The sequence below is a fragment of the Glaciibacter sp. 2TAF33 genome, from assembly GCF_052114945.1.
GTDB lineage: Bacteria > Actinomycetota > Actinomycetes > Actinomycetales > Microbacteriaceae > Cryobacterium.
This window is the reverse complement of the sequence record NZ_JBFRFS010000012.1, coordinates 1-57671: the sequence shown is the minus strand read 5'-3', so window position 1 is coordinate 57671 and position 57671 is coordinate 1. Positions and strand designations below refer to the sequence as shown.

General features: G+C 67.3%; 49 protein-coding genes, 1 tRNA gene and 1 pseudogene (1 of these 51 running past the window's edge). 14 read left to right on the top strand and 37 right to left on the bottom strand.

Annotated features, from left to right (window positions below; all coding sequences use genetic code 11):
• Together AB4Y94_RS13740 and AB4Y94_RS13735 are read right to left on the bottom strand one after the other, a co-directional pair.
• Positions 1 to 735: the 5' portion of an ATP-dependent DNA helicase RecG gene (locus AB4Y94_RS13740; protein WP_441728404.1), read on the bottom strand. It extends 1485 nt beyond the left edge of the window; only the first 735 of its 2220 coding nucleotides appear in the window; it begins with the start codon at positions 733 to 735; its stop codon lies off the left edge, out of view.
• Between the two features lie 25 nt (positions 736 to 760).
• Complete coding sequence (locus AB4Y94_RS13735) at positions 761 to 1666, bottom strand: tetratricopeptide repeat protein (protein WP_441728402.1); 906 nt, start codon at positions 1664 to 1666, stop codon at positions 761 to 763.
• A 50-nt stretch (positions 1667 to 1716) separates the two neighbouring features.
• On the opposite strand from AB4Y94_RS13735, the gene rsmD reads away from it, so the two are divergent.
• The gene (gene rsmD, locus AB4Y94_RS13730; protein ID WP_441728401.1) at positions 1717 to 2304 is read left to right on the top strand and encodes a 16S rRNA (guanine(966)-N(2))-methyltransferase RsmD; all 588 of its coding nucleotides are present in this window, start codon (positions 1717 to 1719) and stop codon (positions 2302 to 2304) included.
• A 169-nt stretch (positions 2305 to 2473) separates the two neighbouring features.
• Here the strand turns inward: rsmD and thiL are convergent, their stop codons facing one another.
• The gene (gene thiL / locus AB4Y94_RS13725) at positions 2474 to 3454 is read right to left on the bottom strand and encodes a thiamine-phosphate kinase (protein ID WP_441728399.1); all 981 of its coding nucleotides are present in this window, start codon (positions 3452 to 3454) and stop codon (positions 2474 to 2476) included.
• A 24-nt stretch (positions 3455 to 3478) separates the two neighbouring features.
• Here thiL and AB4Y94_RS13720 point away from each other — a divergent pair, with 24 nt between their 5' ends.
• Positions 3479 to 4057, top strand: a complete 579-nt coding sequence (locus AB4Y94_RS13720) for a DUF3515 family protein (RefSeq protein ID WP_441728398.1) — start codon at positions 3479 to 3481, stop codon at positions 4055 to 4057.
• 196 nt (positions 4058 to 4253) lie between these two features.
• Here the strand turns inward: AB4Y94_RS13720 and AB4Y94_RS13715 are convergent, their stop codons facing one another.
• From AB4Y94_RS13715 to AB4Y94_RS13640, 16 genes are all read right to left on the bottom strand, one after another.
• The gene (locus tag AB4Y94_RS13715) at positions 4254 to 5357 is read right to left on the bottom strand and encodes a D-alanine--D-alanine ligase family protein (protein ID WP_441728397.1); all 1104 of its coding nucleotides are present in this window, start codon (positions 5355 to 5357) and stop codon (positions 4254 to 4256) included.
• Positions 5260 to 6387 carry an NAD(P)H-dependent glycerol-3-phosphate dehydrogenase gene (locus AB4Y94_RS13710; protein ID WP_441728396.1) on the bottom strand — a complete coding sequence of 376 codons (1128 nt, stop codon included), beginning with the start codon at positions 6385 to 6387 and terminating at the stop codon, positions 5260 to 5262. The genes AB4Y94_RS13715 and AB4Y94_RS13710 overlap by 98 nt, the downstream gene beginning before the upstream one ends.
• Entirely contained in the window at positions 6377 to 7150 is a 774-nt protein-coding gene (locus AB4Y94_RS13705; protein ID WP_441728395.1) for a lysophospholipid acyltransferase family protein, read from the bottom strand. The genes AB4Y94_RS13710 and AB4Y94_RS13705 overlap by 11 nt, the downstream gene beginning before the upstream one ends.
• 7 nt (positions 7151 to 7157) lie before the next feature.
• A complete protein-coding gene (gene murA, locus AB4Y94_RS13700; RefSeq protein ID WP_441728394.1) occupies positions 7158 to 8546 on the bottom strand; it encodes a UDP-N-acetylglucosamine 1-carboxyvinyltransferase in 1389 nt (462 codons plus the stop codon).
• A complete protein-coding gene (gene leuD / locus AB4Y94_RS13695; protein ID WP_441728393.1) occupies positions 8543 to 9151 on the bottom strand; it encodes a 3-isopropylmalate dehydratase small subunit in 609 nt (202 codons plus the stop codon). Before leuD ends, murA begins: the two co-directional genes overlap by 4 nt.
• A gap of 1 nt (position 9152) precedes the next feature.
• Positions 9153 to 10634, bottom strand: coding sequence for a 3-isopropylmalate dehydratase large subunit (gene leuC / locus AB4Y94_RS13690; RefSeq protein WP_441728392.1), 1482 nt, complete (start codon positions 10632 to 10634; stop codon positions 9153 to 9155).
• 225 nt (positions 10635 to 10859) lie between these two features.
• A complete protein-coding gene (locus tag AB4Y94_RS13685) occupies positions 10860 to 11447 on the bottom strand; it encodes an FHA domain-containing protein (RefSeq protein ID WP_441728391.1) in 588 nt (195 codons plus the stop codon).
• Between the two features lie 134 nt (positions 11448 to 11581).
• The gene (locus tag AB4Y94_RS13680; RefSeq protein WP_441728390.1) at positions 11582 to 14050 is read right to left on the bottom strand and encodes a transglutaminase family protein; all 2469 of its coding nucleotides are present in this window, start codon (positions 14048 to 14050) and stop codon (positions 11582 to 11584) included.
• Positions 14047 to 15294, bottom strand: a complete 1248-nt coding sequence (locus AB4Y94_RS13675; RefSeq protein WP_441728388.1) for a DUF58 domain-containing protein — start codon at positions 15292 to 15294, stop codon at positions 14047 to 14049. The genes AB4Y94_RS13680 and AB4Y94_RS13675 overlap by 4 nt, the downstream gene beginning before the upstream one ends.
• An 89-nt stretch (positions 15295 to 15383) precedes the next feature.
• A complete protein-coding gene (locus tag AB4Y94_RS13670) occupies positions 15384 to 16352 on the bottom strand; it encodes an AAA family ATPase (protein ID WP_441728386.1) in 969 nt (322 codons plus the stop codon).
• Positions 16353 to 16383: 31 nt separating this feature from the next.
• On the bottom strand, positions 16384 to 21672 hold the full coding sequence (locus tag AB4Y94_RS13665) for an Ig-like domain-containing protein (RefSeq protein WP_441728385.1): 5289 nt from the start codon (positions 21670 to 21672) through the stop codon (positions 16384 to 16386).
• A gap of 150 nt (positions 21673 to 21822) precedes the next feature.
• Entirely contained in the window at positions 21823 to 22539 is a 717-nt protein-coding gene (locus AB4Y94_RS13660) for a hypothetical protein (RefSeq protein ID WP_441728384.1), read from the bottom strand.
• A gap of 13 nt (positions 22540 to 22552) precedes the next feature.
• Positions 22553 to 24244: a serine/threonine-protein kinase gene (locus AB4Y94_RS13655; protein ID WP_441728383.1), complete on the bottom strand. Its 1692-nt coding sequence runs from the start codon at positions 24242 to 24244 to the stop codon at positions 22553 to 22555.
• Positions 24244 to 25458: an FHA domain-containing protein gene (locus tag AB4Y94_RS13650; protein ID WP_441728382.1), complete on the bottom strand. Its 1215-nt coding sequence runs from the start codon at positions 25456 to 25458 to the stop codon at positions 24244 to 24246. Before AB4Y94_RS13650 ends, AB4Y94_RS13655 begins: the two co-directional genes overlap by 1 nt.
• A gap of 9 nt (positions 25459 to 25467) precedes the next feature.
• Positions 25468 to 26352, bottom strand: coding sequence for a PP2C family protein-serine/threonine phosphatase (locus tag AB4Y94_RS13645; RefSeq protein ID WP_441728381.1), 885 nt, complete (start codon positions 26350 to 26352; stop codon positions 25468 to 25470).
• 105 nt (positions 26353 to 26457) lie between these two features.
• Entirely contained in the window at positions 26458 to 27486 is a 1029-nt protein-coding gene (locus AB4Y94_RS13640; protein ID WP_441728380.1) for a TerC/Alx family metal homeostasis membrane protein, read from the bottom strand.
• A 246-nt stretch (positions 27487 to 27732) separates the two neighbouring features.
• Between AB4Y94_RS13640 and tdh the strand changes: the two genes are divergently transcribed.
• On the top strand, positions 27733 to 28821 hold the full coding sequence (gene tdh, locus AB4Y94_RS13635) for an L-threonine 3-dehydrogenase (RefSeq protein ID WP_441728379.1): 1089 nt from the start codon (positions 27733 to 27735) through the stop codon (positions 28819 to 28821).
• A 7-nt stretch (positions 28822 to 28828) separates the two neighbouring features.
• Positions 28829 to 30004: a glycine C-acetyltransferase gene (locus tag AB4Y94_RS13630; protein ID WP_441728378.1), complete on the top strand. Its 1176-nt coding sequence runs from the start codon at positions 28829 to 28831 to the stop codon at positions 30002 to 30004.
• A gap of 51 nt (positions 30005 to 30055) precedes the next feature.
• Here the strand turns inward: AB4Y94_RS13630 and AB4Y94_RS13625 are convergent.
• Both AB4Y94_RS13625 and AB4Y94_RS13620 read right to left on the bottom strand, forming a co-directional pair.
• Positions 30056 to 30131, bottom strand: a tRNA-Glu gene (locus AB4Y94_RS13625).
• Positions 30132 to 30200: 69 nt separating this feature from the next.
• The gene (locus tag AB4Y94_RS13620) at positions 30201 to 31100 is read right to left on the bottom strand and encodes a diacylglycerol/lipid kinase family protein (protein ID WP_441728377.1); all 900 of its coding nucleotides are present in this window, start codon (positions 31098 to 31100) and stop codon (positions 30201 to 30203) included.
• A gap of 86 nt (positions 31101 to 31186) precedes the next feature.
• On the opposite strand from AB4Y94_RS13620, the gene AB4Y94_RS13615 reads away from it, so the two are divergent.
• Both AB4Y94_RS13615 and AB4Y94_RS13610 read left to right on the top strand, forming a co-directional pair.
• Positions 31187 to 31825 (top strand): MBL fold metallo-hydrolase, encoded by a 639-nt coding sequence (locus tag AB4Y94_RS13615; RefSeq protein WP_441728375.1) that lies wholly within the window; start codon positions 31187 to 31189, stop codon positions 31823 to 31825.
• 42 nt (positions 31826 to 31867) lie between these two features.
• Positions 31868 to 32059 (top strand): DUF1918 domain-containing protein, encoded by a 192-nt coding sequence (locus AB4Y94_RS13610; RefSeq protein WP_441728374.1) that lies wholly within the window; start codon positions 31868 to 31870, stop codon positions 32057 to 32059.
• A 12-nt stretch (positions 32060 to 32071) separates the two neighbouring features.
• On the opposite strand, the gene AB4Y94_RS13605 is transcribed toward AB4Y94_RS13610, so the two are convergent.
• Complete coding sequence (locus AB4Y94_RS13605) at positions 32072 to 32629, bottom strand: hypothetical protein (RefSeq protein WP_441728372.1); 558 nt, start codon at positions 32627 to 32629, stop codon at positions 32072 to 32074.
• Between the two features lie 17 nt (positions 32630 to 32646).
• Between AB4Y94_RS13605 and AB4Y94_RS13600 the strand changes: the two genes are divergently transcribed.
• The 3 genes from AB4Y94_RS13600 to AB4Y94_RS13590 all read left to right on the top strand — a co-directional run bounded on the left by AB4Y94_RS13600 (position 32647) and on the right by AB4Y94_RS13590 (position 35092).
• Entirely contained in the window at positions 32647 to 32913 is a 267-nt protein-coding gene (locus AB4Y94_RS13600; RefSeq protein ID WP_441728371.1) for a hypothetical protein, read from the top strand.
• Positions 32914 to 33049: 136 nt separating this feature from the next.
• Positions 33050 to 34567: a DUF4389 domain-containing protein gene (locus AB4Y94_RS13595; protein ID WP_441728370.1), complete on the top strand. Its 1518-nt coding sequence runs from the start codon at positions 33050 to 33052 to the stop codon at positions 34565 to 34567.
• Between the two features lie 234 nt (positions 34568 to 34801).
• Positions 34802 to 35092 carry a DUF5652 family protein gene (locus AB4Y94_RS13590; RefSeq protein ID WP_441728369.1) on the top strand — a complete coding sequence of 97 codons (291 nt, stop codon included), beginning with the start codon at positions 34802 to 34804 and terminating at the stop codon, positions 35090 to 35092.
• Between the two features lie 6 nt (positions 35093 to 35098).
• Here the strand turns inward: AB4Y94_RS13590 and AB4Y94_RS13585 are convergent, their stop codons facing one another.
• Positions 35099 to 35947, bottom strand: a complete 849-nt coding sequence (locus AB4Y94_RS13585) for a CPBP family intramembrane glutamic endopeptidase (protein WP_441728368.1) — start codon at positions 35945 to 35947, stop codon at positions 35099 to 35101.
• Positions 35948 to 36180: 233 nt separating this feature from the next.
• Here AB4Y94_RS13585 and AB4Y94_RS13580 point away from each other — a divergent pair, with 233 nt between their 5' ends.
• From AB4Y94_RS13580 to AB4Y94_RS13570, 3 genes and pseudogenes are all read left to right on the top strand, one after another.
• Positions 36181 to 36420, top strand: coding sequence for a BON domain-containing protein (locus AB4Y94_RS13580; RefSeq protein ID WP_441728367.1), 240 nt, complete (start codon positions 36181 to 36183; stop codon positions 36418 to 36420).
• Positions 36398 to 36775: pseudogene (locus AB4Y94_RS13575) on the top strand (wax ester/triacylglycerol synthase domain-containing protein); the annotation flags it as partial. The gene AB4Y94_RS13580 and the pseudogene AB4Y94_RS13575, both read left to right, overlap by 23 nt.
• 91 nt (positions 36776 to 36866) lie before the next feature.
• Positions 36867 to 37424: a WS/DGAT domain-containing protein gene (locus tag AB4Y94_RS13570; protein ID WP_441728366.1), complete on the top strand. Its 558-nt coding sequence runs from the start codon at positions 36867 to 36869 to the stop codon at positions 37422 to 37424.
• 51 nt (positions 37425 to 37475) lie between these two features.
• Here the strand turns inward: AB4Y94_RS13570 and mgtA are convergent, their stop codons facing one another.
• The 4 genes from mgtA to AB4Y94_RS13550 form a co-directional block, all read right to left on the bottom strand.
• Positions 37476 to 40220, bottom strand: a complete 2745-nt coding sequence (gene mgtA, locus AB4Y94_RS13565) for a magnesium-translocating P-type ATPase (protein WP_441728365.1) — start codon at positions 40218 to 40220, stop codon at positions 37476 to 37478.
• A 42-nt stretch (positions 40221 to 40262) separates the two neighbouring features.
• Entirely contained in the window at positions 40263 to 41321 is a 1059-nt protein-coding gene (locus tag AB4Y94_RS13560; RefSeq protein WP_441728364.1) for a zinc-dependent alcohol dehydrogenase family protein, read from the bottom strand.
• A 129-nt stretch (positions 41322 to 41450) separates the two neighbouring features.
• A complete protein-coding gene (locus AB4Y94_RS13555) occupies positions 41451 to 42083 on the bottom strand; it encodes a response regulator (RefSeq protein ID WP_441728363.1) in 633 nt (210 codons plus the stop codon).
• Entirely contained in the window at positions 42080 to 43798 is a 1719-nt protein-coding gene (locus AB4Y94_RS13550; protein ID WP_441728362.1) for a sensor histidine kinase, read from the bottom strand. The genes AB4Y94_RS13555 and AB4Y94_RS13550 overlap by 4 nt, the downstream gene beginning before the upstream one ends.
• Before the next feature lie 151 nt (positions 43799 to 43949).
• Between AB4Y94_RS13550 and AB4Y94_RS13545 the strand changes: the two genes are divergently transcribed.
• Together AB4Y94_RS13545 and AB4Y94_RS13540 are read left to right on the top strand one after the other, a co-directional pair.
• Positions 43950 to 44879, top strand: a complete 930-nt coding sequence (locus AB4Y94_RS13545; protein ID WP_441728361.1) for a universal stress protein — start codon at positions 43950 to 43952, stop codon at positions 44877 to 44879.
• A complete protein-coding gene (locus AB4Y94_RS13540; protein ID WP_441728360.1) occupies positions 44876 to 45439 on the top strand; it encodes a flavodoxin family protein in 564 nt (187 codons plus the stop codon). The genes AB4Y94_RS13545 and AB4Y94_RS13540 overlap by 4 nt, the downstream gene beginning before the upstream one ends.
• Positions 45440 to 45504: 65 nt before the next feature.
• Here AB4Y94_RS13540 and AB4Y94_RS13535 read toward each other — a convergent pair whose 3' ends face one another.
• The 10 genes from AB4Y94_RS13535 to AB4Y94_RS13490 all read right to left on the bottom strand — a co-directional run bounded on the left by AB4Y94_RS13535 (position 45505) and on the right by AB4Y94_RS13490 (position 57103).
• A complete protein-coding gene (locus tag AB4Y94_RS13535; protein WP_441728359.1) occupies positions 45505 to 46677 on the bottom strand; it encodes a molybdopterin molybdotransferase MoeA in 1173 nt (390 codons plus the stop codon).
• Complete coding sequence (locus tag AB4Y94_RS13530; RefSeq protein ID WP_441728358.1) at positions 46674 to 46925, bottom strand: DUF6457 domain-containing protein; 252 nt, start codon at positions 46923 to 46925, stop codon at positions 46674 to 46676. The genes AB4Y94_RS13535 and AB4Y94_RS13530 overlap by 4 nt, the downstream gene beginning before the upstream one ends.
• Positions 46922 to 47566, bottom strand: coding sequence for a molybdenum cofactor guanylyltransferase (mobA, locus tag AB4Y94_RS13525; protein WP_441728357.1), 645 nt, complete (start codon positions 47564 to 47566; stop codon positions 46922 to 46924). The genes AB4Y94_RS13530 and mobA overlap by 4 nt, the downstream gene beginning before the upstream one ends.
• A complete protein-coding gene (locus AB4Y94_RS13520) occupies positions 47563 to 48093 on the bottom strand; it encodes an HPP family protein (protein ID WP_441728356.1) in 531 nt (176 codons plus the stop codon). The genes mobA and AB4Y94_RS13520 overlap by 4 nt, the downstream gene beginning before the upstream one ends.
• Positions 48090 to 48548: a hypothetical protein gene (locus tag AB4Y94_RS13515; RefSeq protein WP_441728355.1), complete on the bottom strand. Its 459-nt coding sequence runs from the start codon at positions 48546 to 48548 to the stop codon at positions 48090 to 48092. Before AB4Y94_RS13515 ends, AB4Y94_RS13520 begins: the two co-directional genes overlap by 4 nt.
• The gene (locus AB4Y94_RS13510; RefSeq protein ID WP_441728354.1) at positions 48545 to 51028 is read right to left on the bottom strand and encodes a molybdopterin oxidoreductase family protein; all 2484 of its coding nucleotides are present in this window, start codon (positions 51026 to 51028) and stop codon (positions 48545 to 48547) included. The genes AB4Y94_RS13515 and AB4Y94_RS13510 overlap by 4 nt, the downstream gene beginning before the upstream one ends.
• 1277 nt (positions 51029 to 52305) lie before the next feature.
• Entirely contained in the window at positions 52306 to 53046 is a 741-nt protein-coding gene (locus tag AB4Y94_RS13505) for an ABC transporter ATP-binding protein (RefSeq protein WP_441728353.1), read from the bottom strand.
• 3 nt (positions 53047 to 53049) lie between these two features.
• Complete coding sequence (locus tag AB4Y94_RS13500; protein WP_441728352.1) at positions 53050 to 54825, bottom strand: branched-chain amino acid ABC transporter ATP-binding protein/permease; 1776 nt, start codon at positions 54823 to 54825, stop codon at positions 53050 to 53052.
• A gap of 76 nt (positions 54826 to 54901) precedes the next feature.
• Positions 54902 to 55765, bottom strand: a complete 864-nt coding sequence (locus AB4Y94_RS13495; RefSeq protein ID WP_441728351.1) for a branched-chain amino acid ABC transporter permease — start codon at positions 55763 to 55765, stop codon at positions 54902 to 54904.
• Positions 55766 to 55900: 135 nt separating this feature from the next.
• Positions 55901 to 57103, bottom strand: coding sequence for an ABC transporter substrate-binding protein (locus AB4Y94_RS13490; protein ID WP_441728350.1), 1203 nt, complete (start codon positions 57101 to 57103; stop codon positions 55901 to 55903).
• Between the last annotated feature and the right edge of the window lie 568 nt (positions 57104 to 57671).

Sequence of the window (57671 nt, the reverse complement as noted above, 5' to 3'; positions counted from 1 at the left end):
TGCCGCCTGCAGCACGAACGCCTCCGTGAAGCGGAGGGTGTCCCGCGCCTTGCGCCATTCGGCGTCCACCGTTGGACGATGAATCCATTCCAGCGCCCTGCCGTGCGGCTCGAGGTGCAGCTCCGCGCGCACAGCGGCCGGCACCGGGTCGGGCACCGGCGCCAAGCCGTCCAGCGCCAGCTCGACGGCGTTGTGGATCTTCCAGCTCGGGATGGTGCTGGTGGCGGGGTAGATGGCGATCGGGGTCTTCGCCCACTTGTCGGCGGTGATCGGGTCGGCCAGGATCGCGTCCGTCGCCGCACCGAACAGCTCATAGTCGGGGTGGGCGAGTTGCAGTTTATGGCGGTAGTCGGTCACCTTGCCGGCGAAGACGCCGCGAACGCCGGGCCTCAACTCCTTGGTGCGCCAGCCCTGGTTGAAGAAGGTGAGGGCAAGGATGCCCTTGCCATCGGAGATCTTGGCCTCGAGAATCGATCCGTTGCGGGTCTTCATCGACCGTTCCTGCACTTCCAGCACCTCGGCCACGATGGTCACGTTCTCATCGATCGGCAGGTCGCTGAGGGCGGTGAGTTCCCCGCGCCGGGCGTACCGGCGGGGGTAGTGGCCCAGGAGGTCGCCGACGGTGACCATCGCGAATGCCTTCTGGAGCGCCCGCGCGGATGCCCCGCCCACCGCGTCGACGAGCTTGGTGTCAAGCCCGAAGCTGCCGGCTACGGGCGCGGGCGTGGAAGTCATACGTCGATCGTATGCGGAGCCACTGTCAGTCGGGTTCGACCGGGGTGGAGAGAGCGGCCAGTTCGGCCCGGACGAATTCGTCGTCCGGGCGTTCCTCCGCCAACACCTGCTGGATCGCCCGCGCCTCGTCGGTCCGCCCGAGGGTGCGCAGGCACCGACCGAGGGCCCAGCGCCCGATGAATCGCTGGTCGGCGGTGCCGACGGCGTCGGCGGCGGCGAGTGCCCGCTCGAAATGGGTGATCGCCTGGTCGGGGCGGCCGCTGTCGTGCAGGTGCCAGGCCAGGTTGTTGTGCAGCGCGACACCCCACCGCCGGGTGCGGTCATCCGTCACGGTGTCCAGCAGGTCTAGGCCGTCTGCTGCCCATTCCTCTTCCTGGCCTTCGTCGGCCAGGGCGAGCATGTGGAGGGCGTCGAGGGCGAGGAACTGCGAGCCGGCCGCGGCAGCGTGGCGGGCGGCAAGCGTGAACAGTGGCACGCCCTCAGCGGGTCGTTCCGCGTTCACCCGTAGTCGTCCACGCTCCAGGGCGATCCGGGCGAGGAGGCGCTCCCTCGTTGCGTCCGGGTGAGCGGATGCCTGTTCGTGCCGGCCGGACCCGGCCTGGGCGGGTTCCGCCGGGCCGGACGCGGGCGTGACGGACGCGGGCTCGCCGGACGCGGACTCGCTTGACGCGGGCTCGCTTGACGCGGCATCCGTTGTGTCACCTTGCGGACCACCCACCATGGCCAGGGCAGTGTCGAGCACTGCTTCGGCTTCGTCGAACCGTCCGAGCAGGCCGAGGGCGCGGGCACGCTGGGTGGCCAGTTCGACGCGCACCGATGGGCGGGACTCAGTGTCGGCGGCGCCGCGGAACCGTTCGGCCGACGCGGCCGGGTCGCTGAAATCCCAGAGCGAATCGAGGGTGGCTTGGCTGATCGATGAGGCGTCGGTCACCCTTTCATCTTCGCACCCGCGGGCGTCGGCGGCGATAGGCTCGATCTGAAATGACGCGAATCATCGCCGGGTTCGCCGGCTCTCTTGCCCTGTCCGTACCCAAGTACGGCACCCGGCCGACGAGCGACCGCGTGCGCGAGGCGATCTTCTCGGCGCTCGAGGCGAAGGACGCCATCCACAACGCCCGGGTGCTCGACCTGTACGCCGGATCCGGCGCGCTCGGCCTCGAGGCGGCCAGTCGCGGTGCCCGCTCCGTGACCTTGGTCGAGAAGAGCTTCGGGACGACCCAGATCTGCCGCAAGAACGCGGAGGCGATACTCAAGGCTGCGCCGCAGCGCGACTCTGTGGACATCCGCGTCACCGGACAGCCGGTCCAGGCGTTTCTCGGGGGGTCGGGCAGCCGATTCGACCTGGTCTTCCTTGACCCGCCATACGAGCTCAGCGAAGTCGAACTCGCACACAACCTGGCCGCGCTGGGCGCCCTTCTCGCTGAGGACGCAGTCGTCGTGGTCGAGCGCAGTTCCCGCTCACCCGAGCCCGCCTGGGGCGGCGCCATCGAGCTCGCCCGGCGGAAGGACTACGGCGACACCACCGTCTGGTACGCCGTCGCCGCCCCCCTTCCCCCTTACGGGACCTGACGCCCCCTCTCCCCCGCCCCCTCTCCCCCGCCCCCTCTCCCCCGCCCCCCTCCCCTTCTCGCCGAGAACGCACTCGTTGGGTTTATGCGGGCGTCTTAGACCCAACAAGTGCGTTCTCGCGGAACCGGGGCGGGGCCATGCGGGGCGAGGCGCGGGAGGAGGCGCGGCTTCAGGCGACGGAGCCGTCCCAGCCCAGGTAGGGGTCCCAGCCACGCTGGTCGTGCGGCACGCCGTCGACCAGCACCGCGCCGGCATCCGCTGTGACCGTGCCGAGTCGGCGGAAACCGGACGGGAGCGGCGCGGTGGGCGGGAACGTCGCGAACAGGCCGTGGTCCTCGCCGCCGTGCAACGCGGCATCCGGATCCGCACCGAGCGCCACCGAGTCGAAGTCGATGCCGACCCCGCTCGCCCTGGCCACCCGGCCGGCGTCGATGGCCAGACCGTCCGAGACGTCGAGCATCGCGGATGCCCCCGCCCGCGCCGCCGCAACGCCGAGGCCCACCGGCGGCTCTGGCGTCAGCTGTGCCGCCAGGGGACCGGGATGCGCGAGCTTCAGCGCCGCGGCGCGCTCGGCATCCGGGTTCCCCTGGTCATCGACGGCGTGCCGGAACAGCAGCGCCAGCCCCAGGCCGGCGTCCCCGAGGCGACCGGCCAGGGCCACCACGTCGCCCGGCCGGGCACCGGAACGGAGGACCGGGGCGCGCCCGTCGAGGTCGCCGAACGCGGTCACGGCCAGGGTCAGGGCGTCGGAGGCCGAGAGGTCTCCCCCGACGACCCCGCAGCCAGGCGCCAGGGCTTCGCAGCAGTCTCGCAGGCCGTCGGCGATCCCTTCGAGCACGCTGACGGGGGTGCCGGGAGGCGCGGCGATCCCGACGACCAGCGCGGTGGGCGTGGCGCCCATCGCAGCCACGTCCGACAGGTTCGTCGCTGCGGCCTTCCAGCCGAGGTCGTGCGGCGTCGACCAGGCCAGCCGGAAGTCGGGTCCCTGCACCATCATGTCGGTGGTGACGACGAAGCGGCCGTCCGGTGCGCTGATCACCGCGGCGTCGTCGCCCGGACCGAGAAGTTGGGCGGCAGCGACCGGGAGCCGCGGGAAGATGCGGGCGAGGACTTCGCCTTCGGTGAGGTCGGCGAGTGTCTGCTGCGTCATGCTTCAAACGGTAGCCTGAAAGGGATGACTCCCCGACCCACCCGCCTCGCCGGCACCCGGCTGTCGCGCCCTGCCAGATCCGTTCTCGCCGGCCTCACCCTCGGCCTGGCCGGGGTGGCACTTGTCGGCTGCACCGCTGCTGTCCCGCTCCAACCCGCAACGGATGCCGTCAGCCCGATCTGCGCGGACGTGGTCGTTCACCTGCCCCCCGCCGTCGCGGACCAGAAGGAACGCGAGACCAACGCCCAGGGAACCGGTGCGTGGGGCACACCCGCATCCGTTCTCCTGCATTGCGGTGTCGACGCGCCGGGTCCGACCACTCTTCCCTGCGTCAACATCAACGGCATCGACTGGATCAATGACGATTCCGAAGCGCCGAAGTACCGGTTCACCACGTACGGGCGCACACCCGCGGTGGAGGTCGTCGTCGACTCCGGCACGGTGAGCGGGTCGACCGTCCTGGCCGACCTCACCAGCGCCGTCGCCCTGGTGCCGGTCACCGGGACTGCGTGCACCGGGATCGCTGACCTCCAGCTGCCGGGCGACGCCGGTTCTGCGCCCACCACGCTCGCACCGACGCCGTCCCCCTCGACAGCGCCGTAACCGGCGTCGCTGACCCGGTCGCGACGCGTCTCCTGCACGCGTGCACCCGGTCGCGCTGAGGATTCCTGCACGCGCGCTTGGCAGGCCCTCAGCGCGAGGCGGAAACCTCAGCGCGAGGCAGAAACCTCAGCGCGAGGCGGAAAGCCCAGCGCGAGAGGGAAAACCCCTGGGCAGGGACGCCAGCGGGAACGCCCCGCTACGAGCCGTGCGCCGCGTGCGCCAGCGCCACGTCGATCAGTTCGTCGATAAGTCCCGGGTAGGTGTACCCGCTCGCCAGCCAGCAGCTCGGGAACATGGAGATCGGCGTGAAGCCGGGCAGCGTGTTGATCTCGTTGATCACCCAGCCGTCGGCGGTGAGGAAGAAGTCAACCCGGGCCAGCCCGGCCCCACCGATGGACTCGAACGCGCGGATCGCCAGCTGCTGCATCGACGCCAGCTCCTCGACCGACAGCGGCGCGGGGCAGACCAGCTCGATGCCGGGGGCATCGAGGTACTTCGCCGCGAAATCGTAGAAGTCTCGCCCGGAGACCACCACTTCACCGGCGACGGATGCCCGGGTGGGCTGACCGGGCCGACCCTGCAGCACTCCGACCTCGACTTCGCGTCCGGCCAGTCCCGCCTCGATCAGGACCTTGCTGTCCTCGGCCAATGCCACGCGCATCGCGTCGGCCAGCTGTTCAGGCTCGGACACCTTGCTCACGCCGACACTCGACCCGGCACGGGCCGGCTTGATGAAGGCGGGCAGGCCAAGGTCTTCGATCGCCGCGTACGCCATGCCGGGAGCGTCGGCCCAGTCGTCGGCGGTGATGGTGCGCCAGGGCGCCACCGGCAGCGCCGCCTGCTGGAACACGGTCTTGGTGAAGTGCTTGTCCATTCCGAGGGCCGACGCGAGCACACCGTTGCCCACATAAGGCAACCCCAGCAATTCGAGCAGGCCCTGGATCGTGCCGTCCTCGCCGTACGGCCCGTGCAGGATCGGGAAGACGATGTCGACGGTCCCGAGCGAGCGCGGCTTGCCGGTGCCGTCGACGACGGTGAACTCGCGGGAACCGGTGCCATCCGGCCAGCGCACGCGGCTGCCGTTGTCGGTGACCTCGGGCAGCGCGTCGGGGTTCAGGGTGAACTTCGCCGGGTTGTCGTCTTCGAGCACGAAGACCCCGTCACGGGTGATGCCGATCGGGATGACATCGTAGCGATCGCGGTCAAGCGCCGCCAGCACCCCGCCCGCTGTTGCGCAGCTGATCGAATGTTCGCTTGAACGCCCCCCAAAGAGCAGCGCCACCGTGAGCTTGTCCGTCATCAATCGTCCTTTCACCCTGCGGTTCGGCAGAGTCGGTGGTCAGGTGGGGCGCGATGTCCCGGGGAGCAAGCGTACCGGCCAGGACCTGCCGCACCTGCTCGACAATGGGCATCTCGACGCCCTTGGCGCGGGCGAGCTCCAGGATCGGGCCGACGGATGCCAGTCCTTCGGTGGTCTGCTGCATCTGCTTCACGACGTCGTTGTAACCGTAGCCCTGCCCGAGCAGGCGGCCCGCGGTGTTGTTGCGCGACAGCGGGGACTGGCAGGTGGCGATGAGGTCCCCGAGCCCGGCCAGCCCGGCCAGCGTTTCGGCCTGGGCGCCATACGCGACGGCGAAGTCCGTCATCTCGACCAGGCCACGGGTGATGATCGACGCCTTGGTGTTCTCCCCGTAGCCGACGCCGTCGACGATGCCGATCGCCACGGCGATGAGGTTCTTCAGCACACCGCCGAACTCGGTGCCGATCACATCGGTGTTCACGTAGGAGCGGAAGTAGCGGTTCGTCGCAAGCTTGGCAACGGCCTGGGCCGTCTCGAGGCTGGCCGAGGACACAACGGCTGCGGTGGGCTGCTCCTTGGCGATCTCCAGGGCGAGGTTGGGGCCGGAGATCGCCGCGACCTGCTCGGCTGCGATCGGGAGCACCTGCCCGATGACCTCGCTCATGCGGAGGCCCGTCGTGCGCTCGACCCCTTTCATGAGGGACACGACGATCGCGTCCGCTCCCAGGTAGGGCGCAGCGGAGATGAGGTTCTCCCGCAGGGACTGGCTCGGCACCGAGACGAACACCTGCTCGGCCCCCGCCAGGGCGAGGTCGAGGCGCGCCGTCGCGCGGAGTCCGATCGGCAGGTTCACGCCGGGCAGGTAGTCGCTGTTCCGACGGGCTTCGGAGATCTCCCTGGCCAACTCGGGCCGCCGGGCCCAGAGCATGACGTCGGCGCCGCCGTCGGTGAGGATTTTCGCGAACGTCGTGCCCCAGCTTCCGGCACCGAGAACTGCGACGCGGGTGCCGGGCTGGACTTTAGGCTTCAAAACGGCCGGTCTCTTTCTGGTCGTGGTCCGCCGGGTTCCAGCGCACGGCCGGAGCCTTCTCGTCGCGCAGGTCTTCGAGGAGGCGCGTGATGGCATCCATGACGACAGCTGTCGCCTCGTTGAGGGTCGCAGAGTCGAGGCTGCGGCCGCGGAACTCGGACAGGTCGACCGGGTCGCCGATCTTCACCCTGATCGACTTGCGCGGGAAGAGGCTGACCTTTTTCGAGTACCGGGCCATCAGCGCCTGGGTGCCCCAATGCGCCGCCGGGATCACCGGGATGTCCTGCTCGAGCGCCACCCGCACCGCGCCGGTCTTGCCGCGCATCGGCCACAGGTCGGGGTCGCGGGTGAGCGACCCCTCTGGGTAGACGACCACCATCTGACCCTTGTCGACCAGCCGCTCTGCGGCCTGCACCGGACCGTTTCCGCGGGCGGACCCGCCGCGGGTAACCGGGATCTGGCCTGATTTGCGCAGCACCCACCCGGCCACCGGCAGCTCGAACAGCGAGGCCTTGGCCATGAACCGGGGCAGTCTCCCGAGTTTCCACGACACCACGCCCATCACCACCGGGTCGATCTCGCTGTAGTGGTTCGGCGCGAACACGAAGGCGCCGCTCCGCGGGAACTTCTCGGCGTCGACGATCTCGTAGCGGGCTGCCAGGTTCATCAGGGGCAGCAGGATGCCGGCGAGCACCCAGAAGATCGACGGACGGGATGTCTCGCGACGGATGCGGTCTGGCTGGGGCGGTGGGCTTGTGGGCACAGACCTATTATCCTTCGAGATCGAAGTCAGCCCCCAGAAGCTGAAGCTTGGTGATGAAGTTCTCGTATCCGCGGGAGATGATTCCGACGTTGCTGACCGTCGACGTGCCCTCTGCGGTCAGTGCGGCGATCAGGTGGCTGAAGCCGCCGCGGAGGTCCGGCACTTCGATGTCGGCGCCGTGCAGCTTCGTCGGACCGGTGATGACGGCCGAGTGGTTGAAATTGCGCTGACCGAACCGGCACGGGTGGCCGCCGAGGCATTCCTTGTGGATCTGGATCGTCGCGCCCATCTCGATCAGTGCGTCGACGAATCCGAAGCGCTGCTCGTAGACGGTCTCATGCACGATCGACACGCCGTGGGCACGCGTGAGGGCGATCACGAGCGGCTGCTGCCAGTCCGTCATGAAGCCGGGGTGGACATCCGTTTCGATGATGACCGGTTTCAGGTCGCCACCGGGGTGATAGAAGCGGATGCCGTCATCGTGGATGTCGAAGGCGCCCCCGACCTTGCGGAACACGTTGAGGAAGGTGATCATCTCGGCCTGGCGGGCCCCGCCGACGAAGATGTCACCGTCGGTGGCCAGGGCGGCCGCGGCCCAACTGGCCGCCTCGTTCCGGTCGAACAGGGCACGGTGCTGGTAGCCCTCGAGCCGTTCGACGCCTTCGATCCGGATCACGCGGTCGGTGTCGACCGTGATGATGGCGCCCATCTTCTGCAGGATGTTGATGAGGTCCATGATCTCGGGCTCGATCGCGGCGCCCTTGAGTTCGGTGATCCCGTCGGCCCGCACGGCGGTCAGCAGTACCTGCTCGGTCGCGCCGACGCTCGGGTACGGCAACTCCACCTTGGCGCCGTGCAGGCCGTTGGGGGCCGACATCCGGATGCCGTTGGGGAGTTTCTCGACGACGGCGCCGAAGGTGCGCAGCACCTCGAGGTGGTAGTCGATCGGGCGGTCGCCGATGCGGCATCCGCCGAGGTCGGGGATGAACGCCTCGCCGAGGCGGTGCAGCAGCGGGCCGCAGAACAGGATCGGGATGCGCGAAGACCCGGCGTGGGCGTCGATGTCGGCGAAGTGGGCGCTTTCCACGTCGACCGGGTCGAGGATCAGGTCGCCGGGCTCATCACCATCGGTGACCTTGACCCCATGCACCTCGAGGAGGCCGCGCACGATCCGCACATCGCTGATGTTCGGAACGTCCTTGAGCACGCTGGGGCTCTCGCCGAGGAGGGCCGCAACCATGGCCTTGGTGACGAGATTCTTGGCGCCCTTGAGTTCAATACGCCCAACGAGAGGAATACCGCCGCGGATGGTGATCTTGTCGCCTCGGAGTCCAACGGCTGCGCCATGGTTCTGGGCTTCTTCGCGGTTGTGTGCGTCTTCGTCGGGTGTGCTCACTCATTACCTACTTCTGCGGGGAGGGTACGGGGTCGCCAGGACTCCCGCTTGGATTCGAATTCTGCTATCCGCGCCTCATCACGCAGGGTCAGGCCGATGTCGTCAAGGCCTTCGAGTAGCCGCCATCTAGTGTAATCATCGATCTCGAATGAGACTGTGAGGTTGCCGACTCGTGCCGCGCGTGCGACCAGATCGACGGTCATTTCTATTCCCGGGGCCGCCTCGATGGCTGTCCACAGGGCTTCGGCATCGTCCTCGGTGATCTGCCCGGCCAGCAATCCCTGCTTGCCGGAGTTACCGCGGAAGATGTCGCCGAAGCGGGGGCTCAGCACCACGTCGAACCCGAAGTCCCGCAACGCCCAGACGGCGTGTTCACGCGACGAACCGGTTCCGAAATCGGCCCCGGCCACGAGGACCCTGGCGCCCTGGTATTCGGGACGGTTGAGCACGAAATCAGGGTCCTGACGCCAGGCGGCGAACAGCGCGTCTTCGAAGCCGGTCTTGGTCACCCGCTTGAGGTAGACGGCCGGGATGATCTGGTCGGTGTCGACGTTGGACCGGCGGAATGGGACGCCGACCCCGGTGACTTGGCTGAACTTCTGCACGTTACTTCACTCCATCCAGGGTCGGAACGCTGCTGGTCTCCAGCACGCCATCGCGGATCAGGTCCCAGGGGCTTGACAGCGTGCCGCGGATCGCGGTCGCGGCGGCGACCAGTGGCGACACCAGGTGGGTGCGTCCGCCCTTGCCCTGTCGGCCTTCGAAGTTGCGGTTACTGGTGGAGGCGCAGCGCTCCCCCGGTGCCAGCTGGTCCGGGTTCATGCCCAGGCACATCGAGCATCCGGCGAACCGCCATTCGGCGCCGAAGTCGGTGAAGACCTTGTCCAGGCCTTCGGCTTCCGCCTCGAGTCGCACCCGGGCGGAACCCGGGACGACCAGCATCCGGATGTTTTCAGCCTTGGTCCTGCCCTTGATGATCTCGGCGGCAGCCCTGAGGTCTTCGACCCGGCTGTTGGTGCAGGAGCCGAGGAACACCGTGTCGACGCGGATGTCCTTCATCGGGGTGCCGACGGCCAGGTCCATGTACTCCAACGCGCGTTCGGCGGCGGACCGCTCGTTGGCGTCCACGATGTCGGCCGGGTTCGGCACGGACTGGCTGAGTGAAACGCCCTGGCCGGGGTTGGTGCCCCAGGTCACGAACGGCTCCAGTTCGTTGGCGTCGAGGATCACCTCGGCGTCGAAGGTGGCGCCGTCGTCGGTGGCGAGCGTCTCCCAGTAGGCGACAGCGTCGTCCCAGTCCTGGCCGGACGGCGCGTGGGCGCGGCCCTTGAGGTACGCGTAGGTGGTTTCGTCCGGGGCGACCATTCCGGCGCGGGCACCGGCCTCGATCGACATGTTGCAGATCGTCATCCGGCCCTCCATCGAGAGCGAGCGGATGGCGCTGCCCCGGTATTCGAGGACGTAGCCCTGTCCGCCGCCGGTTCCGATCTTGGCGATCACCGCGAGGATGATGTCTTTGGCGGTGACGCCGGGCCGGAGTTCGCCGTTGACGGTGATGGCCATGGTCTTGAACGGCTTCAGCGGCAGCGTCTGGGTGGCCATGACATGCTCGACCTCGCTGGTGCCGATGCCGAACGCCATGGCACCGAACGCGCCGTGGGTCGAGGTGTGCGAGTCGCCGCAGACGACCGTGATCCCGGGCTGGGTGAGGCCCAGCTGCGGACCGACCACGTGCACGATGCCCTGCTCGATGTCGCCGAGCGAGTGCAGGCGGATGCCGAACTCCTCGCAGTTGCGCCGCAGGGTCTCAATCTGGGTGCGGCTGGTGAGGTCGGCGATGGGGCGGTCGATGCCGATCGTCGGGGTGTTGTGGTCCTCGGTTGCGATGGTGAGGTCAGGGCGTCGCACCGGGCGGCCGGCGAGGCGGAGACCGTCGAAGGCCTGCGGGCTGGTGACCTCGTGCACGAGGTGCAGGTCGATGTAGATCAGGTCGGGCGTGCCGTCCTCACCCTTGGCAACCAGGTGTTTGTCCCAGACCTTCTCGGCCAGTGTGCGCGGACGTGCGTCCACAGTTGGTGCGTTCGTCATGTTCGTGGGTCTTCCTCAAGAATTTTCGTTCAGCCGACGACAAACTCCGCGACGAGGGAGGCCTTCAGAACTGGGCCTCGTCGCGGCACAGAAGAAGAAGCCTACTGAACTGCACGTATTCAGGCTAACACTTCGGATCGGGGGCGCCGTCTCGCGCCACGGGTGCGGGGCGGGCGCCGGGTGCGATCCGTGCAGCAGGCGCTGCGAACGGCACTGTGATGCCGTTCACTCGCGTGTGATGTCGATCGCGAACTCGCCGAGCAGCACACGGGATCCCACGAAGAGGACGGTCCGCCCGCCCGGCGGGAGGTCGTCCTGCCGGCCGTCCGGGCGCGTGACGATCACGCCATTGGTGGAGTGCAGGTCGGTGACGGAGAGTTCGGTCGCTTCGAGGTCGATGATGGCGTGGGTCTTGGAAACCGACTTCGCCGGGTCGGCCACCGGTATGCGTTGCGCCTGTGGACGCACCGGCACCACGGCCGGGTCACGACCGATCACCATCGAACTCGTCGCTTCGAGGCTTTGCCCGTCAGCGAATGTGAGTCTCCAGATCTTCGGGATCAGGGTGTCCTCCTGCGGGAGCACATTCCGGGGCCGCTCGAGCGCGGCCGGAGCCGCTGCGGCGTGCGCTTCCTGGCCGGCGTCGGCCGGCTGGGGAGCGGACGGCACTGTCACGCCGATCGGCACCGGCACGAAGCCGGGGAACGAGACGGGGGTGATGGGCGCCGGAGGCGCCGCCTCTTCGGCACCGCGCGCCGGGATCAGTCCCGGTGGCGGAACGATGAAGCCCGCCTTCTCCCCCGAATTACCCACGAGTGCCACTCTACTTCCTGGCCGTGCTGCGGTGTGAGAGCCGTCCCCTCCGGCAACTCCAACGGCAGAGGCCAAAACCGGGAGAACCAGCTCTCAGTTGGCGAAAACCGGGGGACGACTTCTTCAGCACCCGCCTAGCGCGAACCCGCCTTCGGCGGCGCGACCCTCGTCCAGTCGCGCTTCGACCTGATCCGGAACCGGCTGATCAGCCGGCGCACCCTCCCGGCTGCCTTCTGTGCGACGGCGATCGATTCGTCAGCGGCCCTCCAGCTGTGCTCCACCGCGGCATCGTCGATCTCGGCGCCGCCCCAGACCGCGCGATCGACCGCATCCGCGATGGGGAGCAATCGGATTCCACTGGCACCGCCCGTCCCGCCGCTCGGCGCCTGCTCCGCCGCCACCACCCGCACCGGGCCGGTGTCCGTGCGCACCCCCGATGCCTCGCCGAGACGCTGCTCGGCCAGTTGGGTTTCGAGCCGCGCCGCCACCTGGCGCCTCGTCGACGCCCGCGGTACCTCGAAACCGAGCTCCGCGTATCCGTCGGCAAGTTCGTCCCATGCCCCCGCTGCGCGCTCGTCCCCGCTGCCGCCGTTCCTGCGTCGGCGGCGTCGGCGGGCCTTGAGCAGGGCGATCACGAGCAACGGGCCGAAGAAGACGACCAGCGGGATACCGCCGATGCCGATCAGCGCCCAGGCCCATCCCGGCAGCATGAAGTCCTTGCTCTTGTCGTCCTTCTTGGTGTCGTCGATCTCGACGGCCGTCAGCAGGTCGTCTGACTGGTTGTCGGTGCGCGGCGGCTGCCGAACCTGCGGCTGCGGCACGCTCTTCGGCTTCGGTGTCTGGTCCTGGGGAACGTCCGTCTGGTCTGGCGTGGGGTTGAACGGCACCCAGCCGATTTTGTCGAAGGCGACCTCCACCCACGCGGTCACGTCGTTCCCGGTGATCTCAACCGATGCGGCACCCTCCGGCACGTCGGGCGCGAACCCCATCACCACCCGGGCGGGAAGGCCGAGGTTGCGGGCCATCAAAGCCATGGCCGCGGCATATTGCTCCTGGTCCCCGACCATCTGGCTGCGGGTGAACAGTTCGTCGATGCGGTCGGCGCCGTGACCGGCGCGCGACGGGATGCCGTCGGACGCCAGTCCATGGCTGAGGAAGCCCTGCGTCTTCAGCCCCTTCTCGATGGCGCGCAGTTGGTCGATCGGGGTCTGGGCGTCGCCGATGAACTCGACGGCCTTGGCCACGACCACGTCCGGGATGTTCTCGACCGGGGGAAGGGTCACCCGTGCGACCGGAACCGTCTCGAGATCCTCATCCTTGTAGGCCTGCTGCAGCTCCGCCTTGACCCGGTACTGGTAGCCCTTCCGAACCCCGTCGGTGAGCACGGCCGTTCCGGTTCCGGCGTTGTAGCGCAGGTTCTCGGCCGAGGCAGCGGATGCCGGATCGGTGAAGTCGATCGTCGTCGGATACCCCACGCCCGGGAGCCAGACGTCCGAATAGCCGGTGACCGAAATGGTGACGGTCGAGGATTGCGCGCTGGTCATCAGGGGTGGTTCCGGAATGGTCCGGCCCACCAGTCGAAAACTGCCCGCGCCGGCAGTGGGACTGCCGGGGCCGGCCACATTCCACAACTTCCCGTCGTATGAATCCATGCTGGCCAGGCGCAGCACTTCGCCGGTTGCGAGCCCCTTCACGGTGAACAACGGTGTATCGGTGAGGATCTTGGTGTAGCTGCGGAACCCGGCCAGCGGGCTGGGGAACTGCAGCGGGTCGAACGGTGGCTGGATCTCGTTCCGCAGGACGAAGCGGTTCTCGTCCTGCACCGGCGCCAGCGCAGCACCCACCAGCGAGCCGACCAGCACGGCGCCGGCGACGACCATCGCGGTGCCGGTGACCTTGCGCCGCAGCATCCTCGCGGAAACCCGAGCGGCCGTACCGGCACCAGTACCGGCACCGGCTCCGGCACCAGCCCCGGCTGCGGCACCGGCGCTCGCGTGCCGCCAGCCCAGCCACACCAGGGCGATCACGGCGAAGGCCACGCCGCGGACGCCCGCGTAGTACGCCTCGTCGGTTCCCATCAGGATCCCGGCGAGGTACAGCAGGACGGGCCCGACCAGCAGCACGCTGGAGCGCCACACGGTGCGGGTGCGCGCGGGCAGCCACCGGACGGCAAGCATCGTGCCCACCACCGCGACCAGCCAGGCGGCGAAGTACGGCAGCACCGGCATGTAGTACGGGGCCTCGACCGGGGTGCCCAGAGTGACGATGTCGGACCAGCCGAACACCGCCCCGAGCGCGAGGCCGGCGAGGCTCGTCAGGCTCGGCAGTACCACGAACACCCCGTCGTGCGGCATCGTGAACGGCGTCCCGAGCAGGAAGTATGCGATCACCGCGGCCAGGATGCTGACCAGCACGCCGAGCCGGGCCCCCGAGCAGGCGATGGCCACCACGGTGCCGACCAGGAGGCCGCCCAGCCCGGCCACCAGGAAGTTGTAGTCGCCGAACGACGTCTCCAGCCCGAGGACACCGAGGAGCGACAGCACGCCCAGCACCAGGACGTCGGCCCACGCGCGGCGTGGGATGGTGTTCAGCACGGCCTTCATGCGTTCACCCGGCGGAGGAGTCGAGGGAGGTCGGCCAGGTCGCCGATGGTGACCAGGGTGAGGTCCCCGACCTTCGACAGCCTCGACTGTTCGCCGCGCAGGATCCGGAACGCGAGGACCTTGGTGTCCTGCCCGACCAGGGTCTGGACGCCGCGGAACTCGGCGAGGTCGAGCTGTGAGCCGCCGACGACCATCAGGACGCTCGCAGCCGGCAGCCGGCGGGTGGCGTCGCGGGCGAAGTCGCGCATCGACGCGTACCTCGTGGGCGCGGGCTCGATCCGGCTGGCGTCGTCGAGAAGGGAAACCGGGGTGGCGGTCTTCAGCATCCGCTCTTCGGTGACCACGCTGATGCGGGTCCCGTCCCTGATCACCTGGAGGGCGAGTGACGCCGTCACGGAGATTCCGAGTTCGAACTCGTCGTCGGAGGCGTAGGCGGGAGTCCGGGTGGTGTGGACGATGGTGAGCTGGGAGCGGCGGGTCTCCTCGAACTGGCGCACCATCAGCTGGCCGGTGCGGGCGGTACTGCGCCAGTGCACGTTGCGGAGGGGGTCGCCCGGCGCATATGCCCGGAGTGCGTGGAAGGAGATGTCGCTGTTGGTGATCTTCTTGGTGATCTCACCCTCGAGGTCGCGCACCAGCCCGGCGGCCGACGACGCGAGCCGGGTGGTCACCGGGTGCACGAACAATTCCACCGGGTCGGTCCAGCGCACCGTGCGCCGCATCAGGCCCAGCTGGTCGCCGCGCACGGAGATCGCCGGACCGGCGATGATGACCGCTCGGCGCTGGGTGGGCACGGCGAAGAGTTCGTCGTGCTGCTGTTTCGGTGAGAGCCCCGGAACGACGAATTCGGCGGTCCCTGAGCCGACGGGCAGCTCCATCCGCACCGGCAGCAGGCTCTTGTCGCCGGTGTTGACGACGCTCATCTGCCCCAGTGCCCGCTCCCCGGCGACCACCCGGTGCGGGTTCAGCGCGATGTCGACGCCGTACGTGGCGCGGCCGAAGACGAAGCCGACGGCAACCAGCAGGGCGGCGAGGAGGGTGGTGGCGAGGAAGGTGAACTCGGTCCAGCCGAAGACTGCGCTGACCAGGAACGCGACAACGGATGCGCAGAGGACCAGCCAGCCGGCCGGGCCGACGACATCCGTCACCGGCTTGGCCAGCTGCCACGCCCGGCGTACCAGCCTCGCGAGCAGGGCAAACGCGACCCGCAGTCCGTCACGGATGGCGCGCCAGACCGACCTCACGGCGTACTCCGCCTGTGAGATTCGGCGTGGAGACGCCCGTGGTGTTGCCCGGCTCATCCGACTGGCTCCTGCTGCCGTTACTGCTCTGCTCAGGCCGCGCGGTACGCGGGCGGGGCGACTTCGACGACGATGCGGCTGACGATGTCTTCGGCGGTGACGCCGGCAAAATCGGCCTCAGGGTCGACGATGATGCGGTGGGCGAGCACGGGGACGGCCAGGTCGCGCACGTCGTCCGGCGTCACGAAGGTGCGGCCCTGCGAGAGCGCCCAGGTCTTCGAGATGCGGGCGAGGGCCAGCGCCCCACGCATGCTCACACCCAGAGTGGATGACGGGTCGGTGCGGGTGGCCGTGACGATTTCGTTGAGGTAGCCGAGCACGGCGGCGTCGACGAACACGTCGGAGGCCAGGGCGGCCATCGTCGTCACCGAGCTTGAGGCGATGATGGGTGTGACCCGTCCCGCCCGGTTGCGGTTCGAGGAGTCCAGCAGCAGCGTGACCGCGGTGTCGTGGTCGGGGTAGCCCAGCGACGTCTTGATCAGGAACCGGTCGAGCTGGGCTTCGGGCAGCGTGTAGGTTCCGGCCTGTTCGACCGGGTTCTGGGTGGCGATGACCATGAACGGGCTGCCCACCTCGTGGCTGACGCCGTCGACCGTGACCCTGCCTTCTTCCATCACCTCGAGCAGGGCGGACTGCGTCTTGGGGCTGGCCCGGTTGATCTCGTCTGCGAGCACGATCGACGCGAAGATCGGTCCCTTGTGGAACTCGAACAGGCCCTTGCCCTGGTCGTAGATGGTGACGCCGGTGACGTCGGACGGCAGCAGGTCAGGGGTGAACTGGATGCGCGAGTTGGTGCCGTCGAGGGTGTTCGCCAGCGCCTTGGCCAGCACCGTCTTGCCGGTGCCGGGAAAGTCCTCGAGCAGCACGTGGCCGTCGGAGAGGAGAGCCGTCACCACGAGCCGGATGACGTGCTCCTTCCCCAGGATCGCCTGGTCGACGTTTCCGACGAGTTTGTTGAAGGCGTCGGCGAACCAGTCCGCCTGCTCTTGTGTCACTGCCATTTGATTCCCTGTTCCCGATTCATCGTCACGTCTATCGCCAGTCCTGCACGTCGCTCTTCTTGCCGCCCACTTCGACCCAGACGTTGTTGTAGCCGCAGTAACCGTTGGTGCCCCGGTAGCTGCCCGTCCCGTTGCCGCCGACCGCGATATTGCCCTCGGTGAGGAGATACCCGTTGTTGCAGTACAGGCGCAGCCCGTAGCTGCCGCTCGGCCAGTCGTCCAGGTCGACGTTGTAGTGGTACGTGCCGGCGATGTCGCCGCCGGTGCCCTTGAACAGCCTGATGTTCTTCTTCGGCACCGGGGGCGGCGGCTTGGTCGGTGTCGCAGCGTTCGAGGTGGTCCAGGCGCCACAGCCGCGGGGGTTGCAGGCCTGCACCTGGTAGCGATACTGCGTTCCGTTGTTGCCGCTGCCGGACGCCGTTTTCGCGCCGGTGGTCGAACCCGACCCGCCCGATCCTTCAGTCCACTGGTATTTGTAGCCGGTCACCCCGCGACCGCCGTTGCTCCCCGGGGCCGCCCAGCTGAGGCTGAGGTCGCCGTTGCCGTTCTGCGAAGCCGACAGGTTCGCGTCGGCGGGTTTGCCGGGAACTCCGTACGGCGTGACGGTGTTGCTGGCCGGGGACGATGTGGAGGTGCCGATGGCATTGGTCGCCGTCACCGTGAACGCGTAGTTGGTGCCGTTGCCGAGCCCCGTGATGGAATGGGTTCCGGCGTTGCCGACGGGGAGTGACCCGCCGCCTCCGCCGGTCCACGTGATCGTGTAACCGGTGATCGGCGAGTTGTTTGAGGCCGGGGCCGAGAACGTGACGGTTGCGCTGCCGTCTCCTTCGACCGCGGTGGGCTTGTTCGGTGCGTCGGGGGCCGCCCGGATCACCAGCGTGATCCGCCCCTGGGTTTCACGGGACTTGTCCTTGGTGCCGTCCTGGATCCGATACACCGCGGTCAGCGTTCCGGTGGCACCGGCGCCGGTGCGGATCGTCACGTTGCTCGATGTGAAACTCACTGACGCGGTGCCGCCCTTGACGTCCTGCTCGATCGACGCCGCAATCACGGTGAGCGGCACGCCGTCCTGGGCGAACGGGTTGAAGTCGTTGTCAAGCACCGGGATCACCACCGATTTGCTCGGGTTGGTCTCGATGCCGTTGCAATTCGGACCGCAGTCGTCGACGGCCTGGGGCTTCGCCCGTGTCGACGACACGACCGTCACGTTGACCGAGCCGGGAATGGTGAATTCCTTGTAGGTGACGGTGAAGCCGAGCGTGACCTTGGTGCCAGGCTGCACGCCGAGCGGCGACGAAATGGTGAGCTCAGCGCCACCGAGTGCTGCTTTCACGTCGGTTGTCGCGCCGGTGAGGGAGCCGTAGCTGAGCTGCTGGACGATGGCGGGGTTCGGGTGCCCACTGGAACTGCGCAGGTTCACCACGAGCGCCTTCTCCCCCGCCTCCAGTGTCACGTTCGGCGGTGTGAATGTGGGCGGCACGTCTTCGAAGTTCGCGTCGCCGACGGTGACAGGAATGGTCAGCGTCGCCTGGTTGCCCTTGGGGTCCGAGGCGCTGGCTCCATCGGTGACGACGAAGGTGACGGATGCCGGCCCTCGGTAATCCTTGCCCGCCGCGAAGTTGAGGCCCTGCGGACCCATCATCGCGGCCGAGCCGTTGCTGTTGGTGGCGGTCGCGGACACGATGATGGCGGGGCGGCCGGACGGCACCTCGACGATGTCGGCGAGGCTCCAGGACTTCGAACCGTTCATGCGCACGATCTGCTCAGGCAGCGGTTTGAGGAACGGCGGCGGGAACTTCTGCTCCTCCTGTGGCTTCTTCTCCTCGTCCTTGTCTGGCTTGGCCGGCACGATGATGAACGCTGTGGCGCTGAGCTCGTCGACCTCGTTGCTGAGCCGGTACGCGATCGCCTGGCGCACAGTGGTCGGGGTGACGGTGACAGTCCCGTTCGGGCGCACCTCGCCCGACTTGGCGTTTGGCCCTTCGAGGCTGATCGCCAGTTCATTAATCAGGCCACTGGGGTTCTCGGCGCCCTCGCGGACCTTGACGCTGATGGTGTCCTTCTTCAAGACGTCGTTCGGCTCGATGACGTGGTCCTCTGCGGTGGGGTATTGCGCCTTGGCATCCGCTGTGACCTTCACCTGCACGAATGCTGTGTCCGCACCGCCGTGACCGTTGGTGATCTCGTAGCGCAGCGTGTATGACCCCTCCCCGTCCGGCGCATCGATGATGATCCGGCTGCCGTTGACTTTCGCCGCGATGCCCTTGTCGACTTCCGGCAGCTTCTTTGTCAGGGTGAGCTTGTAGCCGTTGGGGTCGGAGTCGTTCAGCACCACGGGGATCGACCCGGTTCGCCCGGGCTTGATCTCGATGGCGTCGTCGACCGCATTCGGTGGCAGCAGTTCCTTGGGGCGCGGGATCACACCGATCCGAACGGTGCCGGTGGCGGTCGCACCGAACGTGTCCTCGACCTGGTACTCGAAGGTGTCGGTGCCGGCGGTTCCGGGGTAGGCCTCGTACACGAAGTGGTCGCTGCCCTGGTCGACGATTCGCCCCATACCCGGCGGCGTGGTCACCTCGGCGAGGTACACCGAGTCCCCGTCCGGGTCGATGCCGTCCAGCGGCACGTCCACCGTGATCGTGGAGTCGGCGAAGGTGCGCATGGTGAGCGGGAGCGGTGTCGGCGGGCGGTTGCCGGCCGCGTCCTGCGCCACCACGGTGAAGCGCACCACCGCCGTCGCCGTCTCCAGGAACGGATCGGTGACCTTGTACGCGACGCTGTACGAGCCGGGCTCCTTCGGCGCCTGGTAGCGCACCTCTTTACCGCTCACGAAGGCGAGGCCGCCGACGTTCGTCACGTCGACGAGGTCGGGCATGAGCGTCATGGTGGCCGAGTCGGGGTGGTAATCGTTGTCGAGCACGGGCACGCTGACGATGTCGCCGCTGCGCACGTTGACCGAATCGTCCACTGCCACCGGGGGCTGGTGTTTGACCAGCGGCGGAACGGGAACCACGGTGATGCCCGCGGTCGAGCTGGCCTGGCCGTCGCTGATCGTGTAGCTGAGCTGCACCTGCTGGGTCAGTGCGGAGGAGGCGGTGATGCGCAACACGGTGTTGGTGAGGATCTCCACCGACACCAGGTCTTCAGCGCCGGCCGTGTCGACGGATTGCACCGCGAGCACCCGGCCGCTGGGCGAGACGTCATTGTTCAGCACCGGCACGGAGAGTGGTTCACCGGCCCGGAGGTAGGCGGTGTCCTTCACTGCGATCGGCGGCAGTTGTTCCGTCGGCTTCTCTTTGACGTCGACGCGGATCAGCCCGACGCTCGATGTCGCTCCGGCGCCGAGGCTGTAGGTGAAGACGTAGCTTCCGGACTCCGGGGCGGAGAACGCGACGGTTCCACGGTCGAGGTTGGGAACCGCGGACACCGTCTTGGGAACCTCGTTCACCCCGATCAGGCCGAGCGGCGCACCGGACGGGGAGACGTCGTTGGCCAGTGGTTCGACGAGGACCGTCTCACCGACGAACGTGGAGGCGAAGTCCGGGGTGCCCACCGGGTTCAACGTACCGGGGGCCTTGACGTCGACGGTCAGCACCCCGGTCGCCGTGAGGGTGCCGTCAGAGACGACGAACTGCACCTCCTTCACCCCGAGCTCTGCGGTCTTGCTTTCGAATGTGACGAAGCCTTCCGGGCCGAACCGCACACCGTCCCCGGTGGTCGGCGACGCGCTCACCAGGTAGATGTCGTCGCCGTCCGGGTCGATCCAGTCCGAGAGGACGTTGTAGCTGACCAGCTGGCCCTGCTCGACCGTGATCGCTCCGGCCCGGTTCGAGACCGGGGCCAGGTTCACCTCCGGTGGGCGCAGGGACAGGTTCACGCTCGCCTCGGCGACGGCGCCCCGGCCGTCTGCCACCGTGTAGCGGAAGGTGGCCGTGCCCGCCATCGTCGTCGACGGGGTGAACTGGAGGGCGCGCCCGCCGTCGATGAAGTCGAGATGCCCCTGGGAGTCTGAGAAGCCGTTGAGGTTGACGACCGTCAGCACGTCGCCGTCCGGGTCGGTGTCGTTCTCCAGCACGGGAAGCACCGTGGTCTTCCCGGGGCGCACGCCGTAGGTGTCGTCGTGGGCCAACGGCGCCCGGTTCTGCGGGGTGCGCTCGGCGAGGGTGTCCTCGAAGGACTGCTGCGACGCTTTCTCGTCGCCCTCCTCCGAGTCCTCCTCCTCAGGCGGCGTCACCTCGTCCCAGTTCTCGACCAGGCGCATGTTCGCGTCGACCAGCCAGACATTGCCGTTGGAGAGGTTGTTCAGCGCGATCACGTTGCGGTTCACCCGGAACTCGAGCGTCGACCCCTGTGTCGGTTGCTCGATGTGCTGCAGAATGGGGGCCTTATCCGTGCAGGCGGCGAGGTATTTCTGGGCACCGGCCCACGCGCCGTGCGCGCATCCGTTCAGCCAGACCGGGGACGAGACGTCTTTCGGGTCATCGAGCGGATGCGAGATGTCGGCGGCCACGCTTCTCACGTCGCCGCCGGTGAGCGGAACCTCCAGCAGCCCATTCCCGGTGGCGACCACGGCGAAGTCGTTCTCCGCGCCTGACTGCTGCAGTTTCAGGCCGCGGGCCTTGAGCGTTACAGTGCGGCCGCCGGCCACCAGGATTCGGTCATCCTCTGTGTCGAGGACCACCGCCGTGTCGCCGACCGCGGCGAGCTGGTGGACGCCGCCGATATCGAGGTCGGTGCGGACCGGTTTGGCACCGCGGTCCGGGATCGTCACGAGCTTGTGCTTGGCGGGCGAGGTGCCGAAGACGACGCCGGTGTCGGAGACGGCGATGTGCCCGCCCTTGCCGAGCGTGGCGACGGGGTCCGTCTTGGCCGGGTCGAAGTTCAGGTCACCCGTCGCGTTGATCGCCCACACGTCGCCGGAGCTCGGCGACATGACCGCGATGGTGTCGCCCCCGTATGCGACCTCGGACCCCGGCGGCACGTCGACTCGCTGGCCGAGTGTGGTGAACGCGGGGTCCACCCGTTCCAGCGAACCGACGCTCTCGTCGTACATGAAGACGTCATCGCCGTCCTGGAGCACGGTGAACAGGTTCGAGGCAGCGTTGACCGAGCCGTTGAGTTCTTCGATCTGCCGGTTGAGCCGGCCGGCCAGCAGTTGTTTGCCGTTGGTGACCCAGACATCGCGCGCGGTCAGGTCGACGTCGGTGACCGGGAATCCCTGGTGGAGGACCGCGAAGGTGAGTGGAACGCCGGCCATCACGGCGATTGCGACGACGGATGCCGTGGTCTTGCGGGTGCGCAGCCACGATCGAAGACTCACCACGTGTGTGTTTCCCCCCGCAAATCAACGTCACAACATAAATCGCTCACGCCGCACCCCGACGCTGCCCGGCTAAACGCTAACACGGGTCGGACCTACCGCCCATGGGCAGGGGTACCCACCCGCGGCCGGAGAGCCGGTCCCGGCCGGCTACTGGACCACTTTTTCGGCCGCAGCGGCGGCTGCGTCATCGAGCAGCGCCACGTCGTCGACGCCAACCAGGTGGGTCGCGACCGCGTATTCCACCAACCGCGCCCGTCGGTTGGCGGCGAGCTTTCCCTTGCCGCCCCGAAGGCCGGGCACGCCGACCTTGTCGAGCTTGTCGCAGACGTTGTCGAGCTTTCGGTTGAACGTGGTCATGCTCCACCCGAGGCGGGCAGCGGCTTCGGCCGAGGTGGGGATGACTCCGCGACCGGGCACCGACTGGGTGAGCACCCCTTCGGCCAGGGCGACGACCAGCAGGCGCTGGTTAGTGGTCAATGCCACCGGGAGTTTCGTGGTCGTCCCGGGCGCCGTTGACGCTGAGACCGACGTGTTGAAGTAGTCCTCTTCGGCATGGATGGTGAGGTCGTAGGTTGTGGAGCCGGCACTGAACATCACGTGCATCTTCTGGAATACGATCGGCAGCTTGGCCCCGGGGGCGAGCCACGCCTGCACGGTCCCGGTGGAGTCCGACACGGTTGCCGACAGCAGGTTCCCCACGTTGGCGAGCCACCACATGCCGTAGTCCTCGGACAGCTGCAGGAAGGTGCGGTGCAGGTACGGGTTGTCGTCGATGGTGAGGTCGGACTCGCGGCCGATACCGAACGTGGTCCCGGCCTCGAGGGTGTACCACTCGCCGCAGAACTCGACCTTCAGTGGTTTCATGAGATCAGCGGCTTCATGTGTTGCAGGCCGTGAGCGGTTCGGAGACCTTGCCGTTCTTCCGCTGCAGGTATACATCGATGCACACCCGTGTGCCCGGGGTCACGCCGTCGATGGAGATCTCGGCGGACGTGCTCGGATGCGGCTGGTTGGGTGTCTCGGTTCGCGCCCAGCGGAACAGGTCGCCGTCTTCCGGGTCGGGGTTGCCGATGGTGAACGCCACGACTGTCCCGTCGACGGACGTCGTGGTGTTCTGCAGGGTCGGCTGCGGCACCCCCGCGGCGATGGTGGCGTCACCGGGCTGGCCCGTCGCCGGCTGCTTCGTGGGGCCGAGCATGCCTCCGGGGGAACCGGACAGTGCCACAGCGGCCACGATGGCCCCGACGACCAGGACCGCCGCTGCTGTCGAGATACCGACCGTGAGGGCCCGGCCCCTGCCGGACGGCGCGTCGTCCGAGGATGCGTGGTGGGCGGCAGCCGCGCCCCCGGTGTGAACGGGTCGCACGATGGTTTCACCGACCACGGGAGAGGAGTCGGCCAGCGTTCTGCCTGTGCGCTGCTGGGGATCGACCACGACCGCGCCACGCACCCGGGTCTCGTCGGCGCGGGGAGCAGGCTCCGGCGGGGCGGCACCCTCCTCGGCTGCCCTCGGCCCGGCATCCGCCGTCCCGTTGAGGAAGGGTGCCCGCGCCGGGTCCTGTGCCGAGATCGTGGTCACCGAGCGCGCGCGGGTTTCGTCCTCACCGGCTGGCGCGTCGGGCTTCTCCTGCTGCGCGAGGTGCAGGGTCGGCACCTCGATCCCGGTCGGGGCGTAGCCGAGCTCGAGCTCGATGCGTTGCAGCGCCCGGGCGAAGTCGAGGGCGCTGGCATACCGGTCGGCCCGCCTGGTGGCCATTCCCTTCTGCAGCACCGCCGCCAGGGAACGCGGCACGTCGTCCCGGGCGATCGGCGTGATCGCTCCGCGTTCGATGCGGCCGATCAGGTCGAGGGTGCCGTTTGACCGGCCGCGGATCTCGTACGGGGTCTGGCCGGCGAGGAGGGTGTGGATGGTGGCGGCCAGCGAGAAGACGTCGCTGCGCACGTCGGGCCGAGGGTCGTCGTCGAACATCTCGGGCGGCGACCAGGGCACACTCATCCCGACGGACTGGCTTTCGCTGGTGCCGGTGGCGTCGGCGCCGGACCTGGATGCGCCGGTGATCGTGTGCACGGGGAGTTCGTCCTCGAGCGTGGACGAGATCCCGAAGTCGGTCAGCGCCGGCCAGCCGAACGCGTTGGTGAGCACGTTGGCCGGCTTGATGTCGCGGTGCAGGATGCCGGCGCCGTGCGCGGTGGCGATGGCGCCGGCCAGGCGCACGCCGGTGCGGAGCGCGTCTTCGACGCTGAACCGCTCGCGTTTGTACCGTTCGGCCAGGCTCGGCCCGGAGCAGTACTCCATCGCGAAGTACGGGCGGTCGTCGCCGGCGACGTCGGCGTGATAGATCGTGACGATGTACGGGTGCGTCGACAGCTGTGCCATCAGGTTGGCCTCGGCGGCGAACTGGGCGCGGGTCGACGGCCCGAGTTGTTCGGTCAGCAGGACCTTGACCGCCACCTCCCGTCTCGGCAGCCGCTGCTGGTACAGGAAGACGTCGGAGAAGCCCCCGGAGCCGAGCACCTTGATGAAGTCGTATCCGGGCAGTTCCGGCGGTGTCGATGTGGTGCGTCGCATCAGTCCTCGCAGACGGTGAGCGTGACGCCACCGCCGAGGTCGACGATGGTGCCGGCGATCACCGCCGTCGGTTCGCCCTGGCGCAGCTTTTGCGGTGTCTTGCCTGGAAGCACCACGATGGTGCCGTTGCGGGAGTGCAGGTCAGTGACCACCACGGTGTCGCCCTCGACCTGGAACTGCACGTGGTTGCGGGAAATGTCCTGGTCTGCGCTGCCGAGGCTGACGAGCCGGGGCACCTGTCCGCCGGAAACCTTGCTGACGCTCGGTGAACGGCCCACCAGCACCGGCTGGGTGAGCAGTTCGCGGTTTCCGTTGGGAAGCAACAGCGACAGCTGCGTCGGTGCGGGGGCCGCCTCGGCGGGCCGGGCGGGGCGCCGCCGGGAGTCGCGGAGCTTCTGGATGTCACCACTCATGACGGTGAGGCCGTCATGGTCGCCCGCCTCCGGGCCGCTTCCTGTGGCGGCAGCGGATGCCGTGCCGGGCTCTGCGTCGTCGGGTTCGGCCGGTCGCACAGCGGCCTGCTCGACACCGCGCATCATCGTCGCGCCGAACAGGTGGTCGTAGCCGGAGTCCGGAGGCACGGCATCGGTAACCGTGAAGTCGGTGATCGTGAGTTCGCTGCCGCTGGCATCGGTGCCCGCCAGGCCGGCCATCGTGGCGGCGACGATCGTCTCCTCCTGCACCGGCGTCGCCTGCGGTGCCGGCACACCCCGAGGAGCGACAGCAAGCGGGGGGATCCGTACGGCCGTGCTCGTCGACAGCGTCCGGGTTCGCACCGCTCCTACCGCGATCGGCAGCGCGCGGACTCCCGGTCCGGCACCGTCGCCCGCCCCGCGTGCTGACTCGGCGGAGAGGGCTATGCCCGACACGCCCGGGTGGGACTGCTCAAGCCAGGTGGAGACGCCGCGGCCCGAAACCTCGATCGGACCGGCAGTGGTCTCCAGGCGGACCGCGACGTCCCCGCGCACGATGGTCCGCACGGTGGCCGTGCCGCTGTCCAGGTCCCCGTCCCAGGTCACGACCGCGAACGGCGGGGTGCCGGACAGGCCGCGAGCGGTGAGTTCGTCGAGCACGCCCTGGACGTCGGCGGCCGCGAGTCGCTCCCAGAGCCGGGCGCCGGCATCCGGCGAACCCTCGACGCGCACTAGGACCAGGCGGGAGGCATCCGTTACGGCGAGCCACTCCCCCGAGCCGTCGTTTTCGTACCAGAACATCGGTCCCCCTTACTCCCTCGGCCTGGTGTCTTCGAGGTGCTCGTGCCCGCTGTCTCCGCGGTCACGGGTGTTCTCGGACTGGTGCTCTGGCTCACCCAGGCGCGACTCGAGAAAGACCACGCTCACGTTGTCCCTGCCGCCACGGGCCAGGGCCGCGTCAACCAGGGCGTCGGCGATCGTAGCGCTGCCGTCTTCGCCGGTGTGGGCCGCGCCGTCGTGCGCCGCGAGGAGCCGGGCGATGTCCGCGGCGCTGAGTTCTTTGGTCAGGCCGTCGGAGCAGATCAAGAAGGCATGGCGGCCGGCCGCGGGAATCAGCCAGACGTCGGCGTCGACGAACTCGTCGGCACCGATCGCCCGGGTGATGACATTCCGCTCGGGGTGGTGTTCGGCGTCGAGGGTCGTGATCAGGCCCGCGTCGACCATCTCCTGCACCGCGGAATGGTCGACGCTGAGCTGCTCGAGGGCGCGGCCGTCCCAGGTGTAGACGCGGGAGTCGCCGATGTTGAAGGCCATCCAGTGAAAACCGATATCGGCACCGGCGTCGACGAAGGCGACGCCGGCCAGGGTGGTGCCGGAGACCATGGTCCCGTAGTCATCGGCGGCGCTGAGGTCACGCACCGCATCGTTGGACGAGTGGATGGCGTCGAGGATGCGTTCCGGCGTCGAGGGCGCGTCGGGTTCGATGTGTTCGGTGAAGACGCGGATCACCGTCTGGCTGGCCACGTCGCCGCGCGCGTGGCCGCCCATGCCGTCCGCCACGAGGTACACCGGCGACTGGGCCAGGACGCTGTCCTCGTTGACCTTGCGAACGGCGCCCACATCGCTGCGGGAGCTGAACGCGAGCCGAACGGTCGTTGCTGGGAGCCGGATTTCGCTCTCGCCGTTGACCGCCACGCGTACCCCACTGTCTGTGTACCGGCCCCGGACCGGGGCCTCGGCCCCGTTTCGAGGGCATCGGTCTCCCACCGTACCAATTCCGGGGACCATTCCCGGTACGGACTACTCCCCGACCCGCTCCGGGATCTCGTCGGCGAGGCTGTGGCCGCGCGTGCGGGCGTCCCGGCGGGCCTTGATCAGGCTCGCGATCGTGGCAACGGCCATGGAGGCGATGATCACGGCCAGCGACGTCCAGGTGTCGATTTCCGGCGCCCATTCGATGCCGTTGCCGCCGTTGATGAAGAACACCTCATTGGTGTGGAGCGCGTGCAGCACCAGTTTGACGCCGATGAAGGCGAGGATGAAGGCGATCCCGTACTTGAGGTATTCGAGGCGTTCCAGCAGGCCGCCGAGGAGGAAGTACAGCTGGCGGAGGCCCATCAGCGCGAAGATGTTGGCCGTGAAGACGATGAACGGGCTGGTGGTGATGCCGAAGATCGCCGGGATGGAGTCGAGCGCGAAGATCAGGTCGGTGGTTCCGATCGCGATGAACACGATCAGCATCGGCGTGAACACCTTCTTGCCGTCGATGAGGGTGCGGAGCTTGGAGCCGTCGAAGGCGCTGGAGATCCGCATGTGCCGGCGGAGGTAGCGGATGACCGCGTTCTCCGCGTCCCCGTCCTCTGCCTCCTCCTTCGAGACCGCCTGGTGCACGGCGGTGTAGAGCAGGAACGCGCCGAAGATGTAGAAGATCCAGCTGAAGTTCTCGATCAGCTGCGCGCCGAGCAGGATGAAGATGCCTCGCAGCACCAGCGCGATGATGATGCCCACCATCAGCACCTCCTGCTGGTACTTCCGGGGCACGGAGAACCTGGCCATGATGATGACGAAGACGAACAGGTTGTCAATGCTCAGGCTGTACTCGGTCAGCCATCCGGCCAGGAACTGGCCGGCGTGCTCGCCGTCGGCCAGCAGCAGCATCAGGAGCGCGAAGATCAGCGCGAGGCTGACGTAGAACACCACCCAGAGGGTGGCTTCCTTGATCGACGGCACGTGAGGGCGCTTGAACACGATCAGCAGGTCCGCGAGCAGGACCAGGCTCAGCACGACCAGGGAGCCGATTTCGAACGGGAGTGGGAGAGCGAGTTCCATGGGAACCTTTCACTGGGGGTGACCGTGGGCAGCGCACTGCCCGAAAGTCTTTCCCACGTCGGCCGCGGCCGGCGCCATCGTGCCGGGACCTGCGACGGCGCGGTCCGTATTGACGTACACGATGAGGGACCTGTCTAACGGTCCGGCGGGATACTCCCCTTCACTGCCCATACTCTACCCGAACTCAGCGCCTACAATCGGTGGGGCGCCACAAGCGCAGTTCAACGACGAACGAAAGGCAACCCCTTGCTCGCATTGTTCAAACCCTCCGCCGCACCGGGACTCGAGCTGGATGAACGGCCGGAGCCGGAGCCCGGCCCGCGGGATGTCAAGATCAAGGTGCTGCGCACCGGAGTCTGCGGCACCGACCTCCACATTGAGGCGTGGGACGCGTGGGCGGCGAGCACGATCAACCCGCCGATCATCCCCGGCCACGAGTTCTACGGGGAAGTCGTCGAGATCGGCTCCCAGGTGGCCGATGTCCAGGTGGGGGCGATGGTGTCCGGCGAAGGCCACATCGTCTGCGGAACCTGCCGCAACTGCCGTGCCGGCCGCCGGCAGATGTGCATCCGCACCCTCGGCGTCGGCGTCAACCGCGATGGCGCGTTCGCCGAATACGTCGTGATCCCGGAGTCCAACGTCTGGGTGCACCACGAGCACATCGACCCCGAACTCGGCGCCATCTTCGACCCGTTCGGCAACGCCGTGCACACCGCCCTCAGCTTCCCGCTGGTCGGCGAGGACGTGCTGATCACCGGTGCGGGTCCGATCGGGCTGATGGCGGCGGCCGTGGCCCGGCACGTCGGGGCACGCTTCATCGTGGTGACGGATGTCTCAGCGCCGCGCCTGGCGCTGGCGGGAGCGATGGGAGCCGACCTCACGGTGAACGTCGCCGGCTCACGGATCATCGACGCACAGCGCCGGCTCGGCATGCGGGAGGGGTTCGACGTCGGCTTCGAGATGTCCGGGCACCCCGGCGCGCTGCCCGAGATGATCGCGAACCTCAATCACGGTGGCCGGGTCGCCATGCTCGGGCTGCCGAGCGAGCCGATCGACGTCGATTGGGCGAAAGTGGTCACCCACATGATCACGATCAAGGGCATCTACGGACGCGAGATGTTCGAGACCTGGGTCGCGATGAGCGCGATGCTGCACACCAGCGCGTGGCTCCGCGCGGCGCTGTCGTCTGTCATCACCGACCGATTCCCGGCCGAGCGCTGGCAGGAAGGCTTCGACGCCGCCAGGGCCGCGACCGGCGGCAAGGTCGTGCTCGACTGGAGCGCGATCTCCCCGGCGCCACACCTGGCATCCGCCTCAACCGCCGCGACCTCGTAGGAGCACCATGTACGGCACCATGAAAGCCCAATTGCAGGCGACCCTCGATGAGATCCGCGCGGCCGGCCTGTACAAGAACGAACGCGAACTGGGTTCGGCCCAGTCGGCGCACATCACGGCCGGCGGCGCCGAGGTGTTGAACTTCTGCGCCAACAACTACCTGGGCCTGGCTGACCACCCCGACATCGTCTCCGCGGCGCAGCGGGCCATGGACCAGTGGGGCTTCGGCCTGGCGAGCGTGCGCTTCATCTGCGGCACCCAGGAGTTGCACACGCAACTCGAGCGGCGGGTCTCCGAGTTCCTCGGGACCGAGGACACCATCCTGTTCTCCTCCTGCTTCGACGCCAACGGCGGTGTGTTCGAGACCCTGTTCGGCGCCGAGGACGCGATCATCTCCGACGAGCTGAACCACGCGTCGATCATCGACGGCATCCGGTTGTGCAAGGCGCAGCGGTTCCGGTACCGGAACCGGGACCTCGCGGATCTGGAAGCCCAGCTCGTGCTCACAGCCGGCGCCCGGCAGCGGCTGATCGTCACCGACGGGGTCTTCTCGATGGATGGCTACCTGGCGCCGCTGCAGGAGATCTGCGACCTCGCTGACCGCCACAACGCGCTGGTCATGGTGGACGATTCCCACGCCGTGGGGTTCATCGGCGAGCACGGTCGCGGTACGCCGGAGCTGGCCGGGGTGGAGGGGCGCGTCGACTTCGTGACCGGCACCTTCGGCAAGGCGCTCGGCGGCGCGTCCGGCGGGTACGTGAGCGGCCACGCCGAGGTCGTTGCACTCCTTCGCCAGCGGGCGCGGCCGTACCTGTTCTCGAATACCGTCGCCCCGGCGGTCGTGGCGGGAACGCTTGCCGCCCTCGACCTCATCGCCGGCAGCGGCGAGGCGCGCATCCGCTTGCAGGAAAATGCCGCCCTGTTCCGCGCCCGCATGACCGACGAGGGTTTCGAACTGCTTCCGGGGATACACCCGATCGTGCCGGTCATGTTCGGGGACGCGGCAGTGGCGGCCGGCGTCGCCGAGCGGATGCTGGCGGAGGGCGTCTACGTCACCGCGTTCAGCTATCCAGTGGTCCCGATGGGCACGGCGCGCATCCGGGTGCAACTGTCGGCGGCGCATTCGGCGGAGGACGTGGAGGCGTGCGTGAAGGCGTTCGTCGCCGCCCGGCCCGCGGGCTGACAGCCCGCCGCATGCAAAAAGCCCTCCCGCACAGTGCGGGAGAGCTTTGCCTGGTGACCCCAGCGGGATTCGAACCCGCGTTACCGCCGTGAGAGGGCGATGTCCTAGGCCGCTAAACGATGGGGCCGTTTTTGCAACTTATCGAGTATGCCACACGCGAGACAGCGCATCCAAACTGAGCCACCGGCCCGGCGTTTCACGCGTGGATCAGGAGCGCTCCCGGCACGACCTCGATGTCCACCGGGAGCGGGCCGACGCGCTCGCCGTCGGCGTACGCGACGGCGTCATCCGCTTCGATGCGAACGGTCCGGCACCGGCTGAGTTCGACCTGCGGCAGGCTCGTATGCGTTCCGGAGAATACTTTCGGGAAGACCCGGAGAAGTCCCAGTCGTGACAGGGGCGACACGATGAAGAGGTCGAGCAGGCCGTCGTCGAGCACGGCGTCGGGTGCGATCATCATCCCGCCGCCGAGCGACACGTTGTTGGCGACGGAGATGAGCATCGCCTCGGTGGCGCGTTCGACCCCGTCGACGGTGATCCGGTAGCTGATCGGGCGGAACGTCGCAAGCTCCCGCAGGATGGCCAGCGTGTAGCGGCTCTTGCCCCGCGGCCACGACATGTGGTTCGCCCGCTCATTGACGACGGCGTCGAAACCCGCGGACAGCACGCCGGCATACCAGGTGGTGAGCTTGCCGTGCCGCACCCGCGCGGCATCGATCGGGCGGGGTGGCCGGGTGATGGCGTCGAGGAGGTGGGCGATCGACGTCTCGGTGTTCTCGATCGGGATTCCGAGGCCGCGTGCCATGTCGTTTCCCGTGCCGCACGCGACGATGGCCATCGGCAGTTTCGTTCCGGCGACGATGTTGGTGCCCAGGCTGATCATGCCATCGCCGCCGACGACGACCAGGAGGTCGATGCCCGCGGCGACTTCGGCTTCGACGTCGCGGCGCAGCAGCGCGATGTTCGGTTCGCTGAGCGCCGCAACAGAATGCCCGGCCGCGCGCAAGGCGGCCGCCACCCGGGGGCCGACGTCACGCCGGCCCCCGAAGGACGCGAACGGATTGACGGCAACGGCGATGCGCAGGATGGGGGTCACACTGCCGAGTATGCCGGATGCCGGCGGCGGCGCCGAAAAGGGCACGGTGTTGCACCGGGGCATCGATTGGGTATTAGCTCAGGGGCATGAAGCTCACCAAGATGGAACATTCCGCACTGCTCGTCGAACTCGGAGGCCAGAAGCTCTTCGTCGACCCTGGCTCGTTCACGACCGCGCTCACGGAGACGGCCGGCACGGTCGCCGTCGTGATCACACACGAGCACGCCGACCACTGGACGCCAGAGCAGCTGGACCGGGTGCTGGAGATGAGCCCATCCGTCACGATCTACGGCCCGGCCGGCGTGGCTGCCGCGGCCGCCGACTACGACATCACCGTGGTCAAGCCCGGCGACACAGTCGAGGCTGGTCCCTTCACCCTGCGCTTCTTCGGCGGCATCCACGCCGTCATCCACCCGTCGATCCCGGTGGTCGACAACATCGGCGTCCTGATCAACGACGACCTCTATTACGCCGGCGATTCCTTCGTCGTCCCGGAGGGCGTCGACGTGGGAACTCTGGCGGTACCGGCGGGAGCCCCGTGGCTGAAGATCAGCGAGGTCATCGACTATGTTCTCGCCGTGAAGCCCAAGCGGAGTTTCCCGGTGCACGAGATGCTGCTCTCGCGCGCCGGGAAGGACATGTCGAACGGACGGATCCGCAGCGCTACCGAGCAGGGCGGCGGCGAATTCTTCCCGCTCGAGCCACACGAATCACTCGACCTGTAGCGAACGACCGGCGTAGTATCTGCGGCATGGAGGTGGTGGATCATGCAGGCAAACGTCGGTGAGCGGATCGTCATCCGCGGCAAGACGGTCGAGTCCCCCGATCGACACGGTCAGATCCTCGAAGTGCGCGGGGCCGAAGGCGCACCGCCATACTTCGTGCGTTTCGACGACGGGCACGAGGCCTTGGTCTACCCCGGCCGCGACAGCGTGATCGAACACGCCCAGAGCGGTTGAACCCAGGGTGGGTCAGCCGCCCGTCAGCCAGCGGTTGATGGACTCGATCAGGATGACGACGTTGGCCGCCGCGAACAGCAGCAAGCCGCCCTGCCAGATGTTGTAGCTCGGCTTACTCATCAGCCAGGTGTACTTCGGGCTCTCCAGCACGTAGCCCTCCCTGGCGTATGCCGTGCCCAGTGGCGGGGGCGTGGCATATTTCCACGCCCACGACTGCACGCTGAGCGGTTCGATGCCGAGGCGACCTTCGAGTTCGATCAGCTTGGCCTTCTCGACGAGTTCGAGGAACCGGTGTCGCGCCAGAAGGTGCATCGACATCACGGTCACCATGAGGCCGAGCACGGATGCAATGGCCCCCTTCCAGGCGCTCACTTGCGGACCAAGGGCGATCGTCATCAGGAAGGCTTGCGCGGTGAGCGCGAGCGCCGGCGTCTGCCAGAGCATCTGGTCGTGGGCGAGGAACCGCGCGGTGAGCTGGTCGTATGCGAACCTGTCGCGGTCATCGCCGGGCCCGACGGCGGGCGTCGATACCGAATCCTGACCGCTGCTGGCAGCGTGCGCGCCCGACATGGTCGCAGACTACCGTGGTGCCCCCTGGTGCGCAATCATCCCGGCTGAGCGTCAGGGTACTGGTGGGGCTGGGCGTGCCGCGCGAGTACCTCGCTGGAACCCCGTTCACGACCTTCGTGGTGCCAGGCCTCATCCTCGGGATTGTGGTCGGCGGGACGCAACTGGCGGCATCCGTCGCACTCCTCACCCGGCGGTCCTGGGCAGCGCGGATGAGTGCTGTCGCCGGGTTCGGCATGCTGATCTGGATCTTCGCCGAGATGGCGATCATCAACACCTACTCGTGAGACGAGAGCGGCAGGAACCGCGGGTCTTTCGGCCTCTTGCGGCCAGTCGGCGGGGCGAGGATCGTGGTTTATCGCGCACCGTGCTGCGGCACCGTGCGACCAGCAACCCGCGGTCACGACCTGAGGATGATGCGACATGACTACGACCGGATACAACGGAAACAGCCCACTGACCACCGGCCAACCGAGTCGGTTGAAGCCGGGCGGCATCGTCTTGCTGGTCATCGGCACGATACTGGGTCTCGTCGGAACCGGATTGTGCGCCGCGGGCATCGCGTTCACCGTCGCCAGCGCCGCACAACGGGACGACGGCTTCTTCACCTCGCCGACCGAGACGTTCTCGTCGGGATCGTACGCGTTGACGTCGCCGAGCCTCGATGTCGCCGATGGTTTGAAGGCTGCGACCGGGGCGCCGTTCGACATCGCCACCCTCCGGCTGGAAGCGACCTCGAATGATCCGAACCGGGAGGTCTTCATCGGCATCGCACCGCGGACGGATGTCGACGCCTATCTGTCGCGGGTGCATCACAGCGAGATCTGGAATGTGCGGCTTTCTCCCTTCAACGTGGAGTACCGCGATGTCGCCGGCACCCAGAGCCCGGGGGACCCCGCCGCCGAAGGGTTCTGGACCGAGTCGGCCACCGGGACGGGGACCCAGCATGTCGACTGGACCGTGCGTTCGGGCAGCTGGTCTGTTGTCGTGATGAACGCCGACGCCAGCCCGGGGGCGACGGTTGACCTCGCAGCGGGCGTGCACAGCGGCCTGGTCCTGCCCCTGGCGATTGGACTGCTGGTCAGCGGCGCCGTGATGTTCATCGTGGGCGTCGCCCTCACCGTGATGGGTGCCGCCATACTCGGACGGCAACTCGAACCCCTCGAGCCTCCCGCAGGAGGCGCGGCGGGCGGCGCAGCCCTCCAGCCGGTGTACCCGGTGCGACTCACCGGGCATCTGGACTCCCCGTTGTCGCGGGGGCTGTGGATCGTGAAATGGCTTCTGGGCATCCCCCACTTCTTGCTCCTGGCGTTCCTCTGGTTCGCCTTTGTCGCGGTCACGATCATCGCCGGCTTCGCCATCCTCTTCACCGGCCGGTACCCGCGCTCGTTGTTCTGGTTCAACGTCGGTGTACTCCGCTGGAACTGGCGGGTGTCGTTCTACGCCTACTCCGCGCTCGGCACGGACCGCTATCCCCCGTTCACGCTGGCCAGGACGGACTACCCGGCCGATTTCGACGTCCACTATCCCGAGCGGCTCTCCCACGGGTTGGTGCTGGTGAAGTGGTGGCTCCTGGCCATCCCGCACCTGGTGATCGTGGCGATTCTGGGCGGTGGCGCCTGGTGGTGGTGGAGTTGGACCGGACAGCCCTGGTTCGGGCAGTCGTGGGCGGGGGTGTCCGGCATCAACAACGGATGGGGTTCGGGTGTTTCGCTGCTGGGTCTCCTGGTCTTCATCACCGGGGTCATCCTCTTGTTCAGCGGGCGCTACCAGCATCCGCTGTTCAACCTCATCATGGGCATCAACCGCTGGGTGTACCGCGTGATCGCGTACACGGCGCTGATGCGGGACGAGTACCCGCCGTTCCGTCTGGACCAGGGGCCGGCCGAGCCCGACCAGACGGAACCGGGCAGCGGGCCGGCCGCAGGAGCGCACGGATAAACCGTGGCGCCCCGGTTGCCCTCATGCAGCTCGTCCTGAGAGATTCATGTCCCGCGGTCACCGCGGCGGACGTCGGTATCGCGATGTGCGCGAAGGGCGCGACGGCGGCCAGCGAATCGGCGGACGCGGTCCTGGCCGCCCTGCGCGCTGTGGGAGGCCGGCGCGAACATCCGACCCATGCCGTGGCAGAGTGAAATTCGACGGCCTGACCGAAAACAGAGAGAAGGAAATGACATGAAACAGCATCACGGGGCCAAAGCAGCTGCTCCAACTCATGTGCGGGGACTCATCGTCGCGCTCGTGGCGTGGAACCTCGCCTGGAAGGGCGCTTCGCTGTGGCGTGCAGTGAAAGACGACAGGAAGCCCTGGTTCGTCACTCTGCTCATCTCGAACACGCTCGGAATCCTCGACGCCATCTACCTCTTCGGGGTGAGCGGGGCCCGTCGCCGCATGGAACGCGACGAAGAGGCGATCCTCGCCGCGACCGGTGAACCGGCCCAACTCGGGCACTCCCAGGAGACCTGAACGCGCCTATCCGACACCGAACGCCCGGGCACGCGTCCTGCCCGCCAGAATGAGGACGACGACGACCGCTGCCTGCGCCATCACGATGGTGCTGACCGTAGCGGGGAAGGTGGACGGCCCGAGATCGCTGGAGGTGAGGAAGTCGAACCCGCCGTGCCAGAGCACTACCGGCACGATGCTCCATCGTCCGAGCCGGGCGAGCCACCCCAGCCAGAACGACCCTGCGACCAGCGCGACCGCCCACCCGATTGTCGCCCACCCCATCGCGCGGAATTGTATGTTGAACAAGAATTGGGGAAGGTGCCAGACCAGCCACACCCCGGCGACGATGAGCCCGGCAGGGACAAACCCGAAGCGTCCGGTCAGGACTGGCATCAGCCACCCCCGCCATCCCGTCTCCTCACCGAGGCCGAACGTGACGACCCACGTCGCCGCCACCAGGACGGCGGATGCCCCGGGCAACTGGGTCGTCAACCCGACCGAGGTAAGCCTGCCGATCGACCCTGTGGCGACCTCCTCCACCAGGAGTCCCACACCGACGTACAGGACGATCGAGACGAGCACCACGCCGAGCGCCAAGCGGATGCCCCGGAGCGAGAACGTGCGCCGCAGCCAGACCCGGACCCCGTCAGCCGATCGCAGCACGAATGCCGCCATGATGGCTCCGAGCGCCGGCCCCATCGAACCCAGGTAGAAGTACCACGGCATGACAGTCGTCCGTCCGGCGACGGCCAGGGGCAGCCAGACAAGCCAACTGAAGCCGAACGCCACACCCACGAACACGGCGACAGCGCCACCCAGCCGTTTACTCCGCACGGGTGAACTCGGGGCGGAACGGGCCGTTCCAGCCATCATGTGACGCGCCCCCTGGGCCGGTGTTTCCACACCAACCATCTCAGCACACCCGAACCCGGTCGCTAGGGACGAAAGACCCGCAGCACCCGCTTCCCACCAGGTCCGTGACCTTTGGCCCTGGTCACGCCGCCCGGCGAGCGGAATCGTGGACGTATGAGCGCTTCCCGAACCACAGTGCCTGCGTCCCGACACGAGGCACCCTGCATCCTGGTCGGAGTCGACGGAAACAGCTGATGCCGGACAAGAACACACCCGGGTCAAGCCCCGATCGGCGCCTGTGGGCCGACGTGACCGTCGAACTCGCCCGGGATGGCGCAGTGGATGCCTCTGACATCCACGTGGAAGTCGACCGTGGGGTGGTGCGACTCACAGGGATGATCGGGAGCCGGCGTGAGCGCGTCGCAGCGAGCACCGCGACGCTCCGGGTGGTCGGTGTCGCCGCGGTCATCGATGAACTCACGGAGCGAGCATGAATGTGTCCTCATTGCCGGCCTCCTCGGGCCCGGCGGTTTCCTCGAGCCCGACGGTCGCCCCGACCTGGCAGCCCTGCGCGCGGGCGTCCGCGAGCGGATCGCGGCGATTCCCTCCCTGCGTCGCATCCCGGTCGCGGTTGGTCGCCGGCATCGCTGGGTCGAGGTGTCACCTGACCTCGATGTGCACATCCGTCTAGTGGAGCCGGTCGACGGGCTCGGCGGGCTCGAGCGGACGTGCGGCGAGCTGATGACCGTGCCGCTGGCGCTGGACCGTCCACCGTGGGAGCTCCTCGTAGTGCCGGGAGCAAGCGCCGGACAAGTAGGGATCGTCCTGCGCATCCACCATGCGATCGCCGACGGAATGGCCACGGTCGGGGTTGTGGAGCTGCTCTTCGAGCGGGTTGGAGCGGATGCCCGCCTGCTCTCCCGTCGGCCGCGGAGCAACGGTGAACAACGCCTTGCTGGCGTCTGCTGCTGCGGGGTACGTGGCGGCTCTCTCGGCCGCCGGCGAACGGTTTCCCGCCGAGTTGCCGGTCTCGATCCCGGTTGCCCTCCGTCGGCACGGAACGTCGAACAACCAGGTCGGCGTCATGCTCGTGCGGCTGCCCCTGGCCTTACCCGATCCCGACACGCGCCTTCGACTCATCGCGGAGCGCACCCGGGCGGACAAAAGGCGCGCACGCGAGCAGGGCACACTCGAATTCATGCGCGGCCCCCGGGGTGCGCGCTTCATGGACCGCGTCGCCCGCCGGCAGCACGTCGTCGCAGGCTTCATCACTAACGTGCCAGGCTCGCCCGACCTGCTCTGTCTCGCGGGTGCGCTGGTTGTCGCGATCTGGCCGGTCGGGGTGCTCGCTGCGAACGTGCGCCTCGGAACTGCGGCGGTGTCGTATGCCGGCCGGCTGCAGTGCGGCATCCACTTCGACGAGACAACTGTGCCCGGCGCGGTGTTCGCGATCGCGATGAGGGACGAGCTGACGCGCCTGGCCGGGCACCGCGTGTGAGGGGGCACGAATCGACCTTCCGCAGCGTCGGGAAGGTCGATGTGCGACCCCTCACGAACCGAAAGGCCGGGCAGCCCGGGAGGGAGTCGACGCGCGCGACGCACCCGGGCGCCGACGCGGGCGGCCGCCAGGATAGGCTGCCCGTGACCCCGGCGCCAGCACCTTCGCCGGCACCGGCGCAGAGAAACGGGCAGCCCGGCGGCTGATGTGGTGAACGGTACCGCGCGGCGCCCGCGGCACGGCGGGCCGCTGGGCGGCGCGGGAGAAGAACCAGCTCTTCGCGATCTCCACGAGCACCAGGTACGGGACGACCAGCCCCACCAGGGTGAGGAAGAACACGGGCGGCAACGGGTCGAAACCGAGAATCCCGGCCAGCGGCGAGAGCGGCAGGTACACGCCGATGGCCACCACCGCGAGTGACGCAGAGAGCAGCCCGATTGAGGGCCGGCTGCGGAAGAAGGGCACCCGGCGCGTTCTGATCGCGAAGATGATGAGCGTCTGGGTGGCGATCGACTCGATGAACCACCCGGCCCGGAATTCCCCCGGTGCGGCGGTGAACACGACCAGCATCAGCGCGAAGGTGGCGAAGTCGAAGACCGAACTCAGCGGGCCGAACAGCACCATGAACCTGCGGATGAAGGCAATGTCCCAGTGGGACGGCGCACGCAACTGCTCCGTGTCCACGCGGTCGCCCGGGATGGCGAGCTGACCCGCGTCGTAGAGCAGGTTGTTCAGCAGGATCTGGCCGGGCAGCATGGGCAGGAAGCTCAGGAAAGCGGATGCCGCTGCCGCGCTGAACATGTTCCCGAAATTGCTCGAGGTGCCCATCAACACGTATTTGATGGTGTTGGCGAAGATGCGCCGACCCTCCATCACACCGTCGGCCAGCACCGCCAGGTCTTTGTCGAGCAGCACCACATCGGCGGCGTCCTTGGCGATGTCGGTCGCGCTGTTCACCGAGATCCCGATATCCGCCGCGTGGAGGGCGAGGGCGTCGTTCACGCCGTCGCCCAGGAACCCCACCGCACCGCCGCTCTTTCGGAGCAGCTTGATCAGCCGCGCCTTCTGCTCCGGCGCGACCCGCGCGAAGATGCGGGCGGTGTGAGCGGCGACCTCCAGTTCGGAATCGGACAGGGCGTCGATCTCGGCGCCGGTCAGTGTGCCGCCAGGGGTGCCGGCCGGGGCGTCGGCAGGCACCAGTCCGAGGTCCGCGCACACCTTCTCGGCTACCCGCGCGTTGTCGCCGGTGGCGATCTTCACCGTGATGCCGAGGGTCGCCAGCACGTCGAGCGACGCTTTGGCATCGGCCTTGGGCCTGTCCAGGAAGACCAGGAAACCGGCCAGGCCCAGCCCTGTCTCATCCGCTGCCTCGATGCCGGCCAGCCCGGGCGCCGTGCGGGTGGCGACCGCAATGACGCGGGCTCCGGCGTCGTATTGGGCGTCGAGGATGGCCTGTGCGCCGGGCGGGGCGTCGACGCAGCGGGCGAGCACATCTTCGGGAGAGCCCTTGGTGATCAGTCGCGCCGGACCACCGTGCTCACGCACCAGGGCGCTGGTCATGCGCCGCTGGTGGTCGAACGGGATGAGGCTGACCCGTTCGCACCCGGCCGGATTGAACGTGGCCGCCTGACCGGACTCCCAGAGGGCGGTGTCGAGCGGGTTCTGGCCGACGGTGGCACCGGAGTGTTCGGCGTAGTCGCCTTCCGTGGCCAGCAGCCCCAGCCGGAGCAGCTCGCCGGCCGTCACCTCGGTGCCCACCGGCAGCGCAGCTGTGAAGGTGATGTGCCCCTCGGTGAGGGTGCCGGTCTTGTCGGTGACGAGAATGTCCATGTCGCCCAGGTCTTCGATGCAGACCAGCCGTTTCACCAAGACCCTTTTGCGAGCCAGCTGACGGCTGCCGGTGGCGAGGCTCGTACTCACCACCGCGGGCAGCAGTTGCGGGGTGATCCCCACCGCGATCGCCAGTGAGAACAGCAACGATTCCAGGAGCGGCCGGTGCAGCAGCAGGTTGACCACGAAGATCACGGTGGTCAGCGCGAGCGCCACTTCGAGGAGCAGAACCGAGAACCGGCGAAGCCCGGCCTGGAATTGCGTCTCCGGCTGACGCTCACCCAGCCCGAGCGCGATGCGTCCGAATTCAGCGTTGCCGCCGGTGGCCACGACCACGCCGGTGCCGCTGCCGGACTGGATGACGGTGCCCATCAGGATGCAGGAGGCCAGGTCACCCAGCGCGGTGCCGGCCGCGACCGGGTCCGGGTTCTTGCCCACCGGGAGTGATTCGCCGGTGAGGATGCTCTCGTCGGCGAGGAGTTCGTCGCAGTGCAGCAGACGGATGTCGGCCGGAACGATGGCGCCGAGGCCGACCCGCACGATGTCCCCGGGTACCAGCTCCACCACGTCGATCTCGCGCGGGGCGCCGTCACGGATCACGACCACGCGGTGGGTCACCCGCGAGTGCAGCGCCTCCGCGGCACGCTCGGCCCGGAACTCGTTCCAGAACCCAAGCCCCACACTGAAAACCAGGATGATGCCGATAACGGTGGAATTGGTGGCGTCACCGAGGGCGAGTGAGAGTCCTGCGGTGACGAACAGCAGGATCAGGATGGGACTTTTCAGTTGGCGGCCGAGCACGGCCAACGCGCGGGCCTTGTGGGTGCGCAACGCGTTGGGGCCCACCTCGGCCAGCCGCGCGGCGGCATTCGTACTGCTGAGGCCGGTGGGTGCGCAGTTCAGTCCGGCGAGGACCTCGGCGGCCGGAAGCGCGGCGGCGTCGACGAGCCGCGCGCCGTGATCCATGGTCCTGATTATGCGCCCTCCACCCCGCTCTACGTGTGCGGACTAGCTGCGAGTAATCACAACTTTGAGCGCCTTGGTCTCGGCGGCCCGGCCGAATGTGTCGTAGGCGTCGAGCATCTGGTCGAAGGTGAAGTGATGGGTGGCCAGTTTGTCCGCCGGAATCTTCTTCTGCGCCACGAGTTTCAGCAGCATCGGCGTGGTGTTGGCGTTGACCAGCCCCATGCTGATGGTGATGTTCTGGATCCAGAGGGACTCCAGATGCAGTTCCACCGGCTTGCCGTGCACGCCGACGTTGGCGACGTGCCCGCCGGGCCGCACGATCTCGGTGGCCATGGTGAAGGTCTGCGGAATCCCCACCGCCTCGATCGCCACATCCACGCCCGCACCGTCGGTGAGGGCAAGCACCTGCTCTTTCCAGTCAGTGGCCCCGGAGAGCACCGTGTCGGTGGCTCCGAACTCCCGGGCCTGTTCGAGCCGGTTCTGATCGAGATCGATCGCGATGACGGTCGCGGCTCCGTAGAGGCCGGCGGTGGCGATCGCGGCCAGGCCGACCGGACCCGCGCCGATGACGGCGACGACATCGCCGGGCTTGACCTGCCCGTACTGCACACCGATCTCGAAGCCCGTCGGCAAGATGTCGGACAGCATGACAGCTTCGGCGTCTGGCACGCCGTCGGGCAGTTTGTGCAGGCTGTTGTCCGCGTAGGGCACCCGCACGTACTCGGCCTGGGTTCCGTCGATGAGGTGTCCGAAGATCCAGCCTATGCCGGGCTGCCCCTCGTCGCCGAGGCAGTGCGAATAGAGCCCCACGGCGCAGTTGACGCAGTGACCGCACGACTTGATACAGGAGATGATCACCCGGTCTCCGACGGCGAAGTTCGTCACCGAGGTGCCGGTTTCGCTGATGGTTCCGACGCCCTCGTGACCGAGGATGCGCCCGGGTTCGACCGCGGGCACGTCGCCCTTCAGGATGTGCAGGTCGGTGCCACAGATCGTGGTCGTGTCGACCCGCACGATCGCATCCGTTGGATGGGTGATCAGGGGATCGGGGACGTCCGTCCAGGACTTCACTCCCGGTCCGCCGTAAACCAGTGCCTTCATGGTGCGCTCACCTCTCGCTGCCGTGTCGCGAACTCGTCGCGTTGTGCCTGCCACGGTATGGCGCGCAGCGCTGGCGGCGGTAGGGCCTTTAGTCCGGCCGGATAGAGAGCGGGCCACGCCAGACCCTCGTCAGGGCTGCCGTGATTCCAGCTGGACGATCGCCGCCTGCGTGCGCCGCTGCAAGCCGAGCTTGGCCAGCACGCTGGACACATAGTTCTTGACCGTCTTCTCGGCGAGCGCCAGTTCCTCCCCGATCTGGCGGTTGGTGAGGCCGTCGGCAACCAGGGCAAGCACCTGGCGCTCGCGGCCGCTGAGCGCGTCGAGTCGGGTATCGCCCGCTGCGCCCCGGCGGAGGCTGTCAACGGCACGCCGGGCCAGTCCCGGGGCGATGAGGCTGCGCCCCGCAGCGACGGCGCGCACCGATTCGACGAGTTTGCCGGCCTGGATGTCCTTCACCACATAGCCGGCGGCCCCCGCGATGACCGCGGCGTAGAGCGCGTCCTCATCGTCGTAGCCGGTGAGCATGATGCAATGCACCGTCGAATCGTGGGCGTGGAGCGAACGGCAGACATCGATTCCGCTGCCGTCAGGCAGGCGAACGTCGAGGATCGCGATGTCCGGCCGGGTGGCCTCGATGCGTCCGCGCGCCTGCGCGGCGGTGCTCGCCTCCCCCACAACCTCGATGTCCGGTTCGGCGTCGAGCAGGTTGGCGACCCCGCGGCGCACGACTTCGTGGTCGTCGAGCAGGAAGACCCGGATCATGGCACCGGCCTGTCGTCGCCGGCGACAGCGTCCTCCGTGAGCGGCGCCTGCCAGGTCAGCCGGGTGTCCCCCTCGCCGGAGACGAACGCGAAACTTCCTCCCCGACGCCGGGCACGTTCCTCGAGGTTGGCCAGTCCGCCGCGATGACCGGGCGATCCTGGTCCGCGGCCGTCATCGGTGACGGTGACCGTGACGCATCCGTCGTTCGCCGCGATCGCGACCGAGACATGCTCGGCCGCCGCGTGCTTCACAACGTTGGCCAGGCCCTCCCTGGCCACAGCGACGACGTCGTCAGCCAGGTCGGCGGTGACCAACAGGTCCACCGCGCCGGAGAAATGCACCGCCGGCGGCCTGGCCAGCCCCGACTCGAATTCGTTCATGACCCCGATCACGCGGTGGCGCAGCGTCGTGCTGCTGCCCTGCCCGGACCTCGAGAGCGCGAACACCGCGGTGCGGATCTGCGCGATGGCGGTGTCGAGGCCGGTCACGGCCTGCGTGATCCGTTCCGCAGCGGATGCGGGAACCATTCCGGCAAGGCCCTGCAAGTCGAGGCCGGTGGCGAACAGTTGTTGGATCACATGGTCATGGAGGTCACGGGCGATCCGTCCACGGTCCTCGAGCAGCACCATCCTGGTGCGGTCGGCCCGCCCCCTGGCCAACCCCATCGCGATGCTTCCCTGGGCGGCGAAATCGGCTGCCATCTCGAGGTCGCTCGGCAGGAACCGTGTTCCACCGACGAGCCGGCCGATCACTATCACGGCCTGCACCCGGTTGGATTCGACCACCGGCACGGCCATCACCGGCCCGAGGGTGACGACCTGGTGCAGCGCGAATGACCCGCCCGCGTCATCGAGGAGACGAGGCTGCCGGCCCTCGAACACGCTTCCCGCGATTGAGCCGGCCGCGGGGATCACAGCGCCCGGGAGGGTTTCCTCCGCGGCGCCGCGTGCGATCGTGACCAGGAGTTCTGCCGGCTCGTCCGACGGGAACACCACGGCCACGAGGTCCGCGGCGGACAAACGGAGGATCGCGTCCGCGAGCATGCCGAGCGCCTCTCCCTGGCTCTTCTCCAGCAGCGCCGCCGTGATCTCAGCGGATGCCTTCGACCAGGCCTCCTGCCGACGGGTCTGGGCGAACAGGCGGGCATTGTCGATGGCGAATCCGGCGGTGGAAGCCAGGGACCCGATCAGCTGCTCATCCTCCGCTGTGAAATGCCCGCCGACGCCGTGCGAGAGGTACAGGTTGCCGTACACCGTGTCCCGCACGCGCACCGGCACGCCGAGGAAGCTGTCCATCGGTGGATGCCCGGCCGGAAACCCGACGGACCGCGGGTCGTTTGCGATGTGGTCGACCCGGATCGGACGGGGGTCGTCGATCAATGCGCCCAATAGCCCACGGCCCTCGGGCAGATGACCGATGTCGTCCACAGCGCGGGGCGGCATGCCCACGTGGATGAACTGCTCGAGCCCGCCGTGCGGCGAAATCACCCCGAGGGCACCGTACCGGGCGCCGACCAGTTCCACAGCGACCTCGACGATGCGTCGGAGCACCACGGGCAGGTCCAGTTGCAGGGAGACCGCCTGGTTGGCGCGCAAGAGCGCTCGAAGGCGACCCTGGGTGGTCATCACCTCCCTGGCCTGTTCGACGAGCTCTCCGAGCAGGCGGTCGAGCTCAACCCGGGGCGCATCGGGGAAGGTGAGGAATTCCTCGCTCATGGCTCTCCTTCCGCTCGGTGCCCAGCATCCGGTCTCATGCGTATTGTCGCGGGTTTCCATGCCGCTGTCATCCCTGTTGTGGACGGGTCGACCCGTGGGACCAATGGCCCTGTCATCCGCCCTGGCCGGAGCGGATGCTGGGGTGCATCAGATGAGTCAGTTCGGAGCCGAGATGATCCTGGTCGGAGTAGACGGATCGACGCCCAGTAGGGCGGCCGTCAGGTGGAGCGTCCACCGGGCCACCTCAACCGGTGAAGACGTCGTGATCGTCCATGTCATCGACGACGAGTGGGGCGTCGTCAGCTCTCGGTTACTGCACGAGGTGCGCGTGGAGGCTGAGGCGTTGATCGCCGTCGAAGCGACGTTCGCCCGGTCGATCAACCCGCGGGTGGCCGTGACGACCGAGCTTCGGGAAGGCAACCCGATGTGGGAGTTGACGGCCGCCGCCGAAGGTGCAGACCTCGTCGCCGTGGGGACCCACAAGACCGGATTCGTGCGCGGGCGGGTGTTCGGCTCGCGCAGCCTGCTGCTGGCGGGCAGCTCTCCCGCGCCGGTCGCAATCATCCCCGAATCCGGGGCACGGGCGAGTGCGGGAGTTGTCGTCGGGGTGAACGACTCTGCGGCTTCCCGCGGTGCGGTCTCGTTCGGAGCCGACGAAGCCCACCGGTCGGGCGAGGAGCTGGTCCTCGTCGGCGCCTGGTCGGCGCCGGAGACAGCCGGAACCGAAACCAGCGAGGTGCGCCGGCGGCACGCCGCCCTGGTCAAGTCCCGCATCGAAGGCGTGCTCCTCGATGCGCGGAGGCAGGCTGAGAGCGCGTACGGCGATCTGGTCGTCCGCGCGCGGCAGGTCAACCGGCCGGCAGCGGAGACGCTGGTCGACGCGGCGGCATCGGCGACCCTGCTGGTGATCGGCAGTTCGCGACGGGAGGGAGCCCCCACCCTTCTGGGATCGGTGGCGCACGACGTGCTGGTGAACCTCGCCGCCCCCACCATCGTGGTCCACGCGACCGGTGCACGCCGTGGAGCCCGGCCCGAGGAGTCCATCACGTCGGACAGATCCACCGAGAGGACACCGAGATGAAGATTGTCATTGTTTACGAATCGATGTTCGGGGCGACCCGCGAAGCGGCCCAGGACATCGCGGCGGGGATGCGTTCAGCGGCATCCGTTGCCTCCGTCACCGTGGCCAACGTCAACCAGGCCCCGGCGACCATCGCCGCCGGCGCCGATGTGCTGATCGTCGGCGGACCCACCCACGCCCACGGCATGAGCCGCGCGGAGTCCCGGGCCGACGCGGAGAAATGGGCGGATGACCCGGAACGCTCGCTGACCCTGGAGCCGGAGGCGCCGGGCATCGGCGTGCGCGAGTGGCTGGCGTCGCTGGCGGAATCGACCGGCGCTCGCGGGGCGGCCTTCGACACGCGCGCCGACTTCCCGCGCATCCTGAGCGGTGCGGCGTCGAACGCGATCCACAAAGCACTGGTGAAACACGGGTACACCGAGACGATTCAGGCAGAGAGTTTCCTGGTGACGAAGGCCGGCGCGCTGGAGCCCGGCGAGCACGACCGGGCGAAGGACTGGGGGCGGCAGATCGCGGCATCCCTGGGCGTCGCCGTGGCGGCTCGTTCGGGTGACCGGTAGCGTCGAAGAGGCGAGCCTTCAGGGTCGCGCGCTGCTGGGGCATGACTCCATCGCCGAGTGAGACCTCACCACGGCAGCGGAATCATCTCGACGACTCCGTGCGGCCTCGCCCCTCCCCCGGGAATGACGGCCAGCACGTCTGCCACCGCGAGGCCCCGAAGCATCGCAGAGCCCTGCCACGCGACGGGAACCACTCCCCGCGGCATGCGACGGCCCGCGACGATGGCAACGCCCTCACGCGGGTTGGGCACCGCCTGTGCCAGCGGCAGTAGTTCGAACTGACGGGTTTCTCGTCCGACCATGCCATCCAGGAGCACCGCCCCGAGAGTGAGGAGGCACACCATCGCTGCGAACGGATTCCCAGGCAGGGCGAGGATGGGCCGCCCGTCCGGGCGGCGCGCCAGCATGACCGGATGACCCGGGCGCATCGCGACCCCGTCGACGACCGGGCTGCAACCCAGTCCGCTCAGGGCCTTCCGCATGTGATCGCGCTCGCCGTGAGAGGTGCCCGCCGTGGACACGGTCACGGCGGCATCGGACCGCGCCAGGGCTTCGGTCGTTTCCCGGAGGTCATCGCCAATCCTGGTGATCGTCCCTGCGGCTCCTCCGAGGGAGCGGATCAGGCCGGGAAGGGAGGGCCCGTAGGCGTCACGAACGCGCCCAACGGCCGGGATGCCACAGCCGTCCACCTCGTCTCCGAGCAGCACCAGGTCGACGGTCGGTCGCCGCCGCACTGAGACCGTGTCCGTGCCGGCGATCGCGGCGAGGGCGATGGCAGCGGGCGAGAGTGCCGAACCCGCGGACAGAAGGACCTCTCCCTCGTCCGCCTCCTCTCCGCGCCGGCACACATCCCTGCCTGGCCGCGGAGCGGACCGGCCGTCAATCGGCGCCAGGACTCCGTTCGTCACCCGTGAGTGCTCCCGGCGGAGGATCGCGACCCCACCCGGCGGCACCGGTCCCCCCGTGACGATCGGTCGCGCCCGCCCCGCGGCCAGTGGCGAGGTCGTCGGGGCGTCACCGGCCGCGATACCGGGGCCGATGATCCACGGCGGGTCCCCGGCAACGGCCCACCCGTCCATCGCCGACCTGTCGAAGGCAGGAATGGGGGTCAGGGCGCGGACCGGCTCCGCCAGGATGAGCCCTGCCGCCTCCCCCAGGGGCCGGCCGAGTGCGGGCTGGAGCTGGTCGGAGCCGACGCGGCCGAAGAGGGCACGCGCCTGGTCCCATGAGCTCGTCATGGCAGGCGCCGCAGCGCAAGCTGAGAAGCGATCGCCGCCGCAGCGGCGATGTCCGCAGCGGTGCCGCCCCGGCGCGCGGCCGCGAAACCGACGAGGAACGTCGTGAGCGGAGCGGCCGGACGAGCCACCGAGTGTGCGGCGTCCCGTGCGAGGTCGAGGACGACGGAGACCGGGACGACCAACTCCCCTATGCCGAGTGCCTCGCTGAGCTCGCTCGCCCAGGCGTCCAGATCAGCGCTATCGGTCATTGCGATCTCCCATCAGTGCGATCTCCCATCGTCGACAAGGGTGAGCGTGCCAGGCGATCGGGCTCTCGAGCCGGTACCTCGATGCCATGCCTCAGAGCATCCGCTGGTGTGTCGATGTCAGCGCACAGCTCGTCCGGAAGCACGGACTCGGTGAGCGTGAGACCGGCGAGGAGCTCCCGGAGAGACGCCCCGGCGGCATTGCCGCGCTCCGCGGCGAGGGTGTCCAGGGCGCCTCGCAAACGGTCCATGCGGTACCGGCCGAGCAGTGGCTGACGGTGCCCCTCGGCGTCCAGCGCGACGATTCCGTCCGCGGACCCGAGCATGACCCTGTGAAGCGACCGCACGGCGTCGTCGACCCGGGGATGGTCGGCGGCGAGGACGAGTACCTCGGCATCAGACTCGGGGATCACGCTCATCCCTGCGGCGAGAGCCGCAACGGGTCCGCCCCACCGCGGTTCCTCCTGCACCGCGATCACGCCGGGGAGCCCGCGCGGCCCGACGATGACAGTCATCGCCGATCCGTTGGCCGCATCGACCGCGATCTGGAGGAGGCTCCTGCCCTGGAACAGGAGGGCCGGCTTGTCGATGCCACCGAGCCGGCTCCCGCGTCCGCCGGCGAGGATGATCGCGGCGAAACTCATGTGGCTTGCCGCCCGATGAGAAGGCTGTTGAGTCCCCACCCGGCGAGGGTGATCAGTATGACGGCCGCCATCATGGACACCAACTGGGGAGGCTGGGTCAGGATGCCCAGACTGACGATGAGCGTCGATGCGCCAGCCGGCGGGTGCGGCAATCGAAGGAAAGTCAGGACGAGGGTCGTGATCGCGACGGATATCGCGCCGGCCAGGAGGGAGGACAGGGTAAGCCCGGCTTCCGGCACCGATGACTGGCCCTGCAGTCCGAATGCCAGCAGGCAGGCAGTTCCGGCGAGGATCCCCACCGCATGCCCGACGAGCGCATTGAGGGGCCGGGATGAAGGCTGCTCCGGGGACTCGAAGAACAGCATCACGGTAGGCCCGAGGCTTGGAAAGAGCCAGGGCTGCTTGAGTGCGATGCCCACAGCACCGGCCAGGGCCAGCACGATCAGGCACAGCATCGCAGCGTAGGCGGCGGCACCGCCGCGCCGTTCCCGGAGACGGGTGGCAACACCACCCTGCAATTCCGTCACGAGGCGACGATCAGGGCCTGCGGAGCCGCCTGCTTCATCCGCGTCTTCAGCCAGGAGAGCTGAACCTGCGTCTCCGGTTCACAGGATCCCACTACGGCAAGCAATTCCTCGTCACGGAGCGCCAAGGCAGCCTGTTTGACCACAGTCCAGGTGATGTCGACGAGGGAGGCGAGCAGGAAGACGTCCTGAAGGTCGCGCAGCAGGCCGACGGGGCCGGAACGCGTCTCGGTCAGCGCGTCCGCGTGGAAGCGCTCCGGCTCAGAATCCGGCCGGGCACCGTATCGCTCGACGATCGGATGAAGCTGGCTCACGTGGTCGTCACACTGCTCCGCCAGGGTGTGGCACAGGTTGTAGACGTCGGGCTCGTCACCATGCCCGTCCGCCACCTGCCGAAAGGACGTTGCCAGAGTGCGCTCCGCGTTGCGAAGCAATCCGAGGTAGAGATCGACGTTCACGGCTTCGCCTCCTCGTCCGTGGCGAGTGTCGGCGGGTCGACCGGGGGCATCCGTTCGAGCACCTCCGCGTCAGTACCTCCCCTGGTCGGCGGGACCTGACCAGGGCGCGCGGGCCGGGAGGCGGTCGTGGTGGGAGCGGGGGCCGGCGACACGCCGTCCCTGACCTTCTCGACGCGCACTGCGGCGACCTTGAAGATGGGCTGCTTCGAGACCGCGTCCCATTCCGTGATGGTGAGCTCGTTGGCTGCCGTTGGCTCGTTGTCGGGGCCCGAACGTTCCTGGTCCCAGTACCCGTAGTGGAAGGGGGCGAAGACCGTGCCCTCACGCACATCGCCGACCCGCGCGGGAACCACGATCTCGCCTCGAGGCGAGGTGACCCGCACGATGTCCCCCTCCTCGATCCCGAGCGCCGCGGCGTCCCCCCGCGCCAGTTCGATCCACGCGCTCGGCGCGGCCCTGTTCAGCTGCCTCGCTCGGGCCGTCTTCGTCCGCGTGTGGAACTGGTAGGCGGTGCGCCCGGTGGAGTATTGGAGCGGGTACTCGTCGCTTGGCAGTTCGTGAGCGGGAGCGTAGGCGGCGGCCTTCAGGATGGCCCGGCCGTCTGCACGCATCGCCTTGAAGGCCTGCGGACCAACGGTGGCACCGGTGAGCAAGTCGTGGCCGAACGTCTCAGCCCGTTGCACGTCCGTCGGGAAGACGGCGTCCCCGTAGAGTCGCACCGTTCCATCCGGGTGCTCGTCGTTGCACGGCCATGGAATCCCGCTTCCACCCCGAAGGCGGTCGTAGGTGATTCCCGTGTAGTCGCACGGCCGTCCCCGAGAGCATTCCTGCCATGCACGGAAGCCGTCTTCCGGGCCCGACCAGTCGAGAAGGGGACCGCCGTCGTCGCGCCGGAAATCCATCCTCCGTGCATAGTCCAAGAAGATGTCCAGGTCAGGTCGCGCCTCACCGGGAGGATCGACGGCTTTCTCCGAGATGTGCACGGTGCGGTCCACATTGGTGAATGTGCCGAGTTTCTCCCCCCATGCTGCGGCGGGCAGCACCACGTCCGCCATCCGGGCCGTCTCGGTGAGGTAGAGGTCCTGGACCACGAGGAACAGATCCGGGGCCGAAAGGATCCTTCTGATGCGCTCAGCCTGCGGCATGGACACCACCGGATTCGTCGCCACTATCCAGAGAAAGGGGATACTCCCCTGCTCGACGTAGCGGAAGATCTGCATCGCGTGGGTGGGCGGCGACCAGTGCGGGATCTTGTCGACGGGCACGCCCCACAGGTCGGCGAGTTCCCCGACGTGATCCGGGTTCTCCCAGTTCCGGAAGCCGGGCAGGTCCCCATCCGCACCGCACTCGCGGTTGTTCTGCGCCGTGGGTTGCCCGTTCATCTGCAGGATGCCGCTGCCCGGTCGGCCCAGTTTCCCGGTGAGCAGGTGCAGGTTGTTGACCTGACACGAAGCCGCCGTCGCCTGGCTCGACTGGTAGAAGCCCTGGAGGACAGTCGAAAGCACGCGCTCGGAGGCGACGAAGATCTGTGCGGCACGGCGCACGTCGGCGGCCTCGACGCCGCACACCCTGGCGACCTCATCGGGGGTCCACCTCTCCACAGCAGCGCGGAGGCCCTCGAATCCGAGGGTGTGCTCCCCCACATAGTGCTCGTCGACCGCGCCGGTGACGATCAGTTCCCGGACCAGGCCATTCATCAGGGCGAGATTGGTTCCCGGCCGAATGGCCAGGTGCACCGTCGCCTTCCGGGCCACCTCCGTGTCACGCGGATCCACGCACACCAGCTGGGGAGGGTTCGGTCCTGCCAGCCGATCGAGGACGCGCATCCAGAGCACCGTCTGCGTCTCCGCCATATTGTGACCGAACAGGAACATCGCATCGCACTCATCGATGTCCGCGTAGCTGCCGGGCTGACCGTCTGAGCCGAAGCTCTCTTTCAACGCTGCCGCGGCCGTGGCGGTGCACAATCGCGTGTTCCCGTCCATGTGCGGGGTACCCAGCCCCGCTTTGCCGAGGATGCCGAGCGCGTAGTACTCTTCGAGGAATATCTGCCCGGTCGTGTAGAACCCGTGAGTCAACGGTCCTTTGTCGGCCAGGAGCGTCTGACTGCGCTCCACGATCCGGGACATGGCCGTCTCCCAGTCCGTCTCGACGAGGCGATCGCCCTCACGGATCAGGGGGCGCGTCAGCCGGTCAGCGTTGTCCACGCCCTGGCAGCTTGCGAACAGCCCCTTCGGGCCGAGTCGGCCGTGATTGACGATGTCCACCGCACGCCCACGGATGCCCACCATGCGGCCGTCCTTCACGGCGATGTCCGCGCCGCACCCGTTGCTGCAGAGAACACAGGCTGACTGCACCCAGCGGTCAACCTGCTCCTCGGTGACGCCATCCAGTAGTTTCTGGTCGACTCGAATGGGCCAGCGCTCACCTTGTGCGAACGGGGTACGCGATCCCCAGATGTCCGCGATGCGATCTACCATGATGGGCGATTGCACGGTCGCGGCGATGCAGTCGGCCGCGCCGGCATCGGGTTCACAGCGGAGTCCAGTTGATGCGTCATTGCGTAACCTTCCCGCGGCGGAGCGATCACCGCGCTCATGACGATAGTCCTGCTCCGATTTGTGGACCAGTCTTTTTCGCGGGGCGGCAGGCTCCGCGCATCGCCTTCGCCTTTCTGGCGTCGAACCCCGGCCGAGGAATTCGGCTACTGCGTTGTCGTCACAGACGTGGGCTGGAACGCGAGGATGCGTTCGATCAGCTGAGGACCGAGCGGCCGGTCCGTATCCAGAACGACTCGAGTGCGACGGCCGGGCTGGTTGACGCGTCCGAGACGTTGCCCGCGCAGGTCCGCGATGGTCTGCCCTCGCCATGGCCCCTGCGTCCGATCCACCGACAACTCGACCGCGGGAGCGTTGATCGAGGTGATGACGCCGACCGCGAGCGCCGCAGCGAGCGGATCTTACAGGGCGCGGTGCACGCACCACTTTCGGGCGGCGTAGAGCTCCAAGCTCGTCCCGCATCCTGGAATGCGACCGCATCTGCCCTTTCGCCAAGACGACGACGCGGACCGTGCCAACTTCGCCCCCGGGCATCCGGCGCCCAGACCTGCGCGTCAAGCCCCTCGAACCATCGAAGCACCTCGCGCCGAAGGTACCGAACGTGACGCATCATCCGCCGCCACGGCGGCCCGGTACATGTCTGCCGCCACTCCTCGAGCGTGCGTGGGGAGACCCGCAACCACTTGCTGTCCCGTCAGGTGCGATGGACGCGAAGCGCTCGGGACCAAGCCCAGACGACTCATCACGCCCGGGCGGAAGTTTTCGACCCGCATCGGCGATGGGTTTAGCCGCCCGCTCGCGGTCCTCGTCGAGCGTGAGGTCGAGCACAGGCTCCTACCACCGCGCAGCAGCCACGCGTTCGCTGCCGAGTCCCCAGCGCGGTCCGCCGGGCGGCTCGACGCGGATGACGTCGGAACCCTGGTCGGCGAGCAGCATGGCTGCCATAGGCCAGCGATGAACTGGCCGTGGGAATTCTTGCCTTCCCGGTGGCGTCCTCGCGCACGACAGATTCTCCGCACCAAGATGCTGGAACTCCGACAGCTCCTCGCGGCACTCGGCGCTCGACGCGACGACCTCGAACCAGCCGAGCGGGTACTCCAACATTCCGACCTCTTTCGACAGGGTGGCCTCGTGGGCGGCTCGACAACTTCTTCGTATGACCCACCGCGTTGTAGCGAGGGCGAGCCTTCTCCCGAGCCTCAAGCGAGCTCAGCACCCATGTACGCAGTCTCCACAGCTGCACGCGTCTTCGGACTGTCCGCGGGACCCGAGTAAGCCACGCTACCCAGATTCAGCACGATCGCATCGTCGGCGAGTTCAAGGCAGAACTCCACGGCTTGCTCGACAAGCAATACAGCGAGTCCTTCGTCCCGGAGTCGTACAAGCAGGTCGAACAACTCGCCCACGATCGCGGGGGCTAGACCAGTGGTCGGTTCGTCCAACATGAGGACGCGCGGACGCGCGGCGAGAGCCTGAGCAATTGCCAGCATCTGCTGCTGGCCTCCACTCAGCAAACCAGCCTCCACATCCTTCTTGAGCGCGAGTGCAGGAAACCGGCTGTAGGCCTCTTCGACAGCCCCGGCAAGCTCTTTTCTCCCTAGCCGCAGAGGGTAGGCCCCGAGCATGATGTTTTCGCGAACAGTCCGCTGACGGAAGATCCGCTTGCCCTCTTGCACATATGCAATGCCCAAGCTTGTGCGCTTGTATGCCGGAAGTCCGCCTAACTCAACCCCGTCGAGGGTGACCGTTCCCTTCCTCAGGGGATTCAAACCGCTTACGAGTCGTAGCGTCGTTGTCTTTCCTGCTCCGTTTCGTCCCAGGACGGCTGCGATCTTGCCCGGATAGACCGAAAATGATACATCTCTCACGACGGTGATGTCGTCATAGCCGCCGGTCACATTTTTCACGTCCACGAGTGGCTGGCTGATTTGTTCGCTCATTTCCTACTCATTCCCTGTAGATGCCGCTGCAGCTGCAGGTCGGTTGTGAAGCACATCCGCACCCAAGTACAGATTGATCACTTTCTCATCCCGCGCGACCACTTCCGCGTCTCCTTCAGCGAGGATCTCTCCCTCGGCGAGCACGACCACTCGATCCGAGATCTCGCGAACGAGCTCAAAGTTGTGCTCCACCAGCACAACCGTCGCTCCCGCATCTCGCACTGCCCGGATGAGGTTTGCCGACTCCCGCAATTCATTCTCATCGAGCCCCGATGCAACTTCATCGAGTAGCAGCACGGAAGGCCTACTCGCCAGGGAACGCGCGAACTCCAGAAGCCGACGGGTGCCGAGAGGAAGGGAGGCGGCATGAGTCTCGGCCAGCGGGGCCAGCCCAACGGCTGCCAATGCGCCCCGGGCCGCCGCTAGATCTGCAGCGTGTAGTTTTCGATAACGAGGTAGCCTCAGAACCGTGTCCACGAGTGTCGCCGGTTTTGTGGACATTCTTCCTGAAGCCGCGACCTCGAGCACCGACTGTGAACTGGGAACTAGAGGAGTCTGGAATGTCCGCGCAATTCCATGCTGAGCTGCGAACGTTGATTTACCGGAAGAAACCAGAGAGCCTACCCTGACCACGCCTTCATGTGGAACAAGCAGTCCCGAGATAACATTCAGCAGCGTCGTCTTGCCCGAGCCGTTCGGGCCAATCAACGCCGTCACTTCGCCCGGCTTGGCGACGAAAGACACACCATTCAAGGCCGTGAATCCCCCGAACCTCACGACGATGCCCTCGACACCAAGCTGCTGCCCGTGAAGCGACGTCACCTCGGGACGCAATACCTCGACGGCATGGCGCGATTCATCCTCACGCGCGATCGCGAGCACTCGGTTGAACAGTCGATGCCCGAGACCCGCTATGCCGCCGCCGAGCAGTACGCCTCCCACAATCAGCAACGCGCCGTATGCGATTCCGGAATATTGTTGAAAGACATCCAACTGCTGCGGACCGAGCTGGAGGATAGCCGTGCCGATGATCGCGCCGTAAATCGACTGCGATCCCCCGATGATGCTCGCAGCAAGTACAACGAGACCGAGATCGAACGTGAACACCGCCGGTGAGATGTAACCGTCCAGGTACGCGTACAAGGCGCCGGCAACGCCAGCCGGAACCGCACCGAGTGCATAGGCACGCAACTTCGTTCTATTGACAGAGATCCCGAGAGTCTTCGCCAAGACAGGGCTCTCTTTGAGCACAAGGAAGGATGCACCTTCACGTGACTTGATGAGATTCCGAAGGATCAGCAGCCAGGCGGAAACGCACACTATGACCAGAACATAAAACGCGCTGTTATTGAATGGGACGCTCCAGAGCGTCGGTCGCGAGATGCCGGCCATACCGGCATACCCGCCAAGCTGGGCCGTGAAGATATTGGCGATGTTCGGGATGAGTCCTACGACCAACAGTGAGGCCAAAGCGAGCATCCACCCTCCCAGCCGCAATCCTGCCAGCCCGATTACCACTCCAAAGATGAGGGCGACAACGGCTGCAGCAAGGATGACGATCAGGATGTTTGTCACGCCGAGGGAGCCGAGGTATCCGGCAGTGTAGGCGCCAGCGGCGTAGAGGAACACTTGACCAAGCGCTAGCTCGCCGGCGAAGCCGAAACTCAGGTTCAGGCCACTGACGATCATTGCCAGGATTGCTATCAGGATGATCTGCCGCTGCGCGCTGAACCCCAGTCCCAGCCACGGAGCCACGGCAACCAAAATGGCCGCGATCACCGCAAGAATGGGACCGATTACGGACCATTTCCGATTGACAAGTAGGACCGGTCGACCGATTGCCTTCGCAAATTTATCAAACAAGACGAGCCTGACCTCTCCCGAGCACACCAGATGGCCGAAGAAGCAGCATCGCAAACAGAACAATAACCACCGCGATCTGCCCGAAATCGCTGCCTATGTAGCGCGCGGCAAATGCCTCCACCAACCCGACAATCAGCCCTCCGACCAGGGAGCCGAGAATGCTGCCCACGCCGCCTACAGCCATTGCCACGAATCCCTTGAGAGCCAGGACCAGTCCGAGCGTTGCGACGGCAAACGTTTTTTGCGCAACAATCGGGCCGATCAGCCCGCCGAACGCACCCGCAGCGACGAAACCCAAGATGGCGAGGGCCCTCACGTTCATGCCCCTGATCGAGGCCGCTTCGGAATCTTCCGCCCGAGCAAGACCCGCGAGTCCAAGCCGCGAACGATGAATCCAGAAGTGCACCGCCACCGTTGCCACGATCGCGACAGCTATCAACACCAGTTCGTTCGGCCGGACTTGTCCGCCGAGAACCTCCCAGGTGGCATTGGGAAGAACCCTCACCTGCAACGGTTCGGGACCGTACAGCAAGAGGAGGACTCCGCTGATAATCGTGGAAGCACCGAGGGTGGTGATGAGATCAATGTGGTTACCGCTCTTTCGGAGCGGACGAACAGCGATCCGCTCTTCAAGGAAAGCAAGACCACCCGCGATCACCACCGCGATGGCGATTACCAGCGGGAGTGGGATGTTGTTCTGGGTGAGCCCCCAATAGGCGACAAACGCTCCTATCGCGATGAATTGGGAGCTCGCAAAGTTCAGTACACCACTCAGAATGAGTGTGATGTTGTAGCCGACCGCCACGATCGCGTAGATAGCGCCCATCGTCAAACCGGACCAGAGTGTCGTCATCATCTTCGTTGAGTCCTATGTCTCTCGGCTGAGGCCGAAGCTTTGTCGGCACGGAACCGCTCCACAGCTGCCGGGGACAGCTGAGGAGCGTCGAGGTAGCTGCCGTCGCTGGAAGAGTCCAACTGGTCATGCCGTCCTCTATTTGTAGAAGCCGTCTTGGCTCGGACCTGCGGGGACATAGACGAGGCTGTTCTTCCCAAGGACGGGAAAATGATTTTTGGGTGTAAAGCCGTAGGTTTTATACATCGTCCACGGGATCGGGTTCGGAGCCTTCAGTTTCTCCATGCCCGACTTCAACTGACTTGCGCTGGTACCGCCTTCTTGGGCCGCCGCAGCACCGACGATCTGCAGTGCGTCATATGCCGTGAGCGACTGCACTGCAGCCGCACCACCAATTGGCCCTTGCTCCTTTATCAATTTGAGAGCATGCTCTTCGGCTGGAAGCCAGTCACTCTTCAGGGAGAGCACGTCGACCGGTCGCTCTTGCACTTTGATTCCAACAAGCGCCTTCGGGTCGACGACTTTCGCCGGATTCGAAGCACTGATCGCCAGATCTCCGATGGTGGGGATATTCCAGCCGAGCTTATCCCGGGCTTCGAGGAGGTACCCTGCACCAGCGCCATAGGAGGAAAGAACCAGGATGTCTGGCTTTGTCGCCCTGAGTGCGTCCATTGGACCCGTCAGATCAGTTGCCGTCGCGTCGAAGGTTTCATATGTCAACGGCATTCTTGCCGCGGCCGCGGCTTCCTTAATCACTTTCAAGTTATCGGTGCCCAGAGCGTCGTTACCGGTGATGAAACCAATCGATTTCGCCCCCTCGGATTTGGCTTCCTCGACCAGATCGGGATAATTCTGATTGTTCGCTGTGGTGAAACCGAAGTGGTACGGGTACTTCGTGGGGTCGTTCAACAACAAGGACGATGAAATGGCGCCTGACACTATCCCGGCATTGGTCAGAATTGGCGCCATCGCCAATGCTTCGCCGCTGGTCGCACCTGCCCAGACCAAGTCGGGGGGTGTATCCGAATTGATCTGATCCTGCAGCAACGTGACCGCCTGCGTCGGGTCTGCCTTGTCGTCTACGACCTTGAACACGACCTGGCGGCCACCGATACCGCCTGCCGCGTTCAACTCCTTCGCGCTGGCCTTCAAACCGTTCAGCTGCTGCTGCGCGTTCACCGCGAGCGGCCCCGTCAGCGGAAGAACAACAACAAAGCTGAACGGCTTACCCCCCGAAGCGGAACTCCCGCTGTCTTCTGCAGCGGGGCTGGAACAACCCACTAATCCCGCACCCAACGCGGCCAACGCTGTCGCGGCAATGACAATTCTTCGAGTTTTCATAACCAATCGCCTCTGATCAAGTCACAAAGACAACACCCGCTAAGGCCCTGCCTGCAAGTTCATCGATGAACCAGCGCATCAAGCTAACACGAGCATTCATGGCAATCAAGAACAATATTATAAGTACAACAATATTATCTAATGGCAGAAACTTCCGCTTTACCGGGGTTTTTGCACCCTGGGTACCTGAACTCGAGCCAACAACAACTGAGAATTCTCTCAATCGAGACGGTCATCTGCGCTTGGGTCAGACTTCCACGGATTTTCATGTCACGTTCCTGCAGGCTGCGAGTCCTCGCCGACTCGAAGATCCGCGGAAACCAGGCTAGGAGGGGTGAGGAGCGGTCATCAGGCACGCCCCTCTAACGGAATCCGCACACGGTTGGCCGTCAGTCGTACAAATGCAAAAACCCCCGGATGTGAACTGCTCCCCGGGAGTTGGACTGAATAATTCAGTTTCGATTCCTGGGGAGCAGTTTTATGCATCCACGTAGTTCGTTGTCGGTGTCGTCGCGCGAAGCGGCGGTAGCGTTGTTCGAAGAGGGATTTGGCGACTCCGCCGTTGCGT

Excerpts from the sequence above, each read along its gene's own strand:
- AB4Y94_RS13715 (WP_441728397.1), bottom strand. The coding sequence starts at position 5,357 with ATGACGGACAAGCTCACGGTGGCGCTGCTCTTTGGGGGGCGTTCAAGC.
- AB4Y94_RS13670 (WP_441728386.1), bottom strand. The coding sequence starts at position 16,352 with ATGGCAGTGACACAAGAGCAGGCGGACTGGTTCGCCGACGCCTTCAAC.
- AB4Y94_RS13530 (WP_441728358.1), bottom strand. The coding sequence starts at position 46,925 with ATGACCGATAGCGCTGATCTGGACGCCTGGGCGAGCGAGCTCAGCGAG.
- AB4Y94_RS13510 (WP_441728354.1), bottom strand. The coding sequence starts at position 51,028 with ATGGTAGATCGCATCGCGGACATCTGGGGATCGCGTACCCCGTTCGCA.
- mobA (WP_441728357.1), bottom strand. The coding sequence starts at position 47,566 with ATGAGTTTCGCCGCGATCATCCTCGCCGGCGGACGCGGGAGCCGGCTC.
- AB4Y94_RS13605 (WP_441728372.1), bottom strand. The coding sequence starts at position 32,629 with ATGTCGGGCGCGCACGCTGCCAGCAGCGGTCAGGATTCGGTATCGACG.
- AB4Y94_RS13550 (WP_441728362.1), bottom strand. The coding sequence starts at position 43,798 with ATGAGCGAGGAATTCCTCACCTTCCCCGATGCGCCCCGGGTTGAGCTC.
- AB4Y94_RS13640 (WP_441728380.1), bottom strand. The coding sequence starts at position 27,486 with ATGGAACTCGCTCTCCCACTCCCGTTCGAAATCGGCTCCCTGGTCGTG.
- mgtA (WP_441728365.1), bottom strand. The coding sequence starts at position 40,220 with ATGGATCACGGCGCGCGGCTCGTCGACGCCGCCGCGCTTCCGGCCGCC.
- AB4Y94_RS13610 (WP_441728374.1), top strand. The coding sequence starts at position 31,868 with ATGCAGGCAAACGTCGGTGAGCGGATCGTCATCCGCGGCAAGACGGTC.
- AB4Y94_RS13535 (WP_441728359.1), bottom strand. The coding sequence starts at position 46,677 with ATGACGAGCTCATGGGACCAGGCGCGTGCCCTCTTCGGCCGCGTCGGC.
- AB4Y94_RS13580 (WP_441728367.1), top strand. The coding sequence starts at position 36,181 with ATGCCGGACAAGAACACACCCGGGTCAAGCCCCGATCGGCGCCTGTGG.
- leuC (WP_441728392.1), bottom strand. The coding sequence starts at position 10,634 with ATGACGAACGCACCAACTGTGGACGCACGTCCGCGCACACTGGCCGAG.
- AB4Y94_RS13680 (WP_441728390.1), bottom strand. The coding sequence starts at position 14,050 with ATGAAGGCCGTGCTGAACACCATCCCACGCCGCGCGTGGGCCGACGTC.
- AB4Y94_RS13590 (WP_441728369.1), top strand. The coding sequence starts at position 34,802 with ATGAAACAGCATCACGGGGCCAAAGCAGCTGCTCCAACTCATGTGCGG.
- AB4Y94_RS13650 (WP_441728382.1), bottom strand. The coding sequence starts at position 25,458 with ATGTTCTGGTACGAAAACGACGGCTCGGGGGAGTGGCTCGCCGTAACG.
- AB4Y94_RS13555 (WP_441728363.1), bottom strand. The coding sequence starts at position 42,083 with ATGATCCGGGTCTTCCTGCTCGACGACCACGAAGTCGTGCGCCGCGGG.
- AB4Y94_RS13720 (WP_441728398.1), top strand. The coding sequence starts at position 3,479 with ATGACTCCCCGACCCACCCGCCTCGCCGGCACCCGGCTGTCGCGCCCT.
- rsmD (WP_441728401.1), top strand. The coding sequence starts at position 1,717 with ATGACGCGAATCATCGCCGGGTTCGCCGGCTCTCTTGCCCTGTCCGTA.
- AB4Y94_RS13490 (WP_441728350.1), bottom strand. The coding sequence starts at position 57,103 with ATGAAAACTCGAAGAATTGTCATTGCCGCGACAGCGTTGGCCGCGTTG.
- AB4Y94_RS13615 (WP_441728375.1), top strand. The coding sequence starts at position 31,187 with ATGAAGCTCACCAAGATGGAACATTCCGCACTGCTCGTCGAACTCGGA.
- AB4Y94_RS13630 (WP_441728378.1), top strand. The coding sequence starts at position 28,829 with ATGTACGGCACCATGAAAGCCCAATTGCAGGCGACCCTCGATGAGATC.
- AB4Y94_RS13495 (WP_441728351.1), bottom strand. The coding sequence starts at position 55,765 with ATGATGACGACACTCTGGTCCGGTTTGACGATGGGCGCTATCTACGCG.
- AB4Y94_RS13655 (WP_441728383.1), bottom strand. The coding sequence starts at position 24,244 with ATGCGACGCACCACATCGACACCGCCGGAACTGCCCGGATACGACTTC.
- AB4Y94_RS13505 (WP_441728353.1), bottom strand. The coding sequence starts at position 53,046 with ATGAGCGAACAAATCAGCCAGCCACTCGTGGACGTGAAAAATGTGACC.
- AB4Y94_RS13540 (WP_441728360.1), top strand. The coding sequence starts at position 44,876 with ATGAAGATTGTCATTGTTTACGAATCGATGTTCGGGGCGACCCGCGAA.
- thiL (WP_441728399.1), bottom strand. The coding sequence starts at position 3,454 with ATGACGCAGCAGACACTCGCCGACCTCACCGAAGGCGAAGTCCTCGCC.
- AB4Y94_RS13545 (WP_441728361.1), top strand. The coding sequence starts at position 43,950 with ATGAGTCAGTTCGGAGCCGAGATGATCCTGGTCGGAGTAGACGGATCG.
- AB4Y94_RS13560 (WP_441728364.1), bottom strand. The coding sequence starts at position 41,321 with ATGAAGGCACTGGTTTACGGCGGACCGGGAGTGAAGTCCTGGACGGAC.
- AB4Y94_RS13585 (WP_441728368.1), bottom strand. The coding sequence starts at position 35,947 with ATGATGGCTGGAACGGCCCGTTCCGCCCCGAGTTCACCCGTGCGGAGT.
- AB4Y94_RS13660 (WP_441728384.1), bottom strand. The coding sequence starts at position 22,539 with ATGAAACCACTGAAGGTCGAGTTCTGCGGCGAGTGGTACACCCTCGAG.
- AB4Y94_RS13595 (WP_441728370.1), top strand. The coding sequence starts at position 33,050 with ATGACTACGACCGGATACAACGGAAACAGCCCACTGACCACCGGCCAA.